The organism is Sulfitobacter sp. SH24, assembly GCF_965641895.1.
Lineage (GTDB): Bacteria > Pseudomonadota > Alphaproteobacteria > Rhodobacterales > Rhodobacteraceae > Sulfitobacter > Sulfitobacter dubius.
Genome location: NZ_OZ282575.1, coordinates 2,955,001 through 3,012,531 on the forward strand (window position 1 = coordinate 2,955,001; position 57,531 = coordinate 3,012,531).

The window sequence follows — 57,531 nt, forward strand, 5'->3', positions numbered from 1 at the left end:
CGCGTTACTAACCCGTCCGCCGCTAGACCCGAAGGTCTCGCTCGACTTGCATGTGTTAGGCCTGCCGCCAGCGTTCGTTCTGAGCCAGGATCAAACTCTCAAGTTGAAAAGCTATTGCTAGCTTATCCTTGACGTCGAACCTCTGCACATCGACCTGTATCCCTTACTGAAAGATACAAGCCATTCTCTGTTTGTTGTGCTTCAGCTACAAAGTAGCGAAAGCCGTCCAAACAGTGAAGCTGACACTCTATCATCGGACCTAAACCCTAAGAGCGCGATATACAGACGTTGATCCATCGAATGAACCAAACCGCCCACATATCTCTTCAGATATCAAATTTTCAAACAGCGTTGAGACAAAAGAAACTGAGATGCGCCCTATAACCTTGGCGCGCCCCGCCTCTAATACCTCGAATTTTTATCCACCTTCCGAACCGAACCTAGCGTCTCCGCTCCCGTCCGCCCCGTCTGGCGCCCCGCCGCTGCATCTCTGCGCCGCCGGTAGAGGGGGTTCTAAGGTTAGACGCACAAACCCGCAAGCCCTTTTTCTGGGTTTTATGTACTTTTTGTGAAGCCCAAGAATAATATAGTTTATACAATAACTTAGGCAAATCTGACCCCTGCAGAAATTCTCGCCACCAACCTCCAAACAATAAGGCGATGTTAACGCCACCAGTTATCCACAGGCTATGGCGCTTTGTGCGACGAATCCGAGGCACGAATTGGTGAGCTCCCGCGGCTCCGAGTTATCCAGCCTGCGAAAATCGTCGGAAGATGCGCCTATGGGGCAAACGGTAGATCAATAGGGCTAGGATCAGGCCAGCGTAGACCAAAGGCTCTAACTGAAACCCCTTAGCGAGCCACAGAAAATGCAACCCAGCCAGAAGTGCCGCGACATAGGTAAGCCGATGGAGCTTGCGCCACCGCGCCCCTAATTTGCGCAGCGACCAGTTGTTCGATGTGGCTGCTAAAGGGGCCAAACAAAGGAACCCCGCCATTCCGATGGTAATGTAGGGACGTTTGAGGACATCCGCCCAAACACGTGACAGCGCCTGCACATCAAGAACGGCCCAAACCATGAGGTGTGCAAGTGCATAGACAAAGGTCATGACACCGACGGCCCGGCGAAATCTCAGAAGATTAATGCCTGTGGTTCGACGTAGCGGGGTAATCGCCAAGCCGACGATCAACAGACGCAGCGCCCATAAGCCATAGACATGCTCAAGCGCCTTTACCGGATCGCGACCCAGCCCACCGTTAAGCCCTTGATAAAAGAACCACGGGATCGGCAGGGCCAGCAGCAGGTAGACGGACCAGACAGGAATACGCCGGGCAAGACCGTTCAGGCTGTCAATCAGACCGGCCATCACTCCGCCACCCTGCCCCGTTTAGCCCCTCCGCCGGGGCGCCGAAAATCGCTGTGCATATATAGTGTGTCACGCATCAGAAGTTCGCGGTTAGGTCCATACCTTTGTAGAGGCCTACGACTTCTTCTTCGTAGCCGTTGAACATCAGCGTCGGCTGCCGGCGCGCGAACAGCCCGCCACCGATGGGCCGTTCATCGGCTTGCGACCAGCGTGGATGGCTCACCTCGGGGTTCACATTACTATAGAAACCGTATTCGCGCGGCCCGGCTTTGTTCCAACTGGTGGGGGGCTGTTTGTCTGTCAGGGTGATCCGCACCACAGATTTGATCGACTTGAACCCGTATTTCCACGGCACCACCAAACGGAGTGGTGCGCCATTCTGATTAGGGATGTCACGGCCATAGATGCCGGTCGCCATGATCGTCAGCGGATGCATCGCTTCATCCAACCGCAGACCTTCGACATAAGGCCAGTCCAATACCGGGAATCGCAGGCCGGGCATTTCCTCGGGGCGGTAAGCGGTTTCAAAGGCGACGTATTTCGCACCGGATTGCACGCCCGCCATATTCAGTAGATCGGCAAGCTCAAACCCGTTCCATGGCACCACCATTGACCATGCCTCGACACAGCGTAGACGGTAGATGCGCTCTTCGACGGTCATGGCCTTCATGATATCTTCGAATGCGTAGTCGCCCGGCTTATCGACCATCCCTTCGATCGACACCGTCCAAGGGGCGGTTGTCAGTGCATCGGCGTATTTCGCAGGGTCGCCCTTGTCGGTCCCGAACTCATAGTAATTGTTGTATTGGGTGATATCTTCGTAATCGTTCGGGGTTAGCCCCTCTTGGGCCATCGCCCCCTGCCCCAAGCCAGCAAGGCCCAGCCCTGCCGCCGCACCGCCGATAATCTGCCGTCGGTTCAGATAGATCGCCTCGTCGGTAACGTCCCGATCCGTAAGTTGGTTAATCCAGCGATTGGCCATTTCTGCGCTCCCTACTATAGTTAATGAAAGCTAGCGCCTGCCGCAGACTGTACCAAATCCTTTCGTCAGGATTTCAGCCAGCACACCGGAATGTCAGGTGCCGTTATCCAAAGGAGTACCGCCATGGTTCGTTTCATACTCGCAGTCGCCTTGATGGCCAGCGCAGCCCACGCCGACGAGATGGTCACCTATACCACCGACCAAAGCTTCGGGGATGTAACCTTTGGGGTAGAGAACGCCATTCTTAACCAAGGGCTGGTGCCTGAGAATGTCAGCCATGTCGGTGAAATGCTTGACCGCACAGGTGCGGATGTTGGCTCTGACGTGCAGGTGTTTGAAGCAGCCGATGTGTTCAGCTTCTGCTCGGCATCGCTGTCACGCAAGGTGATGGAGGCCGATCCGATGAATGTGGGTTTCTGCCCCTACGATATCTTTGTCATGCAACTGCCTGAAAGTGACGAGGTGACAATTGGCTACCGCGCTTTCCCCGAAGGGCCCATGCAAGAGGTGCAAAGCTTGTTGGACACAATCGTGAAGGAAGCAATTGGCGAGTAATCTCACATGATCGAAGCATCCTTCGATTGAGAACCTAAATGGGCCGGAGCTATCCCCGGCCCATTTTTATTATCGTCTAACGCTCAGTGTACCGTGGCATCATCCGGCTTAGGACGGTTCGAGGCAGCGATCTGATCGCCAATGATCAACCCATCGGCACCGGCGCGAACGGTGACGGTATCGCCGTCCTTTACATCCCCGGCCAGCAGCATCTCTGCCAGCGGATCCTGCACGGTGCGCTGGATCACCCGCTTGAGTGGCCGCGCGCCGAAGACCGGATCATAGCCCTCATCCCCCAGCCATTTCCGCGCAGCATCATCCAGATCAAGCGTGATCTTCCGCCCGGCCAGCCGCTTGAGCAGCCGTGCCATCTGGATCGTGACGATGCCGTCCATATCCGCACGGCCCAGACGGTCAAAGATGATCGTCTCATCCAGACGGTTTAGGAATTCAGGCCGGAAATGCGCCCGCACTGCGTCCATCACGTCACGTTTGGCCTGCGCCATGTCTCCGCCATCTGGCAATTGGCTGAGCGCCTGCGCGCCAAGGTTCGAGGTTAGGATGATCAGCGTTTGCTTGAAATCGACCGTGCGGCCCTGACCATCGGTCAGCACACCATCGTCAAGCACCTGCAACAGCACGTTGAAGACATCCGGATGCGCCTTTTCGACCTCGTCAAAGAGCACAACCTGATAAGGACGCCGCCGCACCGCTTCGGTCAGCACACCGCCCTCATCATAACCGACGTAACCCGGAGGGGCACCGATCAGACGGGCCACCGAGTGTTTCTCCATGAACTCCGACATGTCGATGCGTACCATCGCATTGTCGTCGTCAAAGAGGAACTCGGCCACGGCCTTGGTCAGTTCGGTCTTACCCACACCGGTTGGCCCGAGGAAGAGGAAGCTGCCCAGCGGGCGATTCTCGTCGTTCAGCCCAGCACGCGCACGGCGCACCGCATTGGCGACGGCTTTCACAGCGGCACTCTGCCCAATCACCCGGCCATGCAGCTGGTCTTCCATCCGTAGCAGCTTGTCCCGCTCCCCTTCGAGCATCTTGCCCGCGGGGATACCGGTCCAACGCTCCACCACGCTGGCAATCTGATCCGGGCGCACAGCCTCTTCGACCATCATGTCATCCTCACGGCCTTCGGCGGCTTCAAGGTCACGTTCCAACTGCGGGATCACGCCATAAGATAGCTCGCCCGCGCGCGCGAGGTTGCCTTCGCGTTTCGCGATGTCGAGTTCGGCCCGCGCTTGGTCGAGCTTCTCCTTGATATCACGCGCCCCGGCGAGCTTGTCACGCTCGGCCTGCCATTGCGCCGTCATCTCGGCGCTGCGGTCTTGCAGATCGCTGAGGTCTTTTTGCAAAGCCTCCAGCCGATCCTTGGATGCGGCATCGTCTTCCTTCTTCAGCGCTTCGGCCTCGATCTGAAGCTGAAGGATCTGACGGTCCAGCGCATCCAGTTCTTCAGGCTTGCTATCGACCTCCATCCGCAGACGGCTCGCCGCCTCGTCCATCAGGTCAATCGCCTTGTCGGGCAGGAAACGGTCGGTGATGTAGCGATGGCTGAGCGTCGCCGCCGCGACCAGCGCGGTGTCGCTGATGCGCACGCCGTGGTGCAGCTCATACTTCTCTTTAATACCGCGCAGGATCGAGACGGTGTCTTCGACCGTCGGCTCCTGAACCATCACCGGCTGGAAGCGCCGCGCAAGTGCTGCGTCTTTTTCGACATATTTGCGGTATTCTTCGAGCGTGGTGGCACCCACACAGTGCAACTCACCCCGCGCCAGCGCAGGTTTCAGCAGGTTCGACGCATCCATCGCGCCGTCGGCCTTACCGGCACCGACCAGCGTATGCATCTCGTCGATGAAGAGGATCACCTCGCCCGCAGCGTCGGTAACTTCAGTCAGAACAGCCTTGAGCCGCTCTTCGAACTCACCACGATACTTCGCGCCAGCGATCAGCGCCCCCATGTCGAGCGCGAGCAGACGTTTGTTGCGCAGGGATTCAGGCACGTCACCATGTACGATGCGCAGCGCCAAGCCTTCGGCGATGGCGGTCTTACCGACGCCCGGCTCACCGATCAGCACCGGGTTGTTCTTGGTCCTACGGCTGAGCACCTGCATCGCGCGGCGGATTTCTTCATCCCGACCAATGATGGGGTCGATTTTGCCCTCTTCGGCCCGCGCGGTCAGGTCGAGGCTGTATTTCTCCAAAGCCTCATAGCTGTCCTCCGCCGTCGCGCTGTCGGCTTTGCGGCCCTTGCGCACGTCATTGATGGCGGCGTTCAGCCCTTGGGCCGTTACCTTACCAGCTTCCAATGCAGCTTTCGCACCGGATTTCACCAAGCAGAGCGCAGTCAGAATGCGTTCGACAGTGACGAAACTATCGCCCGCTTTCTTGGCCATGGTCTCGGCCTCGGCCAAGACCTTGGCTGTGGTGCCGTCCAGATAGACTTGCCCCGCATCGCCGGTAACTTTCGGGATTTTGCCAAGCGCGAGGTCAAGCGCCTGCATCACGCGCGCACCATCGCCGCCTGATGCCGCGATCAGGTTGCGCGCCAGCCCCTGGTCATCGTCCAGCAGTGCTTTGAGTACATGTTCAGGGGCCAGCCGCTGATGGCTTTCCCGTGTTGCAATGGTCTGCGCCGCTTGAATGAAGCCGCGCGATCTTTCCGTGAACTTGCTCAAGTCCATGGGTCTCTCCTTTTCTACAAGCGCCCTAAAATGCTGCGCCCGACAAGTGGCACGCAGCGGTCTGAGCCTCGATATCAATTTGGGAAGTGGGCCCGTCGGTTCAAGACCGTTAGGCCGCAAATTACTGCTTAGTGAGAGGCAAACAACAGGTGGAATTCAACCAATAAGGCAAAAATACGGCAAATTCGCGTCAAAAAATACAACCCTATGCCCTTGAAATAAAGGCATTGTTAACTTTTATCCACAGAAGATGTAACCATAATGAAACCATTTGACTGCCTCTCGCGTTTACCCACCAGACGAGAGCAGGACTGCAAGACCTGCCAAGGTTCAGAAGAACGCAAGAGGTGAAACGATGCAGACGCGCCCTACCCAGTTGACAGATGTCACATATAATGCGGCCACTCAGTGTTTCGAAGCGCTAGTGACTGTTCAAGACGGTGAACAGATGCGCCGCTATGCCTGCGCCATTGAGGCGCCGATCACCATGTCATTCCGCGATGCCGCTGACGGCCTCTCCCGCCAAGCACTTCGCCGCCACGCCCAGAAGCGTGGCATGAGTTCCGAAGTATTGCGCCACGTCCCCGCTCAGCGGGCCGGACGCCGCAGCTTTGATCCGCTGCGTTGGCTGGAAGAGGTCATGGACCTCCCCGGCCGCGACGCAGCCTAACCCCCTTCCGCGCGGCTCCTGCCTGCCGCGCGGCTGCCCGCGGACCTGCCGCCACCTCATCTGTCCCGAGTTGGCGATCCGCATACCAGAGACCAGTGCCTGCCTGCTAAGTCTCTGAACACTTGGCCCGGACCCGCGATGCGGTGTTCGGGCCTCTTTTTTGCCTGCTACCCTCATGAAAGATGGACTTGCCCCGCGCCGCGGCGTAGGTCAAAGCCGTTTGAAAATTGGCAGGAGCCCTCACATGTCTGATGACCGTCTGATCGTCGCCCTTGATGTTCCCCACGCGGTCGCGGGGATGGAATTAGCCCAGACCCTGGGAGAGGCCGTGGGCTTTTATAAAATCGGCCTTGGCATGCTGACGGGTGGCGGGCTGGCACTGGCCAACGAGCTCAAACAGGAACATGGCAAGCGCATCTTCTTTGATATGAAACTTTTCGATATCGGTGCCACGGTCGAAGCTGCAGTGCGTGGACTGGCACAGTTCGATTTAGATTTTTTGACGGTCCACGGCGACCCGCATGTGGTGGCGGCTGCTAAACAAGGTGCGGCAGGCACCGATATGAAGATCCTCGCCGTTACGATCCTGACCTCGCTAGACCGCGCCGACCTTGACGCGGCCCTGATCCAATCGGGCGATCTGAAAGATTTGGTACTGACCCGCGCAGGCCGCGCATTGGATGCCGGGGCCGATGGTGTCATCGCCTCACCCCAAGAAGCTGCCGCTATCCGCGCGTTGCCCGAAGCGATGGGCAAGCTTATCGTCACTCCCGGCGTACGTCCTCAAGGTGCTGCTCTGGGCGATCAAAAACGTGTTGCGACACCGGGACAGGCCATCTCAGATGGCGCCGATCACATTGTTGTGGGCCGTCCAATCTGGCAGGCCAAAGACCCAGCCGCTGCCGCCCGTGAAGTGTTGCGGGAAATTTCCAAGCATTAACAAAGCGCTTCCCGACCTCTGTAGCAAATCGACCACAGGGCGGCGGGATGCACGTGCCACACAGCCATCATCGTTAGGCCAGATCGCCCCGACATGTTATGTTGAACTCAGGTGATACTCCCCGACGAACTGGTTCTTCCTGATGTTCGTCACCTCCCCCCGCTCACACAAGCGGGGGGCCTTTATTCCCCTCAAATAGCTTTAATTTTGTCGGCACCCGACTGCCCCAGATAGACCCGAAGCCTGTCCTGAAATGCGGGCACGGCGCGGGGGTGGTTCAAAAACTCTTCTTCCTCCATCAAACGCCAACGCTGTCCCTCGTTGCCAAATACGATCTCAGCCTCCGCATGCGCCGGTAGATGCGCGACGAAAAACCATTTGGTTAGCCCCGCCTCGTCAAAACTGCCCTGCCAGATCACCGCGTCCTCCGGCACAGCTATCCCCAACTCCTCGTGACATTCGCGCAGCGCACAGGCCAGCGGGGTCTCTTCTCCTTCACGCCCGCCGCCGGGCAAATCCCAATGATCGGCAAAAGGCAGCCCCGGCGTGTCATCGCGTAGGATCACGGCCAGCTTTCCACCAAGATAAAGCGCCAGCTTGGCCCCTTCAAAGCCCATGGTTAAACCTCCGCGATTTGTTTAGAGTTGTTGCCCGAACCCTGCCCTCTCGGTGTGTCCATGGCTACCCTCTGTCGCGACTGTTTGAACGAAATCCCGCCTGCGCGGCGCTGTTCGCGCTGTGGCAGCCCGCGTGTGCTGTCACATCCCGAGCTTTTCGACTTGTCGATCGCCCATATGGATTGTGACGCCTTCTATGCCTCGGTTGAGAAACGCGACAATCCCGAACTGGCCGGCAAACCCGTTATCATCGGCGGCGGGCGGCGCGGCGTTGTGTCGACCGCCTGTTATGTGGCGCGCATCCGTGGGGTGCGTTCAGCAATGCCGATGTTTCAGGCGCTCAAGCTTTGCCCCGAAGCGGTGATCATCAAGCCCCGGATGGAGGCCTATGTCGAAGCCTCCCGCGCCATTCGCGCGATGATGGAAGAAATGACCCCGGCGATTGAGCCTCTGTCGCTCGATGAAGCCTTCCTCGACATGACCGGCACCGCGCGGCTACACGGCCAGCCGCCCGCAATGATGCTGGCGCGGCTGGTGCGGCGGATGAAAATGGAACTGGGTCTGACCGGCTCTATCGGACTGAGCCATAATAAATTTCTAGCCAAAGTCGCCTCGGACCTCGACAAGCCGCATGGGTTTTCGGTGATTGGCGCAGGGGAAACGGCGGATTTTCTGCGCGACAAACCCGTCGGCATGATCTGGGGCGTTGGAGCGGCCACGCAAACCTCTTTGGAGAAGGCAGGCATCCGCAGCTTTTCCGATCTCCTGCGGTGGGAGCAAACCGATCTAATCGCCCGCTTTGGCAGCATGGGCGACCGGCTGTGGCACTTGGCGCGGGGCCAAGACAAACGCCGCGTATCGCGCCACCGTCCGGTAAAATCGATCAGCAATGAAACGACATTCTCTGACGATACAGGAAACGCCGAGATTCTTGACGGGCACATCTGGCGACTGGCGGAAAAGGTCGCGGACCGCGCCAAGGCCAAGGAGATGGCAGGCCGTGTGGTGACGTTAAAACTCAAACGCGCCGATCACTCTTTGCTATCGCGTCGCCTGTCGCTGCATGAACCGACGCAACTGGCCGACCGCATCTACCGCACGGCCCGCGCGCTGTTTGATCAGGTCGAACATCGTAGCTCCTACCGTCTTATCGGCGTCGGCTTATCCGATCTTTCCGGAGCCGAAGGGGCGGATACGGGGGGCGATTTGCTCGACCCCGGCGCGGCGCAGCGCAGCAAGGCCGAACGCGCCGCAGATAGCATCCGCAGCAGATTTGGCGAAAAAGCGATCCTAAAAGGGCGCGCCCTGCGCTGAGATTACTCCGCCGCCAGCGGCAGGCGTTCTTGTCCAATCTGCGCCACGTCGGCCACCACCCGTTGCAGCGCTGCCTGCACCGCCTCGAATGCGCCATTAGGGCGAATCAAACGCTCATTCATATAAAGCGCCCGGTCGATCTCAACCTGCACCGCGTGCTGTCCGCGCGAGGGGCGGCCATAGGCTTGGGTAATGTAGGCCCCGGCAAAGGGCGAGTTGCGCGTCACGATGAAACCAGCATCCACAAATGCCGCTTCGATCCTGTCGACAACCTCCCCTCCGGCCGCCGCGCCGAAACGGTCACCTAGCACGACATCAGGCCGCCGCATGCCGCTGCGCGCCACGCCGTCCATCGCTTCGTGCGGCATGGAATGGCAATCAACCAGCACTGCCTGCCCGTGGCGACGATGCGCCCGCGTCAGGAGTTCCTGCAATTTGCTATGATAGGGCCGCCAATAGCTATCGATTCGCAATTGCGCCTCTTCTTGCGAGAGCTTGCCGCGATAGATCGCGCGTCCATTGGCCACCACGCGAGGAATCACTCCCAATCCAGAAGCCACACGCGGGTTATGCCCCTGCCGCGGGATTCCTTCGATTACAGACGGGTCCAATTCTTCGGGCGCACGGTTGAGGTCGATATAGGCCCTCGGCGCCCCTGCTTTGATAAACGAAGCACCGTAGCGCGGCGCACAATCAAACAATTGATCGACAAACGCATCCTCAGAAGACCGGATTGCATGTTCATCCAAGATAGAACGCCGTAGGAAGGAGGCCGCATAATCACGGCCCGAATGAGGGGACGCAAAGACCACGCAAGACAGGTTGCGGTCCGGATGCAGTACTTCGTAGGCGGTCATTGGCATAATAAATCCCTCTAAGTCGAACATAGCGTGTTTATTCCGCGCCAAAAGCCCTTGATCCCGCCGCCGACTCCTTTTATAGCACCCAAACGGCGCGAAATTTCGCGCCCCATTTTTTGTGTGGGGCCGAGTTTGAAACGCCGTTAAGTGGGTGATTAGCTCAGCGGTAGAGCACTTCGTTGACATCGAAGGGGTCACTGGTTCGATCCCAGTATCGCCCACCATTTATTCATCGACCCGCCTTGGCGGGTTGCCCGCAACCCAGGCGCTGGCCCGCGCCACGACATGAGGAGACCACCTATGAAGGTTCGCAATTCGCTCCGCTCGCTCAAGAATCGGCATCGCGATTGCCGTGTTGTGCGTCGCAAAGGCCGCGTTTACGTCATCAACAAAACGCAGCGCCGGTTCAAAGCCCGTCAGGGCTGAGACTTGCAGCAATTCGATTTTAAAGGCCGCTCCTTCTGGGGCGGCCTTTTTCGTTGTGGTTAAGTGCTTGCAACCCCCGCCCAAAACCCCACTTTCAAGGCAGACCTGAATAACAAGGAAGACCATCATGTCGGACACGCCCGAATATACGCCCGCCAAAGTTTGGAAATGGGAGGCTGAGAGCGGCGGCAAATTCGCCAGCACCAACCGCCCCATTGCCGGTGCGACCCATGACAATGAGCTGCCCGTGGGCGAACATCCGTTTCAACTGCATTCGCTGGCCACGCCGAACGGGGTGAAGGTCACGGTGATGTTCGAGGAACTGCTAGAGGCCGGCCATAAGGGGGCCGAGTATGATGCGTGGCTTATTGATATCTCTGAGGGTGATCAGTTCGGCTCTGGATTTGTCGAGGTGAACCCAAATTCCAAGATCCCCGCGCTGCTAGACCGTTCCGGCGACACGCCACAGCGCGTTTTCGAATCGGGTGCGATCCTGCTTTATCTGGCTGAAAAATTTGGTGCGTTCTTGCCGACCGATCCCGCCCGCCGGACCGAGGCGTTGTCGTGGCTATTTTGGCAGATGGGCAGCGCGCCTTATCTTGGCGGCGGCTTCGGCCATTTCTACGCTTACGCCCCAGAGAAGTTCGAATACCCCATCAACCGTTTTGCGATGGAAACCAAGCGTCAGCTTGATGTGATGGACAAGCATCTGGCCGAGCATGAGTATTTCGCCGACGAATACTCCATCGCCGATATGGCGATCTGGAGCTGGTATGGCCAGTTGGTACTCGGGCGGCTCTATTCCGCGGCAGAGTTCCTCGACGTGGCCTCTTATAAAAACGTCATGCGTTGGGCCGAGGCGATTGATGCGCGCCCCGCCGTGACCCGTGGCCGTATGGTCAACCGCGCCTTTGGCGATGACCTGTCGATGCAACTGCGTGAGCGTCACGATGCCAGCGATTTCGACACCAAGACCCAGGACAAAATCGGCAACAACTAACCGCGCCGCCCCCGACCCTCTCGGTCGGGGGCCATGATTCCAATTCTGATTGAATTGGTTGCAGGAATGCTCAAAATCTGTTTCTTACTGTTTCAGTCAAGTTATCCCAATGGAACAGGACCCTGATATGACCCTCTGCAAAACATCGACTGCTGCCGCCGCGCTGATGTCGCTGGCCCTTCCCGCGCTAGCCGATGGCGAGCTGAACCTCTATTCCTCGCGTCACTATGACACCGATGAGCGGCTCTACTCCGACTTCACCGAAGCAACCGGCATCACCATCAACCGCATCGAAGGCAAAGCCGACGAACTGCTGGCCCGTATGGAAGCCGAGGGCGCGAACTCCCCGGCGGATGTTCTGCTGACTGTCGATACAAGCCGCCTCAAACGCGCGAAAGACATGGGCCTGCTGCAATCCATCGAGAGCGACACGCTCGAAGAGCGCATCCCCGGCAACCTGCAAGACGATGATAACCAGTGGTTTGGCCTGTCGCAGCGCGCGCGGATCATCTTTTTCAACAACGAAACGCTGGACAACCCGCCCGCAACCTACATGGACCTCGCCGATCCGGCCTACAAAGGTCAGGTCTGCATCCGGTCGTCCACCAACACCTATAACCAGACACTGCTGGCTTCGATCGTCACCCACGAAGGCGAAGAGGCCGCAACCGAATGGGCGCAGGGCGTGGTCGACAACATGGCGCGTGCACCTCAGGGCGGCGACACCGACCAGCTGCGCGGCATCGTGTCGGGTGAATGCGACATCGCTGTTTCCAACAGCTATTACTTCGCCCGTGCGATCCGCACCGACGTAGACGGCGTGAGCGATGAGATCGGCAAGATTGGCCTGATCTGGCCCGACCAAGAAGGCAACGGCGCGCATATGAACCTCTCTGGCGGTGGCGTAGCCAAGAACGCACCGAACCGCGAGAATGCGGTGAAGTTCCTTGAATATCTCGCCTCCGATCAGGCGCAGGTCTACTTCTCGGCGGGCAACGATGAGTTCCCAACCGTGGAAGGCGTCGAACTGGCCGATAGCGTGAAGCAACTGGGTGAGTTCAAAGCCGATGAAGTGAACCTGTCGGACGTGGCCGAAAATATCGGCACCGCGCAGAAAATCTTTAACACGGTTGGCTGGGAATAAACCCTACCAAAACCGGATTAGAGAAAGGCGGGTTTTCGAACCCGCCTTTTTTTGTAAGACAGTAACTACCCCGGTCCGGAACCAAGCCACAGACCATCGATCACTAACGCTGCCGACCTACCTGCCGACAGATCAAGATCACCGGCAGCAACCCCATCGCAACGATCACAAGGCTCGGCACAGCCGCGCCGTTCAACCGCTCGTCACTCGCCAAGCGATACGCTTGAACCGCCAGCGTGTCATAGTTGAAGGGCCGCATGATTAGCGTCGCGGGCAATTCCTTCATCACGTCAACGAACACAATCAACAGCGCGGTCAGCAGGCTAGGCGCGAGAATCGGCAGATGCACCCGTCGCAGCGTGCCCAATGGCGTCTGACCCAACGACCGCGCAGCAGCGTCCATATTGGCATGAACCATTGCCTGCCCGCCCTCGTAAGCGCCCAAAGCAGCAGCAAGGAAACGCACCAGATACGCCAGCACCAACAGCCAGATTGACCCGGTGATCAGCAACCCGGTGGAAAAATCAAAAGTCGCCCGCATCCAAGCGTCTAATGCATTATCGAACATCGCAAAGGGCACCAGCAGCCCCACGGCGATCACCCCGCCCGGCACGGCGTAGCCCAGCCGCGCCACATATGCCGCGCCCTGAGAAACCCGGCCCGGCCGCAACCGTCGAAAGAACCCCACACTGATCGCCGCCAAGACTGTCAACAGCGCAGCGATACCCGCCAATGTCACAGAGTTGCGCATGAATCCAAGGTAGCGTGGGCTGAAAAGGTTCTGTTCAGACTCCAACCCCATGGTGACAAGAATAACCACCGGCAGCACCGCCCCAAACAGCACCGGCACACCACACAAAACAAGTGCCGCCGCCGCCTGCCAGCCCGTCAACTCCGAAGGTGGCGCCGATTGCGTGCGCCGGGCAGGATCATGGTACTGGGCTTTGCCGCGCTGCGCGCGCTCAAGCATCGCCAAAAGTAATGCAAAGCTCAGCAAACATAGCGCCAACTGCGCGGCGGCGGCGCGGTCGAACATAGAAAACCAACTGGTGTAGATGCCCGTGGCAAAGGTCTGAACGCCGAAATAGGCAACCGTCCCGAAATCCGCAATCGTTTCCATCACCGCCAGCAACACGCCGCCCGCAATAGCGGGGCGGGCAAGGGGCAAGCTGACTTTGAAGAACGCGGACCACGCGCTTGATCCAAGCGCACGCGCGGCAAGAAAGGTCGTACTGCTTTGCTGGAGGAATGCCGCGCGGGCCAGCAGGTAAACATAGGGGTAAAGCACCAGCACCAGCATCGCGGCGGCCCCACCCAGCGAGCGGATTTCCGGAAACCAGTAGTCGCGCGGCCCCCAGCCCGTCACATCGCGCAGGGACTCTTGAACAATGCCGGGATGATCCAGCACATGTGTATAGGCGTAGGCCAGCACATATGCCGGAAAGGCCAGCGGCAGCACCAGCGCGATTTCCAAAAACTTTGCGCCGGGAAAGCGTGTCATGGTAACCAACCACGCCGCGCCGACACCAATGGCAAAAGTGCCCGCCGACACCAACAGCACCAGTAACAGTGTCGTAGTCGTATAGCGGCCCAGCACCGTCTGGATCAAATGCTGTACCGTTTCTGTCCCACCGCTAAGTGCTGCGATCAGCACCGCAAGCATCGGCAGCGCACAGAAAGCAGCCACAGTCAGGGCCACACCTGACAGGGCGCGCAGCCCGTCGCGGGCGCGGGGCGGTTTGGTCGTGTTCGTGGAAGCGGCGTTCAGCGTCATGCCCCTATTTCGACGATTTCACTAGGAAATGCCAGAGGGCGCAATGCGGCATCCTAATCGTAGCTTCGCTGGTCCTCGATCACCAATCCATCACGCGGCAAGGAGCCGGGGGAGACCAATTCGACCTTGCCCTTCAGCTTGAGCAGATCGGCCACGGATTGCGCGTAGCGCGCTTCGTCCCCATTCGCGGTCTCAATCTGCACGGTCATCACATCCGCCTCGCCTTCGCGGCTGGCGATGACACGGGCCTTTTCAATCTCGGCGTGTTGGGCCACCAATGCTGCCACCTGTTCAGGGCGAACGAACATGCCTTTGATTTTCGTGGTTTGATCAGCGCGGCCCATCCAGCCTTTGATCCGCTTATTCGTACGTCCACAGGGGCTTTCGCCTTCGAGCACGGCACTCAGATCGCCAGTGGCGAAACGGATCAGCGGGTAATCAGGGTTGAGAGTCGTCACCACAACTTCGCCCACCTCTCCGGGCGCTACAGGGATGCCGGTTCCGGGGGTGACAATCTCGACGATGATTTGTTCGTCGACGATCAGCCCCTCCATCGCGGGACTTTCATAGGCGATATTGCCCAGATCAGCGGTGGCATAGGATTGCAGGCAGGTGATGCCGCGCTCCTCATAATAGGCGCGCAGGCTGGGAAACAACGCACCGCCGCCGACGGCTGCTTTGGTGATCTTTAGATCAACGCCCATCGCGTCGGCTTTCTCCAAAATCACCTTGAGGTAATCCGGCGTGCCCGCATAGGCGGTCGAACCCACATCACGGGCGGCGGTGACCTGAAGCTCGGTCTGGCCGGTTCCGGCAGGGAGCACAGTTGCCCCCACCGCCCGCGCACCGGATTCGAAGATCATGCCCGCGGGGGTCAAATGGTAACCAAAACAGTTATGCACGATGTCGCCCGCGCCGATGCCTGCGGCATGTAGGAAGCGCCCCATGCGCCACCAATCGGGATCATTGCTCGAAGGCTCATAAATCGGGCCGGGCGATTGAAAAACATGACTGAACTCATAGACCGGCTTGGTGGTGAAACCGCCAAAAGGCGCCTGTCCCGCCTGCGCCTTGCCAAGCTCTGATTTGCGCAGCACCGGGAGATCGGCAAGGGCCTCGACAGAGGTGATCTGCGCCGCGTCCACCTCTTTCAGCGAATCACCATAACCTGAAAGCCCTTGCGCACGGGCAATCTGCTGCGGCAGCGCCTTGGCCAAATCAGCGGCGCGTTCAGTGGCGCTGCGGGTTTCCAGATCGTCGAAATGGGGCTTGGTTGGCATCCCTGTCACTTTCCTGCTACGGCATCACTGGAGAGGGCATAAGCCCGGCTCGGTTGCCTTTTTGATTTCAGTCTCGGGCGCTTAGCTCAGCCAGCGCTTCCGGCGGCGGTAGCTGCGTACGTCGCGGAAGCTTTTGCGGCCCTCGTCGGACATGCCGAGGTAGAATTCCTTCACGTCTTGGTTCTCTCGCAGGTCTTTGGCGGGGCCATCCATCACCACGCGACCGGATTCAAGAATGTAGCCGTAATGCGCAAAGCGCAGCGCGACGTTGGTGTTTTGCTCCGCCAACAGGAAGGTCACGCCTTCTTTCTCGTTCACCGATTTAACGATCTCGAAAATCTGCTCAACCAATTGCGGGGCAAGGCCCATCGACGGCTCATCCAAAAGGATCGTCTCAGGGCGGGACATTAGCGCGCGGCCAATGGCGCACATCTGCTGCTCACCGCCCGAGGTATAGCCTGCCTGCGAACGGCGTCGCTCTTTCAGGCGGGGGAAATAATCATAGACCATCTCAAGATCACGCTGGATCGCGGCATTGCCGTCGGTGCGGGTATAGGCACCGGTTAGCAGGTTTTCTTCGATGGTGAGGTGCTCAAAGCAGTGCCGGCCTTCCATGACCTGCACGACACCCTTTTTCACGGTTTCGGCTGGATCTTGGTGTTGGATCGGGCCACCACGGTATTTGATTGAGCCTTTGGTGACCTCTCCACGTTCCGAAGCCAAAAGCCCCGAGATCGCCTTGAGCGTCGTGGTCTTGCCCGCGCCATTGCCCCCCAGCAGCGCAGTGATGCCGCCCTTGGGCACGTTCAGGCTCACGCCCTTAAGGACAAGGATGACGTGATTGTAGATCACCTCGATATTGTTGACCTCAAGCAGGTTTTCGACCGCGACGTCATTGGTATTTGCAGCATCCAGCATGGGAAAGACCTCTCTTGGGCTTGGAATGTCCCCCGGCCACCCAAACAGGGCAGCCGGGGGATATCGCGTTTAGCAGTTGCCTTCGATGGCGTTTTCAGTCGCGTAGGCCGATGCGTCCTCATCGATCAGCGGCTGGATCACGTCTTGATCCGACTGCATGAAGTCCGACACGAGGTTCCATTCCTTGGCTGTCGCATCCCACTGGGTCACAGCCACGAAACCTTCGCCGCCGTGGTTTTCGCAAGAGACCGAGAATTCAGGGCCGAAGTCCGGCAGGCCAAGGGCCGCCATCTTTTCTTCGGTGATCTCTAGCTGCTCCATCCCATCGCGCATTTGGCCGCTGCTGATATCTGTGACACCGTGGATTTCCTGCGCTGTGCGGGCAGCTTCGGCCACCAGCATCGCGGCATAGATGCCCCGGTTGTACAGCACCGAACCCACCTGATCGCCAGCACCGGCGGCTTTACCCGCATCGACAACGTGCGTTTTCAGATCGTCATAAAGCGGATAGTCAGAGCCCACATTGTGGAACGTCAGCGCCTTATAGCCATCGGCCTTGGCACCCGCCGCAAGAACGTCGTTTTCCGAGCCGGACCACCAGATGCCGATGAACTTGTCCATCGGGAAGCGGATGTTGGCAGCTTCCTGAACCGCAACTTGGTTCATCACCCCCCAACCATACATGATCACATAGTCAGGCTTGTCGCGGCGGATTTGAAGCCACTGCGACTTCTGCTCCTGACCGGGGTGATCGACCGGCACTTCCTTCAGCTCAAAACCGTGCTTTTCGCTCAGTTCTTGCAGCGTGCGGATCGGCTCTTTGCCGTAAGCGGAGTTGTGGTAGACCAGCGCGATTTTCTTGCCGCTCAGATCGCCGCCTTCTTGCTCCATGATGTGTTTCACCGCGACCGACGCGCCATCCCAGTAGTTTGCAGGGAAGTTGAAAACATGGCTAAAGGTGTTGCCGTCCTTGGCCGAGGTACGGCCCAAACCGGAGGTCAACATCGAGATGTCATCGGCGGTGACTTTGGGGATCAGCTGGTAGGTGATGCCGGTCGAGAGCGGCTGATAGACCAACGCGCCTTCGCCCTTGGTCGACTCGTAGCATTCCACGCCCTTCTCGGTGTTGTAGGCGGTCTCGCACTCCGGCACGCGGATGGTTTCGCCACCGATGCCACCGTCACGTTCGTTCAAAAGGGTAAAGTAATCGGCATAGCCGTCAGCGAAGGGGATGCCCCCTGCGGCATATGGTCCGGTGCGGTAGCTCAGCGATGGAAAGACAAGGTCCGCCATCACGGGGCTTGCGGCCATCAGGCCAGCTACGGCCAGTGTTCCCAGTTTATATTTCATCGGTGTTTCCTCCCTTGGATTGTCCGATTTGGGTGTGTGGGCCGGGTTTCCTCCCCCCGCCTCAATTCTCGTGGCGCCCCCTTAGTGCGGGAAGGGCCACAATCTCAGTTTTTCCTTGGCAACGCGCCAGAGCTGCGCCAGCCCGTGGGGTTCTGCGATCAGGAAGATGATGATCAACCCGCCGACGATCACAAGCTGCAAATGCGCCACGATATCCGTGGGCCAGCCCAGCCAGTCGACGCCGACGATCTTCAGCAGCACCGGCAGCAACACAAGGAACGCCGCCCCAGCAAAGCTGCCAAAGATGCTGCCCAAGCCGCCGATGATGATCATGAAGAGCACCAAGAAGCTTTTCTGGATGCCAAAGGCTTCGCCGACTTCAACCGCGCCCAGATAGATCGAAAAGAACAGCGCGCCGGAGATGCCGATGAAGAAGGAACTGACCGCAAAGGCCGTCAATTTCGCCCGCAGCGGGTTCACCCCGATGATCTCGGCCGCGATGTCCATGTCGCGGATCGCCATCCATTTGCGGCCCACAGAGCCGCGCGTCAGGTTGCGTGCCACCAGCGCCGAGAAGACGGTAAAGATCAGGCAGAACATATAGGTGGCCCAAGCTTCGGCGCTCGGTCCGGTGATCAGGATGCCAAAGGTGTCACGCTCTGGCGCGCTGATCTGACCCGAAGCCGAATAGTTGTAGAACCACGGCACCCGGTTGAAGAGCCAGACAAGGAAGAACTGCGCCGCCAGCGTCGCCACAGCAAGGTAGAACCCCTTGATCCGCAGGCTCGGAAGACCGAACAGCGCCCCAACGGCAGCGGTAATCACACCGGCCAGCAGGATATGGATGAACATGCTCACATCCGGCATCGCCGTCATCAGCTTGTAGCAGGCATAGGCCCCCACCGCCATGAAACCGCCCGTGCCGAGGCTCACCTGCCCGCAGTAGCCCACGAGGATGTTCAAGCCAATCGCCGCAATGGCGTAGATCAAAAAGGGCAGGAACAGCGAGTTGACCCAGTAGTCATTGACCATGAAGGGAATGACAAAGATCGCGACAAAAAGCACCACATAGTAGCGGTAGCGGTCGAACTTGATCGGGAAGGTCTGCTGGTCTTCGGCGTATGTCGTGCTGAAATCGCCTGCTTCACGATAGAACATTAGACTGATTTCCCTTCTGCGATCTTTGTATCGTTGGATGCACAGCGGCGCATCATGCCTGTATCAAACGCGCTCAATGATCTTCTCCCCAAACAGGCCCTGCGGGCGGAAGACGAGGAAGACGAGCGCCAGCATATAGGCGAACCAGTTCTCGGTCGCGCCACCAAGGAAGGGGGCACCGATCAGGAACTCGAATAATTTCTCGCCCACACCGATGATCAGCCCGCCGACAATCGCGCCGGGGATTGAGGTGAAACCGCCCAGCATCAGCACCGGCAGCGCCTTCAGCGCGATCAGCGACAGCGAGAACTGCACGCCCGATTTAGCGCCCCACATGATGCCCGCGACCAAGGCCACGAAACCCGCCAGCGACCAGACCAAGATCCAGATGAAGTTGAGCGAGACCCCCACCGACAGTGCGGCCTGATGGTCATCCGCCACGGCCCGCATCGCGCGGCCCTGTTTGGTGTATTGCGCAAACATCACCAGCCCGATCACAAGGATCGCCGCGACGATGGAAGCCACGATATCGAGGTTGTCGATAAAGAACCCGTAGCCAGTGGCCTCAAAAGTGAACTCATCAATCCAGACGTTGATGCCCTGCGGCAGACCCACGTCGAGTGTCTTGATCTCGGACCCCCACATCAGGTCGCCGACACCTTCGAGGAAATAGGCCAGACCGATGGTCGCCATGAACAGAATGATCGGCTCTTGTCCCACGAGGTAGCGGAACACGAAACGTTGCACGCAATAGGCCAGCACGATCATCACGATCATGGTTAATACGATGGCAAGGAAGGCGGGCACATGCCAGCCAAAGTGATGCACTTCGGTGCCCAAGATCGCGTTGATCAGATGGCTGAAGGGCACCTGCCCCTCCATGATCCCGACCAGCGTCAGCGCGGCAAAGAGCGCCATGACGCCCTGCGCGTAGTTGAAAATGCCCGAAGCCTTGTAGATCAGCACGAAGCCAAGCGCGACGAGCGCATAGAGCACCCCGGCCATCAGCCCGTTCATGAAGACTTCGATTGTAAACGCCAGTTGCTCAGGCATCATTGGCCCTCCCCAAAGTCAGAACGGCTGTGTCATTGCGGGTGATGGTGCGGTGCTCAGTCATGGGCCACCCCCAGGTAGGCGTCGATCACCTCTTGGTTGTTGCGCACGTCATGGGGCGAGCCGTCACCGATCTTGCGGCCATAGTCCATCACCACGACGCGATCGGAAAGGTCCATGACCACGCCCATGTCATGCTCAATCAGCGCGATGGTGGTGCCGAATTCGTCATTCACATCGAGGATGAAGCGGGACATGTCCTCTTTTTCCTCGACGTTCATACCCGCCATCGGCTCATCGAGCAGCAGGATCGTCGGCTCAGCCGCCAAGGCGCGGGCCAGTTCAACGCGTTTCTTCAGACCGTAGGGCAGACGCGCCACCGGCGTCTTGCGGATCGCTTGGATTTCCAGAAAGTCGATGACCTTCTCGGCAATCTCGCGGTTCTCGATCTCTTCGCGCTCGGCCTTGCCCTTCCACAGCGACTGCGCCAGCAGACCCGATTTCATCTGGGTCAAACGGCCCGTCATGACGTTGTCGAGCACCGACATGCCCTCAAAAAGCGCGATGTTCTGAAAGGTCCGGGCAATGCCCTGCTGCGCTACCTGATAGGGTTTCATCGGCGGACGCTGAGCGCCTTTGTACCAAACCTCACCCTCCTGCGGGACGTAGAAGCCACTGATTACATTGAGCATCGAGGACTTGCCCGCCCCGTTCGGCCCGATGATCGCGCGGATTTCGCCCTCGCGGATGTCGAAGGAAATGTCCTTGATCGCCTCCACGCCGCCAAAGCGCAGGGTGATGTTTTTCATCTCCATCACCGTCGGGCCGATTGTGCGGCCGTCCTCGGTGACATAGCTGTCAGCCTGATCTTTCACGCTGTCCCTTTCCATAGTTCCCGCCTGCCCGGCGCTGGCCTGAGCCGCGCTCATTCCGCTGCCATCTTGTGGCTGGTCGGCTGCACCGCGGCGTCGCGAATTTCGAGCGTCGCCTTAATCGAGCCCTTGCGGCCGTCCTCGTAGGTCACTTCCGTCTCGGTGCTGACCTGTTTGGAGCCGTCATAAAGCGCGGTGATAATATCGGCGTATTTCTCTTCGATGATCTTGCGGCGCACTTTGCGGGTGCGGGTCAACTCACCGTCGTCGGCGTCCAACTCTTTGTGCAGCACAACGAAGCGGTGCACCTGACAGCCCGAAAGCATCTCATCCTCGGCGACCGAACGGTTCACCTCCTCCACATGGCTTTGAATCGTGTCCATCACCTGCGGATGCCGCGCCAGTTCTTGGTAAGAGGCGTAGCCGATGTTGTTACGCTCCGCCCAGTTGCCGACCGCCGTGAGGTCAATGTTGATGAAGGCGGTGCATTCGTTGCGCTGGTTGCCGAAAACCACGGCCTCAAGGATGTTGGGGAAGAACTTGAGCTTGTTCTCCACATATTTCGGCGCAAAGAGCCGCCCGTCGGCCATCTGGCCCACGTCCTTGGCGCGGTCGATGATGCGCAGGTGGCCCGAGCCCTCCTCGATAAAGCCCGCGTCGCCCGTGGCGACCCAGCCTTCGGCATCTTTGGTGTCTGCGGTGCTTTCGGGGTTCTTGTAGTATTCCACAAAAACACCCGGCGAGCGGTAGAAGACCTCGCCATTGTCGGCGATCTTCAACTCCACGCCCGGGCAGGTCACGCCCACGGTATCGCTGCGCACCTCGCCGTCTGGCTGGGCAGTGATGAACACCGTCGCCTCGGTCTGGCCGTAGAGCTGCTTGAGGTTGATACCCAAGCTGCGGTAGAAGTCGAAGATCTCCGGCCCGATCGCCTCACCGGCAGTATAGCCCACCCGCACGCGGCTGAACCCCAGCGTGTTTTTCAGCGGGCCATAGATCATCAACTCGCCCAGCGCATATTTCGCACGGTCCATGAACGACACCTTTTTGCCGTCCAGAATCGCGGGGCCAACCTTGCGGGCATGGGCCATGAAAGTGTCGAAAAGCCATTTCTTAAAGCGGCTCGCGTCTTCCATGCGGATCATAACGCTGGTCAGCTGCGTCTCGAACACCCGGGGCGGGGCGAAGTAATAGGTCGGCCCGATCTCGCGCAGGTCGACATGCATGGTGTCGGCGCTTTCAGGGCAGTTGGTGCAAAACCCGGTCCAAAGCGCTTGGCCCACGGAGAAAATGAAATCGCCCACCCATGCCATCGGCAGATAGGCGAGGATCTCGTCATTGCGCTTGAGGTTGTCGAATTCCGACGACGACTTCGCCGTCTCAATCACGTTGCGGTTGCTCAGCACCACGCCCTTGGGCTTGCCGGTGGTGCCCGAGGTGTAAAGCATCACGCCGGTCGAGTCGTAATTCAGCTTGGCCTGACGCGCCTCCAACTCGGCGATGTGCTTCTCGCGATTGGCGCGGCCCAGTTCCTGCACGGCGCTGTATTGGTCAAGCTTGGAGTGGTCGTATTTACGCAGGCCCCGCGGGTCGAGATAGACCATCCGCTCAAAGTCGGGCAGCTGCGCCTGCACTTCGATGATCTTGTCGACCTGTTCCTGATCGCCCACCACGGCGATGCGCGCCCCGCAGTGGCCCATGACATAGGCCATCTCTTCGGCGTTGGCGTCTTGGTAAAGCGGGACGGGGATGGCGCCAGCCATCTCTGCCGCGATCATTGCCCAATATAGATATGGTCGGTTACGCCCGATAACGGCGACGAAATCGCCCTCATCCAGTCCCAGCTCCAGAAATCCGAGCGCCAGCGCCTCAACCTCGTCGCGGGTTTGCGACCAGGTCCAACTTTGCCAGATCCCGTATTCCTTCTCCCGGTAAGCGGGGGCGTTTGCGAATTCACTTGCGTTGCGATGCAACAGCGCCGGCACGGACTGAGGTCCGTCGGCACGCGTCAGCGGCTTAGCCAAATTGTCTTCCTCCCATGCCCGCCCTCCCCGGCGGGTTCGATCGCTTGTGCGATCCTATGATCTCACAAGTGACGTTGTCTTAGGTGTGGAGGTCAACTTTTTCCTGATCTTTTCAGAATCCTAACGAATTGTTACAGCGCGATTTAGCTCCCTTCGCGGCTAGTCGATGCCGTTGGCACGCTGCACCTCGCGCACATAGGTCACGATGGATTTGACCTCGGCCGGGGTGATCCCTTCGACTGGGGGCATATTGCCAAAAGACCAGTGATGCTGGCGCACGCCATTGGTTGCCGCGACCATGAAGGCCCCGTCTCCATGATGGCTGGGCTCATAAATTTTATGGATCAGCGGCGGGCCTGCGCCTTCGCGCCCGGCGGCGTTATCCCCGTGACAGGCCGCGCATTTCGCTTCAAATGCACGCGCGCCGATCTGCGCCTGCTCGCTCAGGCTGTCCGGCAAGGTGACGGCTGCCATCGCCGCGCCGCTTGCCGTGGGGGCCGGGGCCTCTTCGGCACGCCACCACATATATCCGCCAATCGCGACCACCGCAGCCACCGCCACCATTCCAAAGTTCTTGTCCATGCTCTGCCTTTCGGGTTTCATTTGCCGCGCTTCTCCGGGCCTCCAGCGCAAGAAGGTCAAGCGCCATTTGGCCTTTCCTCCGCGCGGTGCTGGCCCTACCGTCGACGGATGCCGATGCAGATCACCGATGACCAAACTAAAGCCCTGACCCAAGCCGGTCTGAACCTGATCGCTCAGGCGCTGACGATCTATGACAGCGATCTGCGCCTTGCGGTCTGCAACGGGCCGTTTCAATCCATGTTCGATCTGCCTGATGAACTGGTCACCCCCGGCGCGCCCTTTGAGGATACGATCCGCCATCTCGCCGGAACCGGCGAATATGGTGAGGTCACGGATGTCGATGCCTTCGTGGCCGAGCGTGTCGAACAGGCGCAGGCTTTTGTGCCGCATTACATGGAACGCACCCGCGCGAACGGGCGCACCATCAGCGTCGAAGGCTCCCCGCTGCCGCAGGGCGGCTGGGTCACGGTCTATACCGACATCACCAACACCAAACGGCAAGAGGCGCTGTTGCGCGCGCGGTCCGATGCGCTGAGCGATCAACTGCTCTCCCATGCCGAACAGCTCGCCGCCAGCAACCGCAAGCTCGAAGCGACGATCACGGCGCTGGAAGAAGCCAAACGGCAGGTCACTGAAAGCGAAGCCCGCACCCGCCTGACAACCGAGATGATGCCCGCCCATATCGCCCATGTCGACGAGAATGGCCGCTATATCTATTCCAACCGCCGCCTCAGCAGTGTGATGCCGGGGCGGCCCAGCAATATTTACGGTCTGCACATCAGCGACGCGCTCGGGGTCTCCGCCTATGGGCGGATCAAGCCCGCGCTGACCCAAGCCTACGCGGGCAGCCCGGCGGTGATCGAGTTCACCCATGACGAATCCGCCCGCCGCATCCGGGGGGCCTTTACCCCCGACAGGCGCGGCGGGGTCTATATCCTGTCGATGGACATCACCGAGGAAACCCAGACCCGCGTCGCCCTGCAACAGACACTGAAACGCGAGTTGGCCTCTCGCATGATCTCTGGGCTGGCGCATGACTTTTCGAACCTTTTGACCATCATTCTGGGGATGCAGTCGAAACTCGCCCGGCTGCCCGACATGCCGGCGCAAGCGGGCGAATTGGTCGAAGGGACCTTGGCCGCCGCGCGGCGGGGCGGCACGCTGCTCAGTTCCATCGCCGATGTGACAGAACCCCGCGCCCTGCGCCCTGCGGCCACCGATATCGCCGACCTCTTGAACGAGCTTTCCACCCTCGCCGCCCCGACCCTGCCCCCGAAATGCGCACTGATGGTGCGCAATGACGCGCCTGAAGGGTCGGTACTGCTCGACAAAGGCCGCGTGCAGGATGCGCTTTTGAACCTCATCCTTAACGCACGCGACGCCTGCGGCGCGCAGGGCACGATCACACTGACCCAACGGCTAGTGCATGACACTTGGATCGAATGGGTGATCCATGACACCGGACCGGGCTTCTCGCCTTCGGCACTGGAACGCGGGGTTGAACCGTTTTTCACCACCAAGGGCAGCGAAGGATCGGGGCTGGGTCTGTCGATGGTCTATGACATGACCAAATCCGCCGGCGGCGATCTTCGGCTGAGCAATGCCCCCGAGGGCGGCGCGCAGATCAGCCTGCGCCTGCCCTACCGCGCCGCCGTGCCTGCCACGACGGGTCTGGTGCTGCTGGTCGAAGACACCACCGACATTCGCGCCGTGGTGCGCGACATGTTGATGGATCAGGGCCATTCGGTGATCGAGGCCACCAGCGCAGATGAGGCCACGGCCCTGATCGCCGATCTGCCCGACATCGCTCTTGTCCTCTCTGACATCCAACTCACCGGCGAAGGCACCGGCATCGACCTTGCCCGCCGTGTCGGCAGCAGCCTGCCGCTGTTGCTGATGACCTCTCTGCCCGCCGATCACCCGCTGTTTGTCGAGGCGCAGACCCTCGCGCCGGTGCTGCGCAAACCCTTCGACGCCGACGCGCTTTTGTCGCTGATCGCCCCATTGAAAGCCACCGCCCCATGAGCCGTGATACCGCCCCGCGCCCACTGGTCACCATTCTGGATGACGAACCCGAGATCCGTCAAATGTTGTCGGACACGTTGCAGGAAGCGGGCTTCGACACGCTCAGCTTTGGCCGCGCGCGGGCTTTTGAAGCCGCATTAGCCACCCATACGCCCGATGTCTGCCTTGTCGATCTCAGCCTGCCCGACACCGACGGTCTGACGCTGGTACATCGGCTGGCGCTGGAACAAGGCGCGATCGTCATCATCATCTCGGGCCGCGCGCAGGTGCAGGACCGGGTGACAGGGCTGGAGCTTGGGGCCGATGATTATATCATTAAACCCTTCGATCCGGCGGAAGTGGTCGCCCGCATCCGCGCCCGCCTACGCAGCGCCAAGCCCACCCCGCAGGCTGGCACCACCGCGCGTTTCAACGGCTGGACCGCACATTTCGACCGCTATGTCTTGCAGGATGCGCAGGGCACCGAGGTCACCTTCTCCCATGCCGAAGGCGAGGTGCTGCGGCTTTTCCTAGACGCGCCGAAACGGCTGATTAGCCGTGCGCAGATGCAAGAAAGCCTTGGCGGCGTCGCCTCTGAAAGCTTTGACCGGGCGATGGACGTGCGCATCTCGCGGCTGCGCACGAAGCTTGGCGAAGACCCGAAGAACCCGCAGTTGATCAAGACGATCTATGGCGCGGGCTATATCTTCCTTGGTGATGTGAACTGGGACTGACGGCGCTCAAAGCGCCGCAACGGCCCGGCCCAGCACCTCAACCGCCGCGACCAGATCGTCTTCGGCTGTGTCCTCTTCGAAAGCATGGCTGATCCCGTTGATCGACGGCGCGAACAACATCGCCACGGGCATCAGCCGGGCCACATTGGTCGCGTCATGCAAAGCGCCCGAGGGCATCACGCGCCACTTGCCCGGCGCTACCGTTTCCGCCGCCTCGGCCAGCGCGTCGCGCAGTCGGGTATCCATCGCTACCGGCTCCAACCCCAACATCGGACCAAAAGACAGCTCCATCCCACGTGTCTGGGCAACCTCTTCGGCGGTCTCGCGGATGATCTTCTCAATCCGGGCCAGACGGTCGGTGTCACCGTCCCGCCACTGCATGGAGAACACCGCCTTGCCGGGCACGATGGACGAGGCATTGGGGTGCAGGCTGACATGGCCGATGGTCCAAACGGTGCTTGGCGTCACCACGTTGCGCAGCCGGTCATTGAGCAGGCTGTTGAAGGCAGATACCGCTTGAAAGGCATCCTTGCGCACCGCCATCGGCGTAGTGCCCGCGTGGTTTTGCTGGCCTTCAAAGGTCACCTTCATATCGCGGATGCCGACGATGTCGGTGACGACACCGATCTGCTCGCCACTGTCATCCAGCGTCGGACCCTGCTCAATATGCAGCTCGATATAGCCGGTGAACTGCGCGGGATCGACGGGGCCGGTGACCATACCCGCCACCGCGCGGCGCGCCTCCGCCAAACTGACCCCAGCATGATCGGTGAGACCGTCAGCATCCACCTGATCCAGAGCGCCGGACCACACGGTCGAACCGGTGGTCACGCCAAAGCGCCCCTCTTCATCTTGGAACGACACGACCGATACCGCGGGGCCCCCGGTCTCACGCGTCGCGCGGGCGACTTCGAGCGCCGCGATCACGCCCAAGGCACCATCCAGCCAGCCCCCCTCGGGTTGGCTGTCGGAATGCGACCCCAACAGGATCGAGGGCCCCTCTGCCAGGCCAAAGAGGTTGCCCATCGCATCGACTTCGATCTTGAGCCCCGCCTCGCGCATCCGGCCCGCAAGCCACTCCCGCGCCTCTACATCGGCGGCGGAATAGGCCGGGCGCACCACGCCCTTACCCACCCCTGCCGCACCAATGGCACGCAGATCGTGCAAATCCTTCAGAAATCGCGCGGCATCAATCTTCATTCTTCAAAACTTTCTTTACTCGGCGGCGACGGTGCCTTTTGCCGCCTCCACCCTGACGGCAGAGAACTTAAACTCCGGGATCTTGCCGTAGGGGTCAACCGCTGGATTTGTCAGGATATTCGCCGCCGCTTCGACATAGGCGAAGGGCAGGAAAACCATGTCGGGTGATACCGCCCGATCCTCGCGGGCCATGATCTCGATACTGCCGCGTTTGGTCGAAAGCCGCACATGCTCCCCCGGTGCCACGCCAAGGCGACGCAGGGTCGACGGGTGCAACGAGCAATTCGCCTCCGGTTCCAGCCCGTCGAGCACCTTGGACCGCCGCGTCATCGACCCGGTATGCCAATGTTCCAACTGCCGCCCGGTGGTCAGTATCATCGGATAGGCGTCATCTGGCGCATCATCGGGTGCAACGATCGCGGCGGGGGTGAATTTGGCGCGGCCTTCGGGACGCGGGAAACCCTCGCTAAAGACAATCGCCTGCCCCGGATCGCTCTCGCTGAGCGACGGGTAGGTCACAGCATTCTCACGCGCCAAACGGTCCCATGTGATGTTGTCAAAGGACTTCATGTTCAGCTTCATCTCGGCAAAGATATCCGCCGGGCTTTCGTAGGACCAGCCAAGGCCCAGCCGCTTCGCTAGTTCGACCTCGATCCACCAATCCTCGCGCGCCTCCCCCGGGGGCGTCACCGCCGGGCGGCCCATCTGGACCTGCCGGTTGGTGTTAGTCACCGTGCCAGTCTTCTCGGCAAAGGCGCTGGCGGGGAGGATCACATCGGCATAATTCGCCGTTTCGGTCAGGAAAATGTCCTGCACCACCAGATGATCAAGCTTGGCAAGGGCCGCGCGGGCGTGGTCGACATCCGGGTCCGACATCGCCGGGTTCTCGCCCAGCACATACATCGCCTTGATCTCGCCGTCGTGCACCGCGTCCATGATCTCAGTCACCGTCAGCCCCTTCTCGGCGCTAAAATCATCTGAGCCCCAGACCTCGGTGAAAGCCGAGCGCACGCCGTCGTCGCCGACTGGCTGGTAGTCGGGCAGGAACATCGGAATGAGGCCAGCGTCCGAGGCGCCTTGCACGTTGTTCTGCCCGCGCAAGGGGTGCAGACCGGTGCCGGGGCGGCCGACATGGCCGGTCATCAGTGCCAGCGAAATTAGGCAGCGCGAATTGTCGGTGCCGTGGATGTGCTGGCTGACCCCCATGCCCCAGAAGATCATACCCGCCTTGGCCCCAGCAAAGGTCCGCGCCACATCGCGCAGCACCTCGGCCTTGATGCCGCAGACGGCGGCCATGGCCTCGGGCGGGAAGTCCTTCAGATGCGCCTTCTCAGCCTCCCAATTCTCGGTATAGGCCGCGATATATTGCTCGTCGTAGAGACCTTCTTCCACGATCACATGCATGATCGCGTTGAGCATCGCCACGTCGGTGCCGGGGCGGAATTGCAGCATATGGCTGGAGAAACGGCGGAGCCCCACACCGCGCGGGTCCATCACGATCAGCCTGCCGCCGCGCTTGGTGAACTGTTTGAAATAGGTCGCAGCGACTGGGTGGTTCTCCACCGGGTTGGCGCCGATGACGATGGCCACGTCGGCGTTCTCGATCTCGTTGAAGGTCGCGGTGACGGCGCCTGAGCCGACGTTCTCCATCAGCGCCGCCACGGATGAGGCATGGCAGAGCCGCGTGCAGTGATCGACGTTGTTATGGCCAAAGCCCTGACGGATCATCTTTTGAAACAGATAGGCTTCTTCATTAGTGCATTTCGCACTGCCAAAGCCCGCCACCTCGCGCCCGCGCCCCTTGAGGCCCTGTGCTGCGAAATCCAGCGCCTCGTCCCATGTGGCCTCGCGGAACACCTCGCCCCAATTGCCCGGATCGACATTCAGCCCTTTGGCGGGCGCGTCCTCGCGGCGGATCAGCGGTTTGGTCAGGCGGTGATCGTGGTGGATATAGTCAAAGCCAAAGCGCCCCTTGACGCAGAGCCGCCCTTCGTTCGCCGGGCCGTTGATGCCTTCAACATATTTGACCTTGTTGTCCTTGACCTTCAGCGAAATCTGGCAACCCACGCCGCAGAAGGGGCAGATGCTTTCGACTTCGCTGTCGTAATCTGCACTGTCACCGACCTGCGCCTCATCCACCACCGTGGCAGGCATAAGCGCCCCCGTCGGGCAGGCCTGCACGCATTCGCCGCAGGCCACACAGGTCGATGCACCCATAGGATCGTCGATATCAAAAACCGGATACGCATCATGCCCACGCCCGGCCATGCCAATCACGTCGTTGACCTGCACCTCGCGGCAAGCGCGGACGCAGAGGTTGCACTGGATGCAAGCATCAAGGTTCACACGCATTGCCACATGGCTGTCGTCCAACAACGGAATGCGGTCCCGCTCCAGCTTGGGGAAACGGCTGCTCTCTACCCCGCTCAGCGACGCCATTTCACGCATATGGCTCGATTTGTCATGCGCCACCTCCTGCGCGGGTTGGTCGGCCAGCAGCAGCTCCATCACCATTTTGCGGGCATTCTCGGCGCGCGCATTGTTGGTGGTGACGACCATCCCCTCGGCAGGCTCGCGGATGCAAGAGGCCGCCAGCACCCGCTCTCCTTCGATCTCGACCATACAGGCGCGGCAGTTGCCGTCGGGGCGGTAGCCGGGGGCGGGTTTGTGGCACAGATGCGGGATTTTAAGACCCCGACCATTGGCCACTTCCCAAATGGTCATGCCAGCCTCTGCCTCAACGGTTTGCCCATCAAGCGTGAATGTGATCCTCTCGGCCATGGCTGCCCCTCCCGCTAGCTATTGCCCAAACTATAAGCAGAACTCGGCCCTTGTCAGGGGCCAATCCCGACACCCCGTCACGGATAAACGCCGCGGCGGTGCATTGCATTGTATGGCCCGACAAGCTGCCCTATCACTTGGGCGAACAGTGAAAGCCCTTTGATGTCCCACATTACCCTGATCCGCCACGGCCAAGCCAATTCCACCGCCAAGGACGAGTTGAGCTATGACCAACTTAGCCCACTTGGCCATGAGCAAGCCGCATGGTTGGGCGAGCATTTGCGTCACAGCGAAAGCCACCACACGCGGCTCTATACCGGTACCCTGACTCGCCATATCGAAACCGCCGAGGGGATGAACACCGGGTTGGAGCCCATTCGCGACGCGCGGTTGAACGAGTTGGAGTATTTCACCCTCGCCAATCTGATGGAGCAGCAGCACAAGGTGCCCTTTCCCCGCGCGGGCGAGTTTGTGCATCACCTGCCGCAGGTCTTTGACTATTGGAAAGCGGGCAAGCTTGCCGACACGCCCGAAACCTATGAGAACTTTGAAACGCGGGTGCAATCGGCTCTGGCTGAAATTGCCGAAGGTGAAGGCCCGGCGCTGGTGGTGACTTCGGGCGGGCTGATTTCTCTAGCGATGGCGCAGGCCATGGGCGTGGGCATCCCGGCCATGGCGCGTTTGGCGCTGGCGATCATGCATACCTCGATGCACCGGCTCTTTCCCATCGGCGGGCATTGGTCGCCCGTGCTGTTCAACGCTGTGCCACATCTTGACCGGCCCGACCGTCGCCTTGCACAAACGCATATGTAACCCCTCGCCCGCGAAAGGCTGACCCATGTTGAAACTTCACTACGCCCCCGGGACGATCTCGGTCGCCGTCGCCATCGCCCTTGAAGAAGCGGGGCTGGACTATGAACCGGTGAAGGTCGATTTCGCCAGCGCCGAACAGACCGCCGCGCCCTATCTGGCGCTGAACCCCAAGGGCCGGGTGCCGACCCTCGTGACCGAAGCGGGCAGCGCCCTGACCGAGACTGGCGCGCTGTTGGACTATGTCGCAGCCCGCGCGCCCGAGGCGGGGCTGGTCCCGGCTGACCCTGAACTCGCGGCCCATATGCGCGGAGTGATGTACTACCTCGCCTCGACCATGCATGTGGCCCACGCCCATAAGATGCGCGGCCACCGCTGGGCCGATCAGCAATCCAGTTTTGACGATATGAAAGCCAAGGTGCCGCAGACCATGGCCGATTGCGCGGCCTATATCGAAAACCACGCCTTCCGGGGCGACTTTGTTGCGGGCGATGCCCTGTCGCTGGCCGATCCCTATCTCTTTGTCGTCTCGGGATGGCTGGCCGGTGACGGGGTCGACCGCGCGGCTTACCCACGGCTTGATGCCTTCGACGCCCGCATGGAAGACCGTGCCAGCGTCAAGGCCGTGCGCGCGAAGGGAATCTTGGCATGACCCATCTGTGGCTGCGCGCCGAACAGCGCGACAATGAGACCCGCACCGGCCTGACGCCCGAAGGGGCGGCCGCGCTGATCGCGACAGGCATGAAGGTGAGCGTCGAAGACAGCGACAGCCGCGTGATCCCCACCGCCGCCTATGCGCAGGCGGGCTGCGAGATCGTCCCCGCGCATAGCTGGCCCGACGCCCCGCGCGATGCGGTGATCTTTGGTCTGAAGGAACTGCCCGAAGACGGGACGCCCCTGCCGCATACGCACATCATGTTCGGCCATGCCTACAAGGGCCAATCCTCGGGCCGCAAACTATTGGAGCGGTTCAAGGCGGGCAGTGGCACGCTGCTGGATTTGGAGTATTTGACCGATGACGCGGGCCGCCGCGTTGCCGCCTTTGGCTATTGGGCCGGGTTTGCCGGGGCTGCGGTTTCCGTCAAATGCCGCATCGCACAATTGCGTGGCGAGACCTGCGGCCCGGTGCAGCCCTACCCCGACGCCGATGCCTTGAAATCGGCTCTAGCAGAGGAACTGGCACAGGTAGATGCGAGCGAAGACCGGGCGCTGGTGATCGGCGCTTTGGGCCGCGTGGGGCGCGGGGCGAGCGATCTTTGCGAGGCTTTGGGCATCCCCGTCACCGGCTGGGATATGGCCGAAACCGCCCATGGCGGGCCGTTCCCCGAAATCCTCGACCACGCCTATTTCTTCAACTGCATTCTCGCAGGGCCAGACACTCCCGCCTTCGTCCGCCCCGATGCTCCTAAAGCAAAGCGTGCCCTGCGGGTGATCGGCGACATCGCCTGCGACCCGGACAGCGCCTTTAACCCGGTGCAGGTCTATGACCGCGCGACGACTTGGGAGACGCCCGCCCTGCGTGTGCACGACGCCCCGCCGCTGGATGTCATGGCCATCGACAATCTGCCCTCAATGCTGCCGCGTGAAAGCTCTGAGGATTTTGCAGGCCAGTTGCTACCGACCTTGCGGGCCTTGCCAGAGGCAGGAAATCCCGTCTGGCAAGGTGCGCGTGATCTCTTTGGCAAGCATGTCGCCGAAGTCTGAGATCAGGAGAAGAACCGGTAATACAGCCAGTCCGGCAGGAACCGCCCCAAACGGAACAGCAGCGAAAACCCGTAAGGGAAATCCAGTTTAAAACTGTCGCTGTTCATATGCTCATAGACCCGCCGCGCGGCGTCTTCCGGCGCCATCAAGAAGGGCATTTTAAAGTCGTTCTTATCGGTCAACTGGGTCTTGATGAAACCGGGGTTGATGACCTGAACCTGCACGCCTGTCTTGCGCAGATCGGCGTGCATACATTCCGCCAAAGACATTGTTGCCGCCTTGGAGGCCGTATAGCCGATTGAGCCGGGCAGCCCGCGATAGGCGGTCAGGCTGGAGGTGATGACGATATGCCCCTCATCCCGGGCAACCATCTGCGGCACGACCTGCCCCAGCACGCGCAACAGGCCGGTAAAGTTCACATCCGCCATGGTCACGGCGTGACCCGCTTGCCAATCCTTCGCACCGAAGGGCCAATAGGCTCCGGCCAGATAGACCAGCCCATCAATCGGACCGATCTCCTGCGCAGCGGCGGCGACATCGGCCTCATCGGTCACATCCAAGACCCGCACCCGCGCCCGCCCCGGCAGGGCTGAGGCCAATTCGGTCAGCTTGTCCTCTGACCGGGCGGAAAGGATCACCTCCGCCCCGGTGCGGCTGAGTTGATGGGCCAGCGCCGCGCCAAGACCGTCGCTTGCGCCCACCAGCCAATAGGTCTTGCCTTGCCAGTCCTTCATCGTTCCTCCGCCGGTCGCAGCGTGGCGACCAATTCTGCTACTTTGATCCCGAATTTTCGAAACTGGCTGCGGTTCACGATGGTGCCGTCGGGGGTCAGATACATCCAATCGACCGTTTTCAGCACATGGCTGCCAAGCTCTTCGGGCAGACGGATACGGTAGCGTAGCAGCAATGTCGGCCCTGACTGGATCCCCTGCCCCTCACCGATCACATCCGGCGCGGTGCTGGTGAAATTGCCGTTCTTGCCCAGCGTCACGGTCCATTCCCGCTCCTGACGCGAACCGTCATTGTAGCGGAAAGTCTCGGCCACGGTCGCCACGTTCCCTTCCCAGGACACGTCGAAATTCGCGGTAAAACTGCTGGTGACACGGCCCAGGGGGCCAAAGATCACGCCCTCGCAGATCATTTTGTCCCGCAGATGCAAGCGCAGGTCGAAGACAGGGAAGGAATCGACATAGTCGCTCGGCGATTGCCCGTGGAACTCTCCCAAACGGCGGCGCAGAAAGGTCAGCAATAGACCAAGCGCAAGCCCGACAGCGATAAAGATCAACGGCTCTGTCACAGTTTCTCCACGTCATTGGTACTGGCAAGCAGAGCGATCGCCAGCAATTTCAAAGCGCAAGGTACACCAGCATAGAACCAGATCAACAGGGAGATGGATATGTCGGAACTGTCTCCCGCACCGGTCTGTAACCCTGCGCGTTCTAAAGCTGGAAGTAGGGCCGCCGCCGCGAAAGCCAAGGTCAATTTAGATACGAAGGACCAAAGACCGAAACCTTCGGCAGCGGAGGGGGCGATCTGCGCCATACGGGTGGCGAACATGGCGGGCAAAAGCGTCAGATCCGCGCCCAAAACTGCGCCAGATGCCAGACATACCAACGCAAAAAGCACCACGTCCCCCGGCCCCAAAAGCAGCGCGCCCCCAAAGGCAACAATGCCTAAGGTCATCGCAAACAACAAAACCTGCCGCGCGCCAAAGCGTTCGGCCAGCATTCCCCAAATCGGGGCCGCCGCCGCAGCAGCAAGAAAGAAGAGCAGCAAAAGCGGCCCTTCCCACCCCCGCGCGTCGAGCGCCAACTCAACGTAGAACAGAAACAGGGTCGACGTAACGGCCACCGGCGCGGCATTAACCAGCGCGATCAGCAGCAACCGCCGCGCCTGCTGGTCCCGCAAAACGGTGCCAAATCCGCTGGCCATGGGCGGCCCCGCCGCGCGCCATTCGCCGCGCATCGCAGTGATTGCCCAGAGGGCCAAGATGGCAAAGCCCACTGCGAAACCGGCAAAGGGACGTTCGAGGGCCAAGCCCAGTAGCAGTGGGGCCACGGATGCCATGCAAACGCCCAAGAGTGCCCCGGTCTCACGCCAACGCGCCAGCGTCAAATGCCCCGCACCGGGGAGCATGTCAGCCTTTGCGACCCCCTGCGCGTAAAAGCAAATGGTCAGGAAACTGAAAGAGGAGAAAACCAGCGTCAGCATCAGCGCGAACCATAGCACCGGAGCCACAGGGGCCGGCACGGCAAAAAGCCCCAGCATCGCCAGCGCCATTACCGCGCCTGCCCCCGCCACCGCCGCCGCCCGCTGGGCACGAAGCCTTTGAGCCAACCAACCGAGTGCAGGGTCTTGCACGACATCGAGCAGCCGCAGCGCAAACAGGACAGAGCCGAGAGCAGCCAGCGATACGCCATATTCATCGACATAGAATTTCGGTGCGTGGATGTAGATCGGCAGCCCCGCTGCTGCGAGCAGTGCCGCGAAGAGCGCATAGGCGGGCAGTCGCGCCGCAGGCCTCTTCATCTGCCACCCGCGCCATGGGCGCTGTCGCGCGAGACTTCGATCTCGGGCGCCTCAGGCCGACCGCGAAATCCGGCGCGCTTGAGCCAGAGTTTCAGCGCCTGCCAATGGATTAAGGCCAGCACCCGCCGCGCACCGAAGGGTCGGCGCAGCAGCGACCAGAGGATGCGGCCGTTCGTCAGCGGCGCACGCGGCCCGGTCAATGTCGCGATCAACCCATTCTCACCATCCGTGAAATCGATCCAGATGCCGATCCGCTCAGGGGTAATATCAAACCGAAACACATAACCGCCCGCGACATCCTGAAAGGGTGAAACATGCATGAGCTTGGCGGCCGTGAGCCGATCCTCAGGCAGAATAGGCCGCAAGTCAGGGTGATGGCAAAGATAAGAATGCCGGTCGCCGTAGGTATTGGTGACCTCGGCAATCACCGCAATCAGCGCGTTGTCCGCCCTGCGGCAAAGCCAGAAGCTGACGGGGTTAAAGACATGACCTAGCACACGCGGCTGCGCCAAAAGCTCTATCCGCGCCACGCCAGAGATGTCATGTGCCGCCAACACATCGCGCACCCAAGCAGCCCCGCGCCCCTGCCCCGGCGCGCCGCCATGGTCGCTGTCTTGCAGGCTGGTCAGCCCCGTACCATTGCGGGCGAACAGTGCGGGCGTGGCCAACACCTCGGTCTCCGCATCGCAAAGCACATAGTCCACCGAATAGCGAAAGCGGTTTTCGACCGCGCCCTTGCGGCCATGAAAGGTCTGACCGCTGATATGATCGACGCCCGCCGTCACTCCGCCGCCAAGGGCGCCGCCCGCGCGGTCTGCATCCGCTCAACCACATCCACCGCACTGGCCAGCCCGTCTTCGTGAAAGCCGTGCCGCATCCAAGCGCCGCAAAACCACGTATTCTGGCTGCCGTTAAACGCACGCACCTCCTCCTGCGCGGCCAAGGCGGCAAGATCATAAACCGGGTGGCGCAGGGTCACTTGGTCATAGATCAACTCCTCGCGGATCGTGCGTTTGGTGTTGAGCGTCACGAAATGCGGATCATCCTGCGGGATCGGTTGGAGCGAATTCATCCAATAGGTCAGGTCGATCCGGTCAGACTTCTGCTCCCGATCCTCAGTATAGACCCAAGACGCCCATGTGGAGCGGCGCTTGGGCATGATGCTGGTATCTGCATGCAACACAATGTCATTAGGCTGGTAGCGGATCGCGCCGAGCGCACGCTGCTCAGCCTCGGTCGGGTCAGAAAGCATTGCCAGCGTGTCATCGGAATGGGTGGCAAAGATCACTTCGTCAAACGCCTCCCACTCACCGCCCCAAACACGGACCTCAACACCCTGCGCGGTTCGCCGCACGGCCTGCACGGCGCTGTCGGTGCGCAACGCGACGCCCTTGGCGCGCAGGGCGCTCTCTAGCCGATCGACATACTGCCGCGAGCCGCCTTTGACCGTGTACCACTGATGCTGGCCGGAATAGTTCAACAGCGCATGGTTTTCGAAAAAGTTGACCATGGCATGAGCGGGGAAGTCCATGATCTTCTCGGTCGGAGTGGACCAGATCGCGCCCGATAGCGGCGAGAGGTAGAAGTCGCGGAAATAGCGCCCGGTGCCAAGCCGATCGAGAAACTCGGCAATGGTTATCGACGGATCGCGCGAGACAGCCAGAGCGTTTTTGTTGAAATGCACGATATCGCGCAGCATCCGCAGGAAAGGCGGGCTGAACATATTACGCTTCTGAGCAAAGACCGCGTTGAAATTGGTCAGCGCATATTCCAGCCGCCCACCGTCAATCGACGCGCCAAAGCTCATGTTCGACGGCACGACCGGCACGTCCAATTCCGCAAAAAGCGCCGCAAGTTGCGGGTAGTTGGCATAGTTGAACACAATGAACCCGGTATCGACCGGCTGATCACCATTCTTGCCCGCGATCACCGTCCGCGCATGGCCGCCGATCTTGGCCCCTGCCTCATAGAGGGTGACGCGGTCCGCAGGCGCCAGCATATGCGCCGCCCCCATGCCGGAAATCCCACCGCCGATCACGGCGACACGCCGACCAAGCGGCTGTTGGGGGAGGGTACTGTCGTTCAGAGCTTCAAAAGGCATAGGGGTCCTGCTTTGGTCCGGAACTTTGGATATGGGGCACCCACGGGTAAAGGGGAGTTAAAGTTGCAGCGTCCGATAGATTTTCTTGGAAGAGTTCACGCAGTTCCGCGATCGCGTGCAAAGCCCCTTGGAGGGCGCTAGGACAGGAGGCTGTCGAGCGCCCCTTGTCCGCGGCTTAGCTGGCCCAGATAGCTGTCAGTGTCGATATTCGCCCCGCAGACAATCACGCCGACACGCCGCCCTGCCAGTTGCGCGCGCAGAGGCCCGAGCGCCCCGGCCATCGCAGCCCCGGCGGCAGGCTCCACCGCCAGTTTCGCCGCCTGTTGCAGCACCACCATTCCGGCGCAGATCGCATCGTCGCTGACCGTCACCACATCGTCGACATAGACCGCACAGAGCGCATGACCGAAGGGCAACGCCATCGGCGGGCCGAGGCTGTCGGCGATTGTGTTGACCTGCGGGATGGTGACAGGCGCGCCAGAGGCGAGGCTTTGCGACATGCTGTCGGCGCCTGTCGGCTCCACGCCGTAGACCCGGCAGGCGGGGTTGATTGCTTTGACCGCCGCAGCCACACCGCTGATCAGCCCGCCGCCGCCAACAGAGACGACGACCGCGTCCAAATCCGCCACTTGCGCCATGAACTCCAGCCCGACCCCGGCGGTGCCGAGCGAGGTGTGCAGCCCCTCGAAAGGATGGATAAAGAACCGCCCCTCTTCGCGCACCAGCCGCTCTGCCTCGGCAAAGGTCTCTTGCCCGGCGGGTTTCATCACGACCTCGGCCCCGGTCGCGCGGGCCAACTCGACGCGGAAGGGGTTGGCGTTGTCCTGCATCACCACCTTGGCGCTGATGCCGAGCTTGGCCGCGGCCCAGCCTGCTGCGATGGCGTGGTTGCCCGCGCTAGCCGCGGTGATCCCGCGCCCGCGGGTGTCGTCGTCAAGCTGGCGCGCCACCGACAACGCGCCGCGGGCCTTGAAGGTGCCGGTATGCTGAAAACACTCCAGCTTGAGCGCGACACGCGCGCCGCCCAGCACATCATCAACCATAGGAGAGGAGAGCGTCACCACCGGCGTTGGCAAGATATCGCTGCGCAACGCGGCGGCCCGCTTCTGCATCGCCTCCAGCGTCATCCCGGTAATGTCTACGTCGTTCATTCAGCCGTTCCCTTCGGGTGTCCTTAGGGGAACAATAGCCTCGGTTTTGTCTTCTGCCAGTTCTTCGAAGTCGAAATTATGCAAGCGGCCCGCGCGTTTGGCGGCTTTTTCGCTGCTGACTTTGATCTCTTCGACATCGCGCCGCGCTTGGCTGAAATGCCGATCAAGGTTGCCGACACGCATCGCCAGACGCTCAACATCCTTGTTCAGATTGCCCAACTCCTTGCGGATCGCCCCCGCTTGTTCACGCATCCGCGCATCTTTCAGGATCGCGCGCATGGTGTTGAGCGTGGCCATGCAGGTCGTCGGGCTGACGATCCAAACACGCTTTTCAAACCCTTCGCGCACCAGTTCGGGGAAGTTGGCGTGCAATTCGGCATAAACCGCCTCAGAGGGGAGGAACATCAACGCGCCTTCGGCGGTCTCACCCTCCAAAATATACTTGTCGGCAATCGCATTCAGATGCACCCGCACGGCGACCTTCATCTGCTGGGCGGCGGCGCGGGTCTCGGCTTCGGTCTTGGCACGGCGCAGGGCCTCATAGGCCTCCAGCGGGAATTTGCTGTCGATCACGATCGGGCCGGGTGGGTTGGGCAGATGGATCAGACAATCAGGTCGTTTGCCGTTGCTGAGCGTGGCCTGCAGGGAATAGCTGTCGCTCGGCAGGGCTTTCGAGACGATATCGCGCAACTGAATCTCACCGAAAGAGCCGCGCGTCTGCTTGTTGCTCAGGATGTCCTGCAGCGACAGCACGTCGCCGGACAGTTTGGTGATATTATCCTGCGCCTTGTCGATTGAGGCCAGACGCTCCTGCAACTGCGCAAGGCTGGTGGTGGTGCGTTTCGACGAGCCGTGCAGCGTCTCGGTCATGCGCTGCTGCATCTCGGCCAGCGAACGGGCCGAGCCGGCGGCGTTGTCGGCCAGCCGGTCCTGCATCTGCTGCTGCACATAGGCGAGCCGCGCCTCCATGCTCTGCATCATCTGCGCTTGGGTGTTGGTTTGGGTGTCCGAGACCATCTGCAACCCGCCGCGCAACTGCTCCTGCCCCTGCCCCAACTGCTGCACATGGCCGCCGAGAATACGCATCTGCTGTGCCAAAGGGGCAGCCACACGGGCCGAGCGGCCAGCGGCGCGGACCGCCATGATGAGTAGGATAACGATGAGCAACAGCAGCCCGGCGCCGGCAAGGGCGGCCAGCGTCACAGGGTCAGACAGGTTCAACGTCGTGCCGCCAAGCTCCATCAAGTGCGCCCGAAAAGCCGTTCGATGTCGGCGAGTTTGAGTTCGACATAGGTTGGCCGCCCGTGGTTGCACTGACCCGAATGCGGGGTCGCCTCCATCTCGCGCAAGAGCGCGTTCATCTCTTCGGCGCGCATCCAACGGCCCGAGCGGATCGAGCCGTGGCAGGCGACCCGGCTCAAGATCGCTTCGATCTTGGCCTGAACGATGTTGCTGCTGTCGCCCTCGGCCAATTCGTCGAGCACGTCGAGGATCAGCGCACGGGCGTTCACGGTGCCGAGGATCGCGGGCGTTTCGCGCACGGCGATGGCGCTGCCGCCAAAGGCTTCAATGCCAAGGCCAAGTTTCGCAAGCTCCTCCGCCAGTTCCAGCAGGCGCGCGCAGTCATTGGCGGACAGTTCGACGATCTCGGGGATCAGCAGCGCTTGGGCCGCGACGCCGTTCTCGTTCATCTGCCGCTTGAGTTTCTCATAGACCAGCCGCTCATGCGCCGCGTGTTGATCGACGATGACCATGCCATTAGCAGTCTGGGCGATGATGTAATTTTCGTGCACCTGCCCCCGCGCGGTGCCGAGCGGGTAATCGGGTGTGGGCGCGACCTCTTCGGCTTCGGGGGCGGCGGCGTGGCTGGGCGCGGGCATCTCGGGCACCGGCGTGCCCTCCACCCGGCCCCAAACGCCTGCGGTCTCGGCAAAGCCGGGGGCCTGCGCCTGATAAGCAGCTTGCCGCGCGGCGGGGCTAGGCCGGTCCATGCCCGCGCGGTCCATCTGGTAGACCCGCGCACCCTGTGGCTCTGGCTGCATCGCGCCCAAGGTCGCCTGCGCCACGGTGGTCGAAGCGCGGTGCCCCGCCTCGGCCAGCGCATGACGCAGGGCCGAGACGATCAGCCCGCGCGCCAAACCGGGATCGCGGAAGCGCACCTCGGATTTCGCGGGATGCACGTTTACATCGACCAGCGTTGGCGGGCATTCCACGAACAGCGCCGCCGCCGGGTGGCGGTCGCGGCTGAGGAAGTCAAAATAAGCGCCGCGCAGCGCCCCGGTCAGCAGTTTATCCCGCACTGGGCGGCCATTCACGAAGAGATACTGCGCCACCGCAGAGCCACGCGAGTAGGTCGGCAGTGCTGCGAACCCCGTCAGATGCAGCCCTTCGCGCATGGCGTCGATGGGCAGGGCATTCTCGGCAAACTCCCGGCCCAGCACCTGCGCCAAACGGCCATGAAGCGCCTCAAACAAATCGCCCTGCTCAGCCTCGGCGCGGAACACATCACGGCCTTTGCCATCGCCCGAGACATCGCGCAGCACGAAGCGCACGAAAGGCTCAGCCATGGCCAACCGTTTGATGACATCGCCGATCGCCTGCGCCTCGGCCCGGTCGGTGCGCAGGAACTTGAGCCGCGCAGGCGTGGCAAAGAACAGATCGCGCAGGGTGACGATGGTGCCGCTGTTCAGCGCCGCCGGGCGCACCTCGCCCATACGGCCCCCGTCGACCGTGATCTCGGCCCCGTCAAACCCCGATGCTCGGCTGGTGATGGTCAGCCGCCCGACAGCACCGAGGGACGGCAACGCCTCCCCCCGAAAGCCGAAAGTGTGGATATCAAGCAGGTCTGAGCCATCGATTTTCGAGGTCGCGTGGCGTGACAAGGCCAGCGCCAAATCCTCGGGCGCGATGCCACAGCCATCGTCGGTCACGCGGATCATCGTCTTGCCGCCGTCGGCATATTCCACGGTGATGCGCCGCGCGCCCGCGTCGATGGCGTTCTCGACCAGTTCCTTCACGGCGGAAGCGGGGCGTTCCACCACCTCGCCCGCAGCGATGCGATTGATCGCGGAATCGTCCAACTGACGGATGACGGGGCGGTTTTCGCTTATATTGGGGGTCGGGCTTGGCATACCGCAAGACCTAGCATGGGCCATTCCGATTCTGCCAGATCGGATTGCGTCTATCAGAGGGGGAAGACAGAGTCAGCGGACCGCCGCCAAGACTGGGGCGATCCGCTTCTGGGTCGGCTACTCGGCGCACTGGTGCTTTTGTTATTCCGGTCTTATCAGCGCGGCGGGCGACCCGGGTACAAGTCGTCTCCGAAGGAGCTTGCCACCTGTATAGACGCAGGACGAATCACAGGTCAAAGCAAAAGCGAATCGGTTGCCCAGAAAACGAATCGTTGCGATTCGATTAAGCGGCGGGGGCAGCAGCGCCTCTTTGCCGATGCGGCCCCATAAGTGCCGAAAACCCAAGGATAACCCCTGAAACCGTGGCGATCATCCCCGCCGCCGACACCGAATCCCGCATACCGATCCAAAGCGGCCCGTATCCGGCCAGCACATAGCCCAGCACTGCGGCGAGCGTGGCAAAAAGCACCGACCACGCAATCTGGTACTCCAATCGGTTGGTCATCATCCGCGCGGCGGCGGGGGGGCAGATGAACATGGCGATCACGATGATACTGCCCACCGCGTCAAAGGCAGCCACAGCGGCAATCGCCGCAACGATGACCAGACCAAGACCCAGTGGCCCGGTCTTCATGCCGATGGTACGGGCGAAGCCCTCGTCGAAGGTGCTGATCTTGAGCGGCCGCCAAAAGAGCGCCGTGAACAGCGCCACGAAAAGAAACGTCATTGCCATGCGCGGCAGCTCCACCGGGAGGGTCGCCAGCGCCTCGGGGTCGAGCAGCGACGCCCAGCCGGTGGCATCCAGCCAAATCAGGCTTTCGAGGTTACCGTAAAGCGCATGTTCTACGTCGAGATGCACATTGCTGGTGTCGGATTGTTCCAACAGCAGCACGCCGCCCGCGAACATCGCGGTAAAGACCACGCCCATCGCCGCACCGGATTCGATCTTGCCCAAACGCCGCACACCTTCAATGGCCAGCACGGCGATCAGCGCCGCCCCCGCAGCGCCCAGTAGCATCGGCCAGGTGCTGACCACACCGGTCAGCAGGAACGCCACGACGATCCCCGGCAACACCACATGGCTGATCGCATCGCCGATCAGCGCTTGGCGGCGCAGGACAAGGAAGTTTCCCGGCAGGGCGCAGGCCACGGCGACGAAGATGCCGGTCAGCATCGGCACCAGTGAGAGGGGAACAAATTCAGAACCGTTCATGCCATCACCCCGCCGAGCATGGCGATGCGGCTGTCAATTTCGCGGATTTGGTCGGCGGTCAGCACCGTCTCGATGGGGGTCAGACCGTCATATTGCTGGGCGGCGGCCTCGTATGCCGGATCGCGGCGGATCAACTGCCAGCGGGTTTCGTCCCGCAACGCCTTGGCGGCACGGCCCCGGCCTGCTTTGGTGGCGACCCCATCGGGCAGCGCATAGCCCTCGGCGCGCAGCAGACGGAGGGTGAGTTGTTCGTAGATCGGTTGCCCATGGGCCAACGCCAGTAGCCCCTGCCGCAGATGCACCCGGCGCTGGTACCGGCGGTGGCGCAGCAGAGCCGACAGCGCTCCGCGCCCCGGGGCCAGCAGCAGCGACAGCGCAAAGAGCGCAAAGCCCACCAGCACGATGATCGGTCCCGTCGGCAGGTTCGGCTGCGCCGCCGACAGCGCCGCGCCGACATAGGCCGCGATACCGCCCAGAAGGCCTGAGATCAGCACCACGTGATCGGTCCGCTCGCTCCAGAACCGGGCGGTGACAGGCGGGATGATCAGCAGCGCGACGATCAGGATCAGCCCGACGATCTTGAGCCCCACCACCGTCACGGCCAGCACCAACCCCATCATCGCCAGATCCGTGCGCGGCACGTTCTGCCCAATGGCGGTGCCATATTCGGGATCGAACGAGGCGAGCGTGAGCGGGCGGCGCAAGAGCAGCACCAGCGCCAGCGTCAGCGCCGCCGCGACGGCGATGATCAGCGCATCGTTGCGCAGCATCCCGGCGGTAGAGCCCAAGAGAAAATCCTCCAGCCCCGCCTGTCGCCCCGCGCTCATGGTCTGGATCACCGTCAGCAAGACGATGCCTAGCCCAAAGAAAACCGACAGCACCGAGCCAATCGCCGCATCCTCGGCCAGTCGCGTGCGGTTGCTGAGCCATGAGACCAAGAGCAGCCCCGCCGCCGCAGACAAGGCCGCGCCCAGCAGCAGGCCGATCAGGTTGCGGCCGTCTCCGCCAAACGCGACCATCACCATAAACGCCAGCGCCACACCCGGCAGCGTCGCATGCGAGATCGCATCGCTGACCAATGCTCGCTTGCGTAAGAATAGAAAGGTGCCGCCAACCCCCGCCGCCATGCCCAGCAGCGTCGCCCCAAGTGTTACCAGCGTGGCGTTATAGCCCAGTTGCAGCGTCAGAGCGTCCCAGATCATGACAGCTGCAACGCATCCATCTGCGCCCCCGCCAAACGCCCGCCATAGGCATCTTGCAGGTGGTTGGCTTGGAATACCTCTTCGACACTGCCTTCGGCGACGCGGTGGGTGTTGATCAAGAACACGTTGTCGAAATACTCGACCACGGTGGATAGGTCATGGTGAACCGCCACAACCGTTTTGCCTGCGTCGCGCAAGGATTTCAGCACGGCGATGATCGCCTTTTCGGTCGCCGCATCGACCCCGGCAAAGGGTTCGTCCAGCAGATAGAGGTCTGCATCCTGTGCCAAAGCGCGGGCGAGAAAGACCCGCTGTTGCTGACCGCCTGACAGTTGGCCGATCTGGCGGGTGGCGAAATCCTCCATCCCGACGCGGGCCAGACAATCAGTGGCGCGGGCGCGGTGCACAGGGCGGATGCGGCCAAGCAGGCCCAGTTGCGGATAAAGCCCCATCAGCACCACGTCGATCACGCGGGTCGGGAAATCCCAATCCACGCTGGCGCGCTGCGGCACATAGGCGATGCGGTGACGTTGTTCGGAGACCGGCTTGCCATAGACGGTGGCGGTGCCCGCCAGCGGCGTCAGAATGCCTAAGGCGGCCTTGAGCAAAGTCGACTTGCCCGCACCATTCGGGCCGATGATCGCGGTCATTTTCCCCGGTTGCACCGTCATATCAACTGAAAACACCGCAGGTTTCTGCCCGTAGGAGACGGTCATGCCGCGCACGGCAAGCGGGCTGTCGGCGCGGGAGGTGGGCGCGGCGTCACGGCTGCTGGCGAGTTCAAGTGTCATGGATCAGCTTCCCTGTACCAGCTTGCCGGTCATCCCGCCCGCATCCACCGACGCGCCAAGCGCGCGGGCGATGGTGGTGACGTTGTGATCGATCATACCGATATAAGTGCCCTCATAGCTCCCCGGTTCCCCCATGGCGTCGCTATAGAGCGAGCCGCCGATCACGACCTCATGACCGCGCGCCGCAGCGCCTTCGACCAGCGCGCGCATGTTGCGGTCGGAAACCGACGTTTCGACAAAGACGGCGCCGATCTCACGCTCGACCAATTCATCAACCAGTGAAGAGATGCGATTGAGCCCCGCCTCGCTGTTGGTCGAGATGCCTTGAATGCCGATCACCTCGAACCCAAAGGCGCGTCCGAAGTAGCTGAAAGCATCGTGCGCCGTGACCAAGACGCGCTGGCCTTCGGGCACCTGCGCCACGGTCTCGGCGGCATAGGCGGCGAGTTGGTCCAGTTCCGCGCGGTAGGTCTTGGCATTCGCGGCAAAGGTCTCGGCCCCCGCCGGATGCGCTTCACTCAGCGCGCGGGTCACCTCATCCACCACGGCGTTCCATGTGTTGGGGTCCATCCAGACATGCGGGTCATAGCGGCCCTCGTAATCCGGGTGGCTGAGCAGCCCCTCCTTAGGCAGGGCTTCGGCCACGGCGATCACGGCGCGTTTGCGGCCCAGATCCTCAAAGAACCGCTCCATCTGCGCCTCAAGGTAAAGGCCGTGCCAGAGCACCAGATCGGCCCGGGTCAGCGCCACGATGTCGCTGCGCGTCTGACGGTAGCTGTGCGGATCGACGCCCGACCCCATGAGCGAGCGGACCTCGACCAGATCGCCACCGATCCGCCGGGCGGCGTCAGCGATCATGCCGGTGGTCGCAACGACGTTGAGCTTTGGCGCGGCAAAGGCAGCGGGCGCGGCCCCGAGGAGGGCAAATGCGCTCAGGCCGCCGATTAAAGCGGTGCGGCGGGACGGGCGAAAGGGATCAGATGCATGTGTCATGGAGGTATTAGTGAGAACGATTCTCAATTAAGTCAACAGTTGAGAATGGTTCTCATTAACAATTTCCACATTTCGCCTGTTTTTAAGGCATTCGACCGGTGACGCGGGGTTAGCGTCGCTTGCTTTGGCCCCTGCCCCATGCCATTTTGCGCGCCTGACCAAACCGGAGAGACCCCGATGGCCACCCAGACGACCCCGCAGCACCATGAGACAGAGACCGACGCGCCGGGCCATCTGCCCCAGGTCACCGAACCCCGCGTCGAACCGATGCCGTTTGATATGGATTGGCTGCGCTCGGTGCAGGCGAACACCTCGGCGATCGAACGTCGCGCCGCCGCCCTGCCCGCCCGCCGTTCGCTGAAAAAGGACCACCAAGCTGCGTGGCTGCTGCGCGCGGTGACCTGTATCGACCTGACGACCCTCTCGGGCGACGATACCGCGCGCCGGGTCGAGCGGCTTTGCGCCAAGGCGCGCCAACCGATTGCGCCCGATCTGCTTGAGGCGCTTGGCATGGCGCCGATCACCACCGGCGCGGTCTGCGTCTATCACGAGATGATCCCCGCCGCGCGGCGCGCGCTGGAGGGCACGAACATTCCCATCGCCGCCGTCTCGACCGGGTTCCCGGCAGGGCTGTCGCCCTTGGAACTCCGCATTCGCGAGATCGAGATGAGCGTCGAGGCCGGGGCGAGTGAGATCGACATCGTGATCTCGCGCCGTCATGTGCTCTCGGGCGACTGGCAGGCGCTTTACGATGAAATGCGCGCCTTCCGCGAAGCCTGCGGCGAGGCCCATGTGAAGGCGATCCTCGCCACCGGCGAATTGGGATCGCTGCGCAATGTGGCGCGCGCGTCGCTGGTTTGCATGATGGCCGGGGCCGATTTCATCAAGACCTCGACCGGGAAGGAAAGCATCAACGCCACCCTGCCTGTCAGCCTCGTGATGATCCGCGCGATCCGTGAGTATTATGAACGCACCGGGGTGCGTGTGGGCTACAAGCCTGCGGGGGGCATTTCAAAAGCCAAGGATGCGATCACCTATTTGGCGCTGATGAAGGAAGAGCTGGGCGACCGTTGGTTGCAGCCTGACCTGTTCCGCTTTGGCGCGTCTTCGCTGTTGGGCGATATCGAGCGGCAGTTGGAGCATCATGTGACCGGCAATTATTCGGCGGCTTACCGCCACGCGACCTCCTGAGCCTGTTGCAGGCTGCGGGACGGTATTTGGAAAAGGATGAAGGCATGAGCGTGTCCGAGATTTTTGAGAGCATGGAATACGGGCCGGCCCCGGAATCGGCGGCAGATGCGCTGGCGTGGATCGTGGATCAGGGCGGGCGTTTTGGTCACTTCATTGATGGGGCGTTCACCGCGCCGGGGGCAGGTTTCGACAGCACCAACCCGGCGACGGGAGAGGTTTTGGCCAGCCTAACGCAGGCAACGCAGGGCGATGTCGATAGCGCCGTGAAGGCGGCGCGCAAGGCGCAGTCCAAGTGGGAGAAGTTGGGCGGCCATGGCCGGGCGCGGCATATCTATGCGCTGGCGCGGTTGTTGCAGAAACACGCGCGGTTGTTTGCGGTCTTGGAGGTCTTGGACAACGGCAAGCCCATTCGTGAGACGCGCGATATCGACGTGCCTTTGGCGCAGCGACATTTCTATTATCACGCGGGCATGGCGCAGTTGATCGAGAGCGAACTGCCCGATGCGCAGGCGCTTGGGGTTTGCGGGCAGATCATTCCGTGGAACTTCCCGCTATTGATGCTGGCGTGGAAAATCGCGCCCGCGCTGGCGATGGGCAATACCGTGGTGTTGAAGCCTGCGGAATATACCTCGCTGACCGCGCTTTTGTTTGCCGATATCTGCCGTCAGGCGGGCTTGCCGAAAGGCGTGGTCAACATCGTGACCGGCGATGGCACCGTGGGCGAGATGATCGTCACCCATGAGGATATCGACAAGATCGCCTTTACCGGCTCCACCGCCGTTGGCCGCCGCATTCGTGAGGCGACGGCGGGCTCGGGCAAGGCGCTGACTTTGGAGCTGGGGGGTAAATCGCCCTATATCGTGTTTGACGATGCCGATCTTGATAGCGCCGTAGAGGGGCTGGTTGACGCGATTTGGTTCAATCAGGGTCAGGTCTGCTGTGCGGGCTCGCGGCTGTTGGTGCATGAGCCTGTTGCGGACCGGTTCTATGCCAAGCTGCGCACCCGGATGGAGAAGCTGCGTATCGGCGATCCGCTGGACAAGAGCATTGACGTGGGTGCGCTGGTGGACCCGGTGCAACACAAGCGCGTGAGCGAGATGGTGGAAGCGAATACTGCGGGTGAGCGATTTGTCACGCCGGGTGAGATGCCTGAGAATGGGTGTTTCTATCCGCCGACGCTGATCACCGGGCTGAACCCGGCGGATACGCTGATGCAGGAAGAGATTTTCGGGCCGGTGCTGGTTTCGACCACCTTCCGCACGCCGAGCGAGGCCGTGCAACTGGCCAATAACACCCGCTACGGGCTAGCGGCGACGGTCTGGACCGAGAATGTGAACCTCGCCCTTGATATTGCGCCGCAGTTGGAGACCGGGATCGTTTGGGTCAACGGGACCAATATGATGGATGCGGCGGCCGGGTTCGGCGGCAGACGTGAGAGTGGCTTTGGCCGTGAGGGCGGCTGGGAAGGTCTGGCGGGCTATACCAAGTCCAAGACCGCTCAGAAGCCGTTGAAAGAGATCGAAGCCTTCAGCGGTGAAGGTGGCCCGGAAGACGGGATCGACCGCACCGCAAAGCTTTATATCGGGGGCAAGCAAGCGCGGCCCGATGGGGGGTATTCCGCACCGGTCTGGGGCAAGTCCGGCGGGCTTTTGGGGCATGTCAGCCTCGCCAACCGCAAAGATGTGCGCAACGCCGTGGAGGCGGCGCATGCGGCGAAGGGGTGGTCGAAAACCACTGGCCATCTGCGGGCGCAGATCCTTTATTATATTGCCGAAAACCTCTCGGCGCGGGGCGATGAATTCGCCGCGCGGCTGGATGCGATGCAGGGGACGAAGGCGGGTCGCAAAGAGGTTGATGCCGCCATTGACCGGCTGTTCACCTATGCCGCTTGGGCTGACAAATACGACGGTCAGGTGCACGGCGTGCCGATCCGGGGCGTAGCCTTGGCGATGAAGGAACCTGTGGGTGTGATCGGCGCGCTGTGCCCTGCCGAGGCGCCTTTGCTGGGCCTGATCTCTTGCATGGCCCCCGCCATCGCCATGGGCAACCGCGTGATCCTTTCGGCGAGCGAACCTTTCCCGCTGGCGGCGACCGATTTCGTGCAGGTTTTGGAGACTTCCGACGTGCCTGCGGGTGTGGTGAATATCCTGACCGGGCCGCAGGCCGATCTGGCCGACCCGATGGCGCGGCATATGGACATTGATGCCGTCTGGAGCTTTGGCGCGGCGGAACTCTCAGCCGTGGTCGAAAAAGGCGCGGCGAGTAACATCAAGCGCACTTGGGTCAACCACGGCATGGCGCGCGATTGGTTCGGGGCCGAAGGCGCGGGGCGTGCATTCTTGCAGGCCGCGACAGAGGTCAAGAATATCTGGGTGCCCTACGGCGAATAAGCCCTGACGCCCGAGACAAGTTGAAAGCGCCGCCCCTTTTCGGGAGCGGCGCTTTTGTCATTCCTGCGGTAAGGTGGAAGCCTCGAGCCCTTCAGGCTGGCCGACCACGACGAAGTGCAGGTTCTCCGGGTCCAGCAAATCCGCCGCGACGCGCTTGACGTCTTCCAGCGTGACCGCTTCGACCTTGTCGTTGCGGGTCGCGATATAGTCGGTCGGCAGGCCGAGCATCTGCATGCCAACGAGGATATTGGCAATCGGGCTGTTACCGTCAAACCGCAGCGGATAGGCGCCGGTGATATAGGTCTTGGCGGCCTCCAGTTCCTCTTGGGTGATGCCCTCGGTCGCGGCTTTGGCCCATTCGGCGCGGATCACGTCAATCGCCTCACCGATACGGTCATTGGCCGAACTGACGGAGCCGAGGTAGGTCTCAGCCAGATCGCGCGGGGCGAGGTAGGAGTAGACGCCGTAGGTCAGGCCACGCTTCTCGCGCACCTCGGTCATGAGACGGGATTCGAAACCGCCGCCGCCGAGGACGTGGTTCAGCACTGTCGCCGTGAACCAATCGGGATCGTCCTGCGCGAGGCCCGGCTGGCCAAAGATCGCAACGGATTGCGGTGTGGCGAAATCGACCACGGTCGTGCCCGCGGGGATATCCACATCGGCAGGCGGGGGCATCGGCGCACCCTTGGCGGGCAGATCGCCCAGCAGGGTATCGAGCAGCTTGCCCAGTTCTTCGGGGCTGATGTCGCCCACGGCGCCGACATAGATGCGGTCACGGGCCAGCACGGCGCTATGCGCCTCAATCAAGTCGTCGCGGGTCAACCCGGCCACCGTCTCAAGCGTGCCGTTCAGAGAACTGCCATAGGGATGGTCGCCAAAGGCGATCTTGTCGAAGGTCTGGCGGGCGATCTCATTCGGGTCTTTCTGGTTCGACTGGATGTTTGAGATCACCTGACCGCGCACCCGCTCTACCGCATCTTCGTCAAAGCGCGGCTCCAACAATGCGGCGCGCAGAAGCTCGATGGAGGCGTCGCGGTTTTCGGTCAGGAAACGGGCCGAGACGGAAAGCGAGTCATCCGACACGTCGAAGCTGAGGTTGGTTGCCAGCGCTTCGGTCTCGCGGCTGAAGGCACGCGCGTCCATGTCGCCTGCGCCCTCTTCCAGAAGGCCGGTCATCAGGTTGATCGCGCCGCGTTTGCCGGGGGCGTCCAGAGATGCGCCGCCCCGGAAACGGATTTCCAAGGCAACAAAGGGGATCGAATGTTCTTCGACCAGCCAAGCGGTGATGCCGCCGGGGCTGGTGACGGGTTGAATGTCGACTTCGGCACGGGCGGGGAGTGCGGCAAACGCCGACAAGATCAGGGCGTAGAAAAATCTCATTGCGCGTCCTCCTTCATCAGCCATCCGGTGACCGATGCGCGTTTGTCGAACAGGGTGCGGGCCGCCTGCATGATGTCTTCGGCAGTGACGGCTTGTAGCACGTCGGGCCAATCTTGCACGTCTTGCACCGTTAGGCCGATGGCGAGGGCAGAGCCGTAGCGGTTTGCCACGCGGTCGGCATCGTCGCGGGCGTAAATCTGATCAGCGCGCAATTGCGCCTTGAGGCGCTCAAGATGCTCAGGGTCCACCCCGGCCTCCATGAATTGCACGAGCACCTCGTCCAGCGCCTCTTCGGCCTGCTGGAGGCTAACGCCGGGCACGGGCAGCACCACGACATCAAAGGTCGTGTCGTCGAGCGTATCAGCCTTGTAAAAGGCGCCGGTGTAATTGGCGATCTGTTCGTCGAATTGCAGCTTTTCAGCGAGGTAGGAGGTGGTGCCGCCGCCCAGCAATTCGCTGAGAAGCAAAAGCGCCGCCGCCTCTTCCTGCGCACCGCTGTCGCGTTCCTGCGCGAGGTAGGAGCGGCGCACATAGGGCTGGGCCACGCGGGCATCTTTGTAGATCAACCGGCGTTCGGCGATCTGCGGCGGCTCTGCGGTGCGCAGGCGTTCGGGCAGGTCAGGGTTGGCGGGGATCTGACCATAGGTGGCTTCGGCCAGTTCGCGTACGTCCTCGGGCATCACATCGCCGGAGACCACGAGGATGGCGTTGTTGGGCGAATAGTAGAGCTCATAGAACGACAGCGCATCTTCGAGGTCCAACTCCTCCATCTCATGTTTCCAGCCGATGATCGGCACGCCGTAGCGGTGGTTGAGATATTGCGCGGCGTTGAGCTGTTCGCTGAACAGGGCGGCGGGGTTGTTCTCGGTCCGCTGGTTGCGCTCTTCCAAAATCACATCGCGTTCGGTTTCGATGTTTTCGGGGGTGAGGCGGATGTTCTTCATCCGGTCGGCCTCCATCTCCATCATCAGGCCGAGACGGTCAGCGGCGACGCGCTGGAAATAGGCGGTGTAGTCGTAGCTGGTGAAGGCATTGTCGCGCCCGCCGTTGGCGGCCACGGTGGCGGAAAACTCGCCCGACTCCAGCTTATCGGTGGCCTTGAACAGCAGGTGTTCAAGGAAATGCGCCACGCCGGACGACCCTTTGGGTTCATCGGCTGAGCCTGCGCGGTACCAGACCATCTGCTGCACGACCGGGGCGCGGTGGTCTTCGACGACCACGACCTCCATGCCGTTATCGAGGGTGAAATGGGTTACCGCCTCATTCTCGTTATCGCGCGCCTGCGCGGAGGGGGCTGTGAAGAGCGTCGCCACCAGGGCCGCCATCATCGGCAGTCGGATCATTGCTTACCTCGAAATATATCGCCTCCCGCATTACCTACGCGGTCTGACGCTACATTCAAGAAGCCTAGCGAAAACGTGTGTCTTGTGGCGGGTAAGACGGCGTGCGCCCGCCTGCCTTGCGCCAGCGCTCTGCCTCGCTATAGGCATCGAGTGTTTGCCGCTGGTAGGCTTGGCTGTAGCGATCCACCGGCACGATGCGGAACTGGGTGAAGCGACCCTTGCGTTTGCGGAACTCGGCATCGGACTGTGCCAATGTGCCGCGAATACCGGGCTGTACACCCATCCGGCCTGCATGTTGCACCAGTGCTGCGTCGCCTGCGGGGATACCACCGGACGTATCCAATCGCCCGCCAAAGGCTGCAACGCCTTCTGCAATCGCCGAACGATCGGTCAGGTTCGCCTGCCCCGGTGTGGGGACGGGCAAGCTGTTCAAACTGTCAGGCCGTTCCAGCGGCTTGACCGGTTGGATCAAGAACTCATCCGGACCGTCAGAAACAGGCTGCAAATCGCGAAGGCCCTGATTGCTGCAGGCGGCGAGGGCCAGCGGGATCAAGCTGATGAGGGCAATGCGACGCATGGTGTCTCCTTTCGGGGTCTGCATGTTCAATATCGCAGGCAGGCGGGCAATGTCACTGACCTTTTTTGCCCCGGCGCTTGGACGCGCTTTTTGGCTCTCCGGTAAAGAGGATCAGGCCCAAGGCTCCGGCGAAAATGAAGACATCGGCAAGGTTGTAAACAAAGGGATTATTGATGCCACAGCAAGAGTTATTCAGGAAATCGAGCACATAGCCATAGATCAGCCGATCCGCCACATTCGCCAGCGCCCCGCCGACCAACATCCCGCCGCTCAGTTGCGCCCAACGCCCATGCGGGCTGCGCCACAGCCAAACAGTGACGCCCGCGCAGATCGCCAGCGCCAGCACAATGAGCACCCATTGGCTCATGTCGCCGCCGAGGCCGAAGTTGATGCCCCGGTTTTCACCATAGCGGAAATTCAGCACCGGCGGCAGCACATCAATGGAACGGATACGTGCCAGTTCCATCATGTGAATGACCACATATTTGCTGATCTGATCGATCAGAAAGGCCACGAAGGCCGCGATGCCGAATGTCCGCATGGTGCTGCCCTTCGCTTAGTGCCGGAAGTGGCGCATATTGGTGAAGACCATGGCAAGGCCCGCTTCATCCGCTGCGGCGATCACTTCGTCGTCCCGCATGGAGCCGCCGGGCTGAATCAGCGCCGTGGCACCGGCCTCTGCCGCCGTGATCAGACCGTCCGCGAAGGGGAAGAATGCGTCGGAGGCCACCACGGAGCCTTGTGTCAGCGGTGCCTCGATATCCATCACCTCGGCCATGTCCTGCGCCTTGCGCGCGGCGATGCGCGTGCTGTCCACCCGGCTCATCTGGCCCGCACCGACGCCGACGGTGGCGCCGTCTTTGACATAGATGATCGCGTTGGATTTGACGTGTTTGGCCACGGTCCACGCGAAAAGCATGTCGTCCAGTTCTTGATCCGATGGCTTGCGCTTGGTCACGACCTTGAGGTCGTCGCGGCTAACCCGGCCCACGTCTTTGTCCTGCACAAGGAACCCGCCCGAGACCTGACGCACGGCCAAAGCAGCGGCGGCAGGGTCGGCCAGACCTTCGGTGGTCAGCAGGCGCAGGTTCTTCTTAGCGGCAAAGATGCGCTTGGCCTCCTCATCCGCGCCGGGCGCGATGACAACTTCGGTAAAGATCGCGGCAATCGCCTCGGCGGTCGGGCCGTCGAGCGGTTGGTTCAGCGCGATGATGCCGCCGAAAGCGGAAGTGCGGTCACAGTCGAAGGCGCGTTTATAGGCGTCGAGCATTGTCTCGCCCCGCGCCACGCCGCAGGGGTTAGCGTGTTTGATGATCGCGCAGGCAGGGCCATCCTTGGGGTCGAACTCGCTGACCAGCGCAAAGGCCGCATCGGTGTCGTTGATATTGTTGTAGGATAGTTCCTTGCCCTGATGCTGCACGGCGTTCGCCAGACCGGGCGCGGTGGAGCCATCGGTATAGAAAGCCGCCTGCTGATGCGGGTTCTCGCCATAGCGCAGGGTCTGGGCCAGCGTGCCGCCAAAGGTCCGGCGGCGCGGGGTCCCTGCGACCTGCTCGGCCATCCAAGTGCTGACGGCGGTGTCATAGGCGGCGGTGCGGGCATAGGCGGTCTGAGCGAGGCGCTGGCGCAGGGCGTAGGTGGTCTGACCGTCGTTGGCCTCCATCTCAGCGATCACCTCGGCGTAATCCTCGACATCGACCACGACGTTGACGAAACCGTGGTTCTTGGCCGCCGAACGGATCATCGCTGGTCCACCAATGTCGATATTCTCGATCACCTCGGCATATTCCGCGCCCTTGGCGACGGTTTCCTCGAAGGGGTAAAGGTTCACCACAACCAGATCGATTGCGCCGATGTTATGCTCGGTCATCGCGCCGACATGGGCGTTGTTGTCGCGCAGCGCCAGCAGACCACCATGCACCACCGGGTGCAGCGTCTTCACGCGCCCATCCATCATCTCAGGAAAGCCCGTCACATCGGCCACATCCAACACCTCAAGCCCCGCGTCGCGCAGTGCTTTCGCGGTGCCGCCGGTGCTGAGCAGTTCCACGCCGCGTGCCGCCAAAGCTTTGCCAAGGTTCAAAAGACCGGTCTTGTCGGATACGGAAAGAAGCGCGCGTTTGATGGGATAGAGATCGGGCATGGGGCTGGTTCCTTGGTCAGTCTTCATCAGCATAGGGATCGTCGATCGACAAATCTCGCACGCCAATCGCAGTTTCCTGCGCTTTTGACAACGACCAGCGCACCCGTGTGGCATAGTTCATGGCATAGCCCGAGAGCACGATCTGCTGCGCGGCGCGCGGTTTAAGACGGGTTGTCTCTAGGTAAACCCCCGGTTCCAAAGACAGATTATGCGTGCCGTCATGGCGAAAAACCCAAATCTCACCGCTTTTCAGCGCCATTGAGATCGCAGCCCCGCCAAGGTCAACCGTGGCATCTACATCCGGGTGGAGGTGAAAACGGATGTCAAAGGGCACTCCTTTCAACCGTGTGGCATCCAGCATCTTGTCGAAACGCCGCTTCTCGGCATCCTCTATCGCCAGCAGCATATCTTCCCCCGACAGGCCGCGCCCGTCCGACGTCAGTTCAAGCCGTCGCGCATGGGTCAGCCCGTGGCTGCGCAGATAGGCATCGTGCCCCCCTTCAAAGCGCAGACCATCGGCGGCCTCTCCGATCTCAACGGGCACATGGCGCGGCCCGTGGATCAGCGCCTCTTCTCCCGTGTGGCGATCAGGCTCTGCCAGCCGCGCGCTGGAATAGCCCACCAGCGACAGCGCTGAATGCGACGGCGTGGCCCGCCCTGCCCGACGCCACTCCAGCCCAAAAGACGCGCCTGAGCCGCAGTTCACCACCAAAGGCCGCCGCCCCGAGGTCAGCTCGAACGCCAATGTCGAGGCATGGGCATTGCTCGATGCCGAGCCACCCGGCGGGGGTGCGGCATCGACAATCACGCTGGTGCGCCCCGCAGACAGCCGTGCATAGCCCATCGCCAACCCATCGGGCTGCCGTGTCTTGACCTTGGCCGCCGCCAGCGCGTGATCCAGCCAGCCTTCCATACCGCGCCCACCGCCGTGGAACCGCGCCAAAGCGCCATCCGCATGGCGCAGGCTGCGCAGGGTGGGCGCGATACGCTCGATCGCAGTCAGATGTTCCTTTGGCGTACTGCGGCCTGCATCGCTTAGCGCGGCAGCGGCCCATGTCAGCAGGGTAAACACGGCTAGCAACTCCTCAGGGTTGCGGGTGGGCAAACCGCCCTCGGCGTCGATCTGGCTGGCACATTCGCGCGCCAATGCCTTAATCGCCGGATCGGCCAGTTCCTCCAACCCTTCAAGCGATAGGCCCGCATAGATCAACCCGGTCAGCGCCTCGAACCGAGGCAATCCCGGCGCAGAGGCACGCCAGCGTTTCGACAAAAATCGGGTCTGTTGCTCTAGCGAACGGTAGAAAACATCGCTCTGCTCGGCCTCCGTGCCCCGCAACATGAAAAGCGCATGGTTGATCCAACGGATCAGCCGCCGCCCCGTCAGCGCCGGGGTCCAGCCCGGCCCCTGCCCGCGCCCGAAGCGGTTGATCCAATCCCAAAGCCAATCCTGCGCCGCTGTCCGCGCCCGCGCGTCGCCCACTGCGGCAAGGTCATCCAACCATGCAAATCCATGCAGTTCCGCCGCAAAGACGTGATCTGGCGGGGCCAGTTCCCACATCGCGGTCTGCGGCGCGGTTAAAAGGCTGCCAGCAAAAAGGTAATTGCCCGCGATCAACTGCCGCCCCCGTGCAAAAGAACCAATGGTGCGCGGCTCGGGCGAAGACACAAAACCTGTCGCCCGCCCGCGCCCACGAGTCGCGCGCCACGCGTGCCAGCGGTTCAAGAACCGCGCCCTTCGGGCCATGACGCTGGAAAGATTAATCATATCAAGCTGCCCCTGACGCTCTGATGGCGTTTGACGGGATCATAGCCCCCGCGCCGTGATGAGTCACCGAATTTTCCCCATGCGCCGGGCAATCGGCGGGGAACGGTCCCTTGCCAGCGCGGCCGCGCCTTGCCTAAAAGATAGTCGTCCCAAGCGGAGCACGCAGATGATCGCCAGCCTGATGATGTACCTGCGGCCAGAGACCGCCGAGGCCCATGGCCGCTATTGGGCGCTGATCAGCGAAGAACTTGCCGCGCGGGGCATCGCAGCGCCCGAAACACTGAACAACAAAGCAGAGGAATTTACAGTTTGGAAGGCGCCGGACCTGACCCTCTCGCAAACCTGCGGGATGCCTTACCGTCTGTGGCTGCACGACCATGTCACGTTGATCGGTACGCCTGACTTTGCCGTCGCAGGCTGCCCGCCGGGATATTACAACAGCGTCTTCGTGATCCGTGCCGATGATCCCCGTGAAACAATTTCCGAATTTCGCGCGGCGCGGTTCACCTACAACCAGTCATTTTCACAGTCTGGATATGCCGCTGCTTACACGCATTGCAGCGCAGAGGGGTTCTGGTTCAAGGACCGCTCACAAAGCCATGGTCACCGCAACTCTGCCCAGACCGTCGCAGATGGGCGCGCGGATATCGCAGCACTTGATGCGGTGTCATGGCGATTGATCCAGCGCTACGATCCCTTCGCCAGCCACCTGCGGGTGCTAGAGCGCACCACACCAACACCCGGCCTGCCCTATATCGCGGCGGCGGGGGCGAATCGTATCGCGACTTTTGCAGCGGTCAGCCAAGCCATCGC

At 61.4% G+C, this 57,531-nt stretch carries 49 protein-coding genes, 1 tRNA gene and 1 rRNA gene (2 of these 51 cut by a window edge); 16 read left to right on the forward strand and 35 right to left on the reverse strand.

Annotation, left to right across the window (positions count from 1 at the left end):
• The 3 genes from ACSQ16_RS17150 to msrP all read right to left on the reverse strand — a co-directional run.
• Positions 1–106, reverse strand: a 16S ribosomal RNA gene (locus tag ACSQ16_RS17150); it reaches 1,358 nt to the left of the window's first position.
• Positions 107–746: 640 nt separating this feature from the next.
• On the reverse strand, positions 747–1,367 hold the full coding sequence (msrQ, locus tag ACSQ16_RS17155) for a protein-methionine-sulfoxide reductase heme-binding subunit MsrQ (protein ID WP_243262210.1): 621 nt from the start codon (positions 1,365–1,367) through the stop codon (positions 747–749).
• 76 nt (positions 1,368–1,443) lie between these two features.
• Entirely contained in the window at positions 1,444–2,349 is a 906-nt protein-coding gene (gene msrP / locus ACSQ16_RS17160; RefSeq protein ID WP_093927928.1) for a protein-methionine-sulfoxide reductase catalytic subunit MsrP, read from the reverse strand.
• Between the two features lie 123 nt (positions 2,350–2,472).
• Here msrP and ACSQ16_RS17165 point away from each other — a divergent pair, with 123 nt between their 5' ends.
• A complete protein-coding gene (locus ACSQ16_RS17165) occupies positions 2,473–2,904 on the forward strand; it encodes a DUF302 domain-containing protein (RefSeq protein WP_243262209.1) in 432 nt (143 codons plus the stop codon).
• Between the two features lie 83 nt (positions 2,905–2,987).
• On the opposite strand, the gene clpB is transcribed toward ACSQ16_RS17165, so the two are convergent.
• Positions 2,988–5,603, reverse strand: coding sequence for an ATP-dependent chaperone ClpB (gene clpB, locus ACSQ16_RS17170; protein ID WP_243262208.1), 2,616 nt, complete (start codon positions 5,601–5,603; stop codon positions 2,988–2,990).
• Between the two features lie 355 nt (positions 5,604–5,958).
• Here clpB and ACSQ16_RS17175 point away from each other — a divergent pair, with 355 nt between their 5' ends.
• Positions 5,959–6,273 (forward strand): orotidine 5-phosphate decarboxylase, encoded by a 315-nt coding sequence (locus ACSQ16_RS17175; protein WP_243262207.1) that lies wholly within the window; start codon positions 5,959–5,961, stop codon positions 6,271–6,273.
• 244 nt (positions 6,274–6,517) lie between these two features.
• Positions 6,518–7,213 carry an orotidine-5'-phosphate decarboxylase gene (gene pyrF, locus ACSQ16_RS17180; RefSeq protein WP_243262206.1) on the forward strand — a complete coding sequence of 232 codons (696 nt, stop codon included), beginning with the start codon at positions 6,518–6,520 and terminating at the stop codon, positions 7,211–7,213.
• Positions 7,214–7,404: 191 nt separating this feature from the next.
• Here the strand turns inward: pyrF and ACSQ16_RS17185 are convergent, their stop codons facing one another.
• Complete coding sequence (locus ACSQ16_RS17185; protein ID WP_243262205.1) at positions 7,405–7,830, reverse strand: NUDIX hydrolase; 426 nt, start codon at positions 7,828–7,830, stop codon at positions 7,405–7,407.
• A 60-nt stretch (positions 7,831–7,890) separates the two neighbouring features.
• Between ACSQ16_RS17185 and ACSQ16_RS17190 the strand changes: the two genes are divergently transcribed.
• On the forward strand, positions 7,891–9,144 hold the full coding sequence (locus ACSQ16_RS17190) for a DNA polymerase IV (RefSeq protein ID WP_243262204.1): 1,254 nt from the start codon (positions 7,891–7,893) through the stop codon (positions 9,142–9,144).
• Positions 9,145–9,146: 2 nt separating this feature from the next.
• On the opposite strand, the gene ACSQ16_RS17195 is transcribed toward ACSQ16_RS17190, so the two are convergent.
• Positions 9,147–10,007 (reverse strand): N-formylglutamate amidohydrolase, encoded by an 861-nt coding sequence (locus ACSQ16_RS17195; RefSeq protein WP_243262203.1) that lies wholly within the window; start codon positions 10,005–10,007, stop codon positions 9,147–9,149.
• 146 nt (positions 10,008–10,153) lie between these two features.
• Here ACSQ16_RS17195 and ACSQ16_RS17200 point away from each other — a divergent pair.
• The 4 genes from ACSQ16_RS17200 (at position 10,154) to ACSQ16_RS17215 (ending at position 12,574) form a co-directional block, all read left to right on the forward strand.
• Positions 10,154–10,228 (forward strand) — tRNA-Val (locus ACSQ16_RS17200).
• Positions 10,229–10,304: 76 nt separating this feature from the next.
• The gene (gene ykgO, locus ACSQ16_RS17205) at positions 10,305–10,430 is read left to right on the forward strand and encodes a type B 50S ribosomal protein L36 (protein ID WP_005850168.1); all 126 of its coding nucleotides are present in this window, start codon (positions 10,305–10,307) and stop codon (positions 10,428–10,430) included.
• Between the two features lie 127 nt (positions 10,431–10,557).
• Complete coding sequence (yghU, locus tag ACSQ16_RS17210) at positions 10,558–11,430, forward strand: glutathione-dependent disulfide-bond oxidoreductase (RefSeq protein ID WP_243262201.1); 873 nt, start codon at positions 10,558–10,560, stop codon at positions 11,428–11,430.
• Between the two features lie 127 nt (positions 11,431–11,557).
• Positions 11,558–12,574, forward strand: a complete 1,017-nt coding sequence (locus ACSQ16_RS17215; RefSeq protein WP_093927920.1) for a Fe(3+) ABC transporter substrate-binding protein — start codon at positions 11,558–11,560, stop codon at positions 12,572–12,574.
• 103 nt (positions 12,575–12,677) lie between these two features.
• Here ACSQ16_RS17215 and ACSQ16_RS17220 read toward each other — a convergent pair whose 3' ends face one another.
• The 9 genes from ACSQ16_RS17220 to ACSQ16_RS17260 form a co-directional block, all read right to left on the reverse strand.
• Positions 12,678–14,348 carry an ABC transporter permease gene (locus tag ACSQ16_RS17220; protein ID WP_243262200.1) on the reverse strand — a complete coding sequence of 557 codons (1,671 nt, stop codon included), beginning with the start codon at positions 14,346–14,348 and terminating at the stop codon, positions 12,678–12,680.
• A 53-nt stretch (positions 14,349–14,401) separates the two neighbouring features.
• Complete coding sequence (locus tag ACSQ16_RS17225) at positions 14,402–15,628, reverse strand: phenylacetate--CoA ligase family protein (RefSeq protein ID WP_243262199.1); 1,227 nt, start codon at positions 15,626–15,628, stop codon at positions 14,402–14,404.
• 81 nt (positions 15,629–15,709) lie between these two features.
• Positions 15,710–16,546 carry an ABC transporter ATP-binding protein gene (locus tag ACSQ16_RS17230; protein WP_243262198.1) on the reverse strand — a complete coding sequence of 279 codons (837 nt, stop codon included), beginning with the start codon at positions 16,544–16,546 and terminating at the stop codon, positions 15,710–15,712.
• A 69-nt stretch (positions 16,547–16,615) separates the two neighbouring features.
• A complete protein-coding gene (locus ACSQ16_RS17235) occupies positions 16,616–17,896 on the reverse strand; it encodes an ABC transporter substrate-binding protein (protein ID WP_093927916.1) in 1,281 nt (426 codons plus the stop codon).
• 81 nt (positions 17,897–17,977) lie between these two features.
• Positions 17,978–19,054 carry a branched-chain amino acid ABC transporter permease gene (locus ACSQ16_RS17240; protein ID WP_243262197.1) on the reverse strand — a complete coding sequence of 359 codons (1,077 nt, stop codon included), beginning with the start codon at positions 19,052–19,054 and terminating at the stop codon, positions 17,978–17,980.
• A 63-nt stretch (positions 19,055–19,117) separates the two neighbouring features.
• Positions 19,118–20,107, reverse strand: a complete 990-nt coding sequence (locus ACSQ16_RS17245) for a branched-chain amino acid ABC transporter permease (RefSeq protein WP_243262196.1) — start codon at positions 20,105–20,107, stop codon at positions 19,118–19,120.
• 56 nt (positions 20,108–20,163) lie between these two features.
• Positions 20,164–20,982, reverse strand: coding sequence for an ABC transporter ATP-binding protein (locus tag ACSQ16_RS17250; protein ID WP_243263115.1), 819 nt, complete (start codon positions 20,980–20,982; stop codon positions 20,164–20,166).
• A 50-nt stretch (positions 20,983–21,032) separates the two neighbouring features.
• Positions 21,033–23,003, reverse strand: a complete 1,971-nt coding sequence (locus tag ACSQ16_RS17255; RefSeq protein WP_243262195.1) for an AMP-binding protein — start codon at positions 23,001–23,003, stop codon at positions 21,033–21,035.
• 159 nt (positions 23,004–23,162) lie between these two features.
• A complete protein-coding gene (locus tag ACSQ16_RS17260; RefSeq protein ID WP_243262194.1) occupies positions 23,163–23,585 on the reverse strand; it encodes a c-type cytochrome in 423 nt (140 codons plus the stop codon).
• Between the two features lie 114 nt (positions 23,586–23,699).
• Between ACSQ16_RS17260 and ACSQ16_RS17265 the strand changes: the two genes are divergently transcribed.
• Positions 23,700–25,610 carry a PAS-domain containing protein gene (locus tag ACSQ16_RS17265; protein WP_243262193.1) on the forward strand — a complete coding sequence of 637 codons (1,911 nt, stop codon included), beginning with the start codon at positions 23,700–23,702 and terminating at the stop codon, positions 25,608–25,610.
• Positions 25,607–26,323 carry a response regulator transcription factor gene (locus ACSQ16_RS17270; protein ID WP_243262192.1) on the forward strand — a complete coding sequence of 239 codons (717 nt, stop codon included), beginning with the start codon at positions 25,607–25,609 and terminating at the stop codon, positions 26,321–26,323. Before ACSQ16_RS17265 ends, ACSQ16_RS17270 begins: the two co-directional genes overlap by 4 nt.
• Before the next feature lie 6 nt (positions 26,324–26,329).
• Here the strand turns inward: ACSQ16_RS17270 and ACSQ16_RS17275 are convergent, their stop codons facing one another.
• Together ACSQ16_RS17275 and fdhF are read right to left on the reverse strand one after the other, a co-directional pair.
• Positions 26,330–27,523 (reverse strand): hydantoinase/carbamoylase family amidase, encoded by a 1,194-nt coding sequence (locus ACSQ16_RS17275; protein WP_243262191.1) that lies wholly within the window; start codon positions 27,521–27,523, stop codon positions 26,330–26,332.
• Between the two features lie 15 nt (positions 27,524–27,538).
• The gene (gene fdhF / locus ACSQ16_RS17280) at positions 27,539–30,304 is read right to left on the reverse strand and encodes a formate dehydrogenase subunit alpha (RefSeq protein ID WP_243262190.1); all 2,766 of its coding nucleotides are present in this window, start codon (positions 30,302–30,304) and stop codon (positions 27,539–27,541) included.
• 162 nt (positions 30,305–30,466) lie between these two features.
• Here fdhF and ACSQ16_RS17285 point away from each other — a divergent pair, with 162 nt between their 5' ends.
• From ACSQ16_RS17285 to ACSQ16_RS17295, 3 genes are read left to right on the forward strand one after another with little or no spacing between them, the layout of a single operon-like run.
• Positions 30,467–31,117: a histidine phosphatase family protein gene (locus tag ACSQ16_RS17285; protein WP_243262188.1), complete on the forward strand. Its 651-nt coding sequence runs from the start codon at positions 30,467–30,469 to the stop codon at positions 31,115–31,117.
• 25 nt (positions 31,118–31,142) lie between these two features.
• Complete coding sequence (locus ACSQ16_RS17290; protein ID WP_243262187.1) at positions 31,143–31,766, forward strand: glutathione S-transferase family protein; 624 nt, start codon at positions 31,143–31,145, stop codon at positions 31,764–31,766.
• Positions 31,763–32,818 carry a saccharopine dehydrogenase gene (locus ACSQ16_RS17295; protein WP_243262186.1) on the forward strand — a complete coding sequence of 352 codons (1,056 nt, stop codon included), beginning with the start codon at positions 31,763–31,765 and terminating at the stop codon, positions 32,816–32,818. The genes ACSQ16_RS17290 and ACSQ16_RS17295 overlap by 4 nt, the downstream gene beginning before the upstream one ends.
• 2 nt (positions 32,819–32,820) lie before the next feature.
• On the opposite strand, the gene ACSQ16_RS17300 is transcribed toward ACSQ16_RS17295, so the two are convergent.
• From ACSQ16_RS17300 to ACSQ16_RS17355, 12 genes are all read right to left on the reverse strand, one after another.
• Positions 32,821–33,552 (reverse strand): SDR family NAD(P)-dependent oxidoreductase, encoded by a 732-nt coding sequence (locus ACSQ16_RS17300; RefSeq protein WP_243262185.1) that lies wholly within the window; start codon positions 33,550–33,552, stop codon positions 32,821–32,823.
• Positions 33,549–34,115 carry a DUF3833 family protein gene (locus ACSQ16_RS17305; RefSeq protein WP_243262183.1) on the reverse strand — a complete coding sequence of 189 codons (567 nt, stop codon included), beginning with the start codon at positions 34,113–34,115 and terminating at the stop codon, positions 33,549–33,551. The genes ACSQ16_RS17300 and ACSQ16_RS17305 overlap by 4 nt, the downstream gene beginning before the upstream one ends.
• A complete protein-coding gene (locus ACSQ16_RS17310) occupies positions 34,112–35,347 on the reverse strand; it encodes an MFS transporter (protein WP_243262181.1) in 1,236 nt (411 codons plus the stop codon). The genes ACSQ16_RS17305 and ACSQ16_RS17310 overlap by 4 nt, the downstream gene beginning before the upstream one ends.
• On the reverse strand, positions 35,344–36,132 hold the full coding sequence (locus ACSQ16_RS17315) for a DUF1365 domain-containing protein (protein ID WP_093927903.1): 789 nt from the start codon (positions 36,130–36,132) through the stop codon (positions 35,344–35,346). Before ACSQ16_RS17315 ends, ACSQ16_RS17310 begins: the two co-directional genes overlap by 4 nt.
• Positions 36,129–37,448 carry an NAD(P)/FAD-dependent oxidoreductase gene (locus ACSQ16_RS17320; protein ID WP_243262180.1) on the reverse strand — a complete coding sequence of 440 codons (1,320 nt, stop codon included), beginning with the start codon at positions 37,446–37,448 and terminating at the stop codon, positions 36,129–36,131. The genes ACSQ16_RS17315 and ACSQ16_RS17320 overlap by 4 nt, the downstream gene beginning before the upstream one ends.
• 137 nt (positions 37,449–37,585) lie before the next feature.
• Complete coding sequence (locus ACSQ16_RS17325; protein WP_243262179.1) at positions 37,586–38,599, reverse strand: pyridoxal-phosphate dependent enzyme; 1,014 nt, start codon at positions 38,597–38,599, stop codon at positions 37,586–37,588.
• Entirely contained in the window at positions 38,600–39,844 is a 1,245-nt protein-coding gene (locus ACSQ16_RS17330; RefSeq protein ID WP_243262178.1) for a DNA recombination protein RmuC, read from the reverse strand.
• Positions 39,841–41,730 carry a DNA mismatch repair endonuclease MutL gene (gene mutL / locus ACSQ16_RS17335; protein WP_243262177.1) on the reverse strand — a complete coding sequence of 630 codons (1,890 nt, stop codon included), beginning with the start codon at positions 41,728–41,730 and terminating at the stop codon, positions 39,841–39,843. The genes ACSQ16_RS17330 and mutL overlap by 4 nt, the downstream gene beginning before the upstream one ends.
• Before the next feature lie 283 nt (positions 41,731–42,013).
• The gene (locus ACSQ16_RS17340) at positions 42,014–42,943 is read right to left on the reverse strand and encodes a metal ABC transporter permease (RefSeq protein WP_243262176.1); all 930 of its coding nucleotides are present in this window, start codon (positions 42,941–42,943) and stop codon (positions 42,014–42,016) included.
• Entirely contained in the window at positions 42,940–44,145 is a 1,206-nt protein-coding gene (locus ACSQ16_RS17345; protein ID WP_243262175.1) for a metal ABC transporter permease, read from the reverse strand. Before ACSQ16_RS17345 ends, ACSQ16_RS17340 begins: the two co-directional genes overlap by 4 nt.
• The gene (locus tag ACSQ16_RS17350; RefSeq protein WP_243262174.1) at positions 44,142–44,936 is read right to left on the reverse strand and encodes a metal ABC transporter ATP-binding protein; all 795 of its coding nucleotides are present in this window, start codon (positions 44,934–44,936) and stop codon (positions 44,142–44,144) included. The genes ACSQ16_RS17345 and ACSQ16_RS17350 overlap by 4 nt, the downstream gene beginning before the upstream one ends.
• 3 nt (positions 44,937–44,939) lie before the next feature.
• Positions 44,940–45,929 carry a metal ABC transporter solute-binding protein, Zn/Mn family gene (locus ACSQ16_RS17355; protein ID WP_243262173.1) on the reverse strand — a complete coding sequence of 330 codons (990 nt, stop codon included), beginning with the start codon at positions 45,927–45,929 and terminating at the stop codon, positions 44,940–44,942.
• A gap of 177 nt (positions 45,930–46,106) precedes the next feature.
• Here ACSQ16_RS17355 and deoC point away from each other — a divergent pair, with 177 nt between their 5' ends.
• Both deoC and ACSQ16_RS17365 read left to right on the forward strand, forming a co-directional pair.
• Positions 46,107–47,120, forward strand: coding sequence for a deoxyribose-phosphate aldolase (gene deoC / locus ACSQ16_RS17360; protein ID WP_243262172.1), 1,014 nt, complete (start codon positions 46,107–46,109; stop codon positions 47,118–47,120).
• Between the two features lie 44 nt (positions 47,121–47,164).
• The gene (locus tag ACSQ16_RS17365; RefSeq protein ID WP_243262171.1) at positions 47,165–49,510 is read left to right on the forward strand and encodes an aldehyde dehydrogenase family protein; all 2,346 of its coding nucleotides are present in this window, start codon (positions 47,165–47,167) and stop codon (positions 49,508–49,510) included.
• 57 nt (positions 49,511–49,567) lie between these two features.
• On the opposite strand, the gene ACSQ16_RS17370 is transcribed toward ACSQ16_RS17365, so the two are convergent.
• The 6 genes from ACSQ16_RS17370 to ACSQ16_RS17395 all read right to left on the reverse strand — a co-directional run bounded on the left by ACSQ16_RS17370 (position 49,568) and on the right by ACSQ16_RS17395 (position 56,718).
• Complete coding sequence (locus ACSQ16_RS17370) at positions 49,568–50,890, reverse strand: M16 family metallopeptidase (protein ID WP_243262170.1); 1,323 nt, start codon at positions 50,888–50,890, stop codon at positions 49,568–49,570.
• Positions 50,887–52,233 (reverse strand): M16 family metallopeptidase, encoded by a 1,347-nt coding sequence (locus ACSQ16_RS17375; RefSeq protein ID WP_243262169.1) that lies wholly within the window; start codon positions 52,231–52,233, stop codon positions 50,887–50,889. Before ACSQ16_RS17375 ends, ACSQ16_RS17370 begins: the two co-directional genes overlap by 4 nt.
• A gap of 64 nt (positions 52,234–52,297) precedes the next feature.
• Positions 52,298–52,810 carry a DUF3035 domain-containing protein gene (locus tag ACSQ16_RS17380; protein ID WP_243262167.1) on the reverse strand — a complete coding sequence of 171 codons (513 nt, stop codon included), beginning with the start codon at positions 52,808–52,810 and terminating at the stop codon, positions 52,298–52,300.
• Between the two features lie 52 nt (positions 52,811–52,862).
• Entirely contained in the window at positions 52,863–53,351 is a 489-nt protein-coding gene (lspA, locus tag ACSQ16_RS17385) for a signal peptidase II (protein WP_093927889.1), read from the reverse strand.
• A 15-nt stretch (positions 53,352–53,366) separates the two neighbouring features.
• Positions 53,367–54,953: a bifunctional phosphoribosylaminoimidazolecarboxamide formyltransferase/IMP cyclohydrolase gene (gene purH, locus ACSQ16_RS17390; RefSeq protein ID WP_243262166.1), complete on the reverse strand. Its 1,587-nt coding sequence runs from the start codon at positions 54,951–54,953 to the stop codon at positions 53,367–53,369.
• Between the two features lie 16 nt (positions 54,954–54,969).
• Positions 54,970–56,718, reverse strand: coding sequence for a heparinase II/III family protein (locus ACSQ16_RS17395; protein ID WP_243262165.1), 1,749 nt, complete (start codon positions 56,716–56,718; stop codon positions 54,970–54,972).
• 166 nt (positions 56,719–56,884) lie between these two features.
• Between ACSQ16_RS17395 and ACSQ16_RS17400 the strand changes: the two genes are divergently transcribed.
• Positions 56,885–57,531: the 5' portion of a phosphate/phosphite/phosphonate ABC transporter substrate-binding protein gene (locus ACSQ16_RS17400; protein ID WP_243262164.1), read on the forward strand. Its footprint extends 103 nt past the window's final position; only the first 647 of its 750 coding nucleotides appear in the window; the start codon lies at positions 56,885–56,887; its stop codon lies beyond the right edge, outside the window.

Coding starts and splice junctions, on each gene's coding strand:
- clpB (WP_243262208.1), bottom strand. CDS start 5,603: ATGGACTTGAGCAAGTTCACGGAAAGATCGCGCGGCTTCATTCAAGCG.
- fdhF (WP_243262190.1), bottom strand. CDS start 30,304: ATGGCCGAGAGGATCACATTCACGCTTGATGGGCAAACCGTTGAGGCA.
- ACSQ16_RS17340 (WP_243262176.1), bottom strand. CDS start 42,943: ATGAACGGTTCTGAATTTGTTCCCCTCTCACTGGTGCCGATGCTGACC.
- ACSQ16_RS17380 (WP_243262167.1), bottom strand. CDS start 52,810: ATGCGTCGCATTGCCCTCATCAGCTTGATCCCGCTGGCCCTCGCCGCC.
- ACSQ16_RS17345 (WP_243262175.1), bottom strand. CDS start 44,145: ATGATCTGGGACGCTCTGACGCTGCAACTGGGCTATAACGCCACGCTG.
- ACSQ16_RS17190 (WP_243262204.1), top strand. CDS start 7,891: ATGGCTACCCTCTGTCGCGACTGTTTGAACGAAATCCCGCCTGCGCGG.
- mutL (WP_243262177.1), bottom strand. CDS start 41,730: ATGCCAAGCCCGACCCCCAATATAAGCGAAAACCGCCCCGTCATCCGT.
- ACSQ16_RS17260 (WP_243262194.1), bottom strand. CDS start 23,585: ATGGACAAGAACTTTGGAATGGTGGCGGTGGCTGCGGTGGTCGCGATT.
- msrQ (WP_243262210.1), bottom strand. CDS start 1,367: ATGGCCGGTCTGATTGACAGCCTGAACGGTCTTGCCCGGCGTATTCCT.
- ACSQ16_RS17270 (WP_243262192.1), top strand. CDS start 25,607: ATGAGCCGTGATACCGCCCCGCGCCCACTGGTCACCATTCTGGATGAC.
- ykgO (WP_005850168.1), top strand. CDS start 10,305: ATGAAGGTTCGCAATTCGCTCCGCTCGCTCAAGAATCGGCATCGCGAT.
- ACSQ16_RS17225 (WP_243262199.1), bottom strand. CDS start 15,628: ATGCCAACCAAGCCCCATTTCGACGATCTGGAAACCCGCAGCGCCACT.
- ACSQ16_RS17285 (WP_243262188.1), top strand. CDS start 30,467: ATGTCCCACATTACCCTGATCCGCCACGGCCAAGCCAATTCCACCGCC.
- ACSQ16_RS17245 (WP_243262196.1), bottom strand. CDS start 20,107: ATGCCTGAGCAACTGGCGTTTACAATCGAAGTCTTCATGAACGGGCTG.
- ACSQ16_RS17275 (WP_243262191.1), bottom strand. CDS start 27,523: ATGAAGATTGATGCCGCGCGATTTCTGAAGGATTTGCACGATCTGCGT.
- ACSQ16_RS17370 (WP_243262170.1), bottom strand. CDS start 50,890: ATGAGATTTTTCTACGCCCTGATCTTGTCGGCGTTTGCCGCACTCCCC.
- msrP (WP_093927928.1), bottom strand. CDS start 2,349: ATGGCCAATCGCTGGATTAACCAACTTACGGATCGGGACGTTACCGAC.
- ACSQ16_RS17320 (WP_243262180.1), bottom strand. CDS start 37,448: ATGCCTTTTGAAGCTCTGAACGACAGTACCCTCCCCCAACAGCCGCTT.
- ACSQ16_RS17175 (WP_243262207.1), top strand. CDS start 5,959: ATGCAGACGCGCCCTACCCAGTTGACAGATGTCACATATAATGCGGCC.
- deoC (WP_243262172.1), top strand. CDS start 46,107: ATGGCCACCCAGACGACCCCGCAGCACCATGAGACAGAGACCGACGCG.
- ACSQ16_RS17240 (WP_243262197.1), bottom strand. CDS start 19,054: ATGTTCTATCGTGAAGCAGGCGATTTCAGCACGACATACGCCGAAGAC.
- lspA (WP_093927889.1), bottom strand. CDS start 53,351: ATGCGGACATTCGGCATCGCGGCCTTCGTGGCCTTTCTGATCGATCAG.
- pyrF (WP_243262206.1), top strand. CDS start 6,518: ATGTCTGATGACCGTCTGATCGTCGCCCTTGATGTTCCCCACGCGGTC.
- ACSQ16_RS17395 (WP_243262165.1), bottom strand. CDS start 56,718: ATGATTAATCTTTCCAGCGTCATGGCCCGAAGGGCGCGGTTCTTGAAC.
- ACSQ16_RS17230 (WP_243262198.1), bottom strand. CDS start 16,546: ATGCTGGATGCTGCAAATACCAATGACGTCGCGGTCGAAAACCTGCTT.
- purH (WP_243262166.1), bottom strand. CDS start 54,953: ATGCCCGATCTCTATCCCATCAAACGCGCGCTTCTTTCCGTATCCGAC.
- ACSQ16_RS17355 (WP_243262173.1), bottom strand. CDS start 45,929: ATGACACATGCATCTGATCCCTTTCGCCCGTCCCGCCGCACCGCTTTA.
- ACSQ16_RS17365 (WP_243262171.1), top strand. CDS start 47,165: ATGAGCGTGTCCGAGATTTTTGAGAGCATGGAATACGGGCCGGCCCCG.
- yghU (WP_243262201.1), top strand. CDS start 10,558: ATGTCGGACACGCCCGAATATACGCCCGCCAAAGTTTGGAAATGGGAG.
- ACSQ16_RS17165 (WP_243262209.1), top strand. CDS start 2,473: ATGGTTCGTTTCATACTCGCAGTCGCCTTGATGGCCAGCGCAGCCCAC.
- ACSQ16_RS17325 (WP_243262179.1), bottom strand. CDS start 38,599: ATGAACGACGTAGACATTACCGGGATGACGCTGGAGGCGATGCAGAAG.
- ACSQ16_RS17185 (WP_243262205.1), bottom strand. CDS start 7,830: ATGGGCTTTGAAGGGGCCAAGCTGGCGCTTTATCTTGGTGGAAAGCTG.
- ACSQ16_RS17300 (WP_243262185.1), bottom strand. CDS start 33,552: ATGAAGGACTGGCAAGGCAAGACCTATTGGCTGGTGGGCGCAAGCGAC.
- ACSQ16_RS17195 (WP_243262203.1), bottom strand. CDS start 10,007: ATGCCAATGACCGCCTACGAAGTACTGCATCCGGACCGCAACCTGTCT.
- ACSQ16_RS17295 (WP_243262186.1), top strand. CDS start 31,763: ATGACCCATCTGTGGCTGCGCGCCGAACAGCGCGACAATGAGACCCGC.
- ACSQ16_RS17235 (WP_093927916.1), bottom strand. CDS start 17,896: ATGAAATATAAACTGGGAACACTGGCCGTAGCTGGCCTGATGGCCGCA.
- ACSQ16_RS17220 (WP_243262200.1), bottom strand. CDS start 14,348: ATGACGCTGAACGCCGCTTCCACGAACACGACCAAACCGCCCCGCGCC.
- ACSQ16_RS17350 (WP_243262174.1), bottom strand. CDS start 44,936: ATGACACTTGAACTCGCCAGCAGCCGTGACGCCGCGCCCACCTCCCGC.
- ACSQ16_RS17265 (WP_243262193.1), top strand. CDS start 23,700: ATGCAGATCACCGATGACCAAACTAAAGCCCTGACCCAAGCCGGTCTG.
- ACSQ16_RS17290 (WP_243262187.1), top strand. CDS start 31,143: ATGTTGAAACTTCACTACGCCCCCGGGACGATCTCGGTCGCCGTCGCC.
- ACSQ16_RS17215 (WP_093927920.1), top strand. CDS start 11,558: ATGACCCTCTGCAAAACATCGACTGCTGCCGCCGCGCTGATGTCGCTG.
- ACSQ16_RS17375 (WP_243262169.1), bottom strand. CDS start 52,233: ATGATCCGACTGCCGATGATGGCGGCCCTGGTGGCGACGCTCTTCACA.
- ACSQ16_RS17310 (WP_243262181.1), bottom strand. CDS start 35,347: ATGAAGAGGCCTGCGGCGCGACTGCCCGCCTATGCGCTCTTCGCGGCA.